General features: G+C 62.2%; 53 protein-coding genes (2 of these 53 cut by a window edge). 26 read left to right on the top strand and 27 right to left on the bottom strand.

Translation table 11 applies throughout. The annotated features are described in order from the left end of the window. Window positions 1-222, bottom strand: the 5' end (the start) of a protein-coding gene (locus ACIQUG_RS23005) for an ABC transporter ATP-binding protein (RefSeq protein ID WP_402324316.1). 855 nt of this gene lie to the left of the window's left edge; 222 of the gene's 1,077 nt are visible here — the first part of the coding sequence; it begins with the start codon at window positions 220-222; the stop codon falls past the left edge of the window. A gap of 585 nt (window positions 223-807) precedes the next feature. Here ACIQUG_RS23005 and ACIQUG_RS23000 point away from each other — a divergent pair. Continuing rightward, complete coding sequence (locus tag ACIQUG_RS23000) at window positions 808-1,818, top strand: GntR family transcriptional regulator (RefSeq protein WP_402324314.1); 1,011 nt, start codon at window positions 808-810, stop codon at window positions 1,816-1,818. A gap of 176 nt (window positions 1,819-1,994) precedes the next feature. Here the strand turns inward: ACIQUG_RS23000 and ACIQUG_RS22995 are convergent, their stop codons facing one another. The 5 genes from ACIQUG_RS22995 to ACIQUG_RS22975 all read right to left on the bottom strand — a co-directional run bounded on the left by ACIQUG_RS22995 (window position 1,995) and on the right by ACIQUG_RS22975 (window position 6,368). Beyond that, a complete protein-coding gene (locus ACIQUG_RS22995) occupies window positions 1,995-2,975 on the bottom strand; it encodes a biotin-dependent carboxyltransferase family protein (protein WP_402324313.1) in 981 nt (326 codons plus the stop codon). Then, on the bottom strand, window positions 2,965-3,840 hold the full coding sequence (locus tag ACIQUG_RS22990) for an allophanate hydrolase subunit 1 (RefSeq protein WP_402324312.1): 876 nt from the start codon (window positions 3,838-3,840) through the stop codon (window positions 2,965-2,967). The genes ACIQUG_RS22995 and ACIQUG_RS22990 overlap by 11 nt, the downstream gene beginning before the upstream one ends. Then, window positions 3,840-5,225: an acetyl-CoA carboxylase biotin carboxylase subunit gene (locus tag ACIQUG_RS22985; RefSeq protein ID WP_402324311.1), complete on the bottom strand. Its 1,386-nt coding sequence runs from the start codon at window positions 5,223-5,225 to the stop codon at window positions 3,840-3,842. The genes ACIQUG_RS22990 and ACIQUG_RS22985 overlap by 1 nt, the downstream gene beginning before the upstream one ends. Further along, on the bottom strand, window positions 5,222-5,464 hold the full coding sequence (locus tag ACIQUG_RS22980) for an acetyl-CoA carboxylase (protein ID WP_043621692.1): 243 nt from the start codon (window positions 5,462-5,464) through the stop codon (window positions 5,222-5,224). Before ACIQUG_RS22980 ends, ACIQUG_RS22985 begins: the two co-directional genes overlap by 4 nt. Window positions 5,465-5,591: 127 nt before the next feature. Next, window positions 5,592-6,368, bottom strand: a complete 777-nt coding sequence (locus ACIQUG_RS22975) for a 5-oxoprolinase subunit PxpA (RefSeq protein ID WP_192449039.1) — start codon at window positions 6,366-6,368, stop codon at window positions 5,592-5,594. A 271-nt stretch (window positions 6,369-6,639) separates the two neighbouring features. Here ACIQUG_RS22975 and ACIQUG_RS22970 point away from each other — a divergent pair, with 271 nt between their 5' ends. After that, window positions 6,640-7,566, top strand: coding sequence for a LysR family transcriptional regulator (locus ACIQUG_RS22970; RefSeq protein ID WP_043621689.1), 927 nt, complete (start codon window positions 6,640-6,642; stop codon window positions 7,564-7,566). A 141-nt stretch (window positions 7,567-7,707) separates the two neighbouring features. Here ACIQUG_RS22970 and ACIQUG_RS22965 read toward each other — a convergent pair whose 3' ends face one another. From ACIQUG_RS22965 to ACIQUG_RS22910, 12 genes are all read right to left on the bottom strand, one after another. Then, window positions 7,708-9,102, bottom strand: coding sequence for a sulfite oxidase (locus ACIQUG_RS22965; protein WP_402324310.1), 1,395 nt, complete (start codon window positions 9,100-9,102; stop codon window positions 7,708-7,710). A 51-nt stretch (window positions 9,103-9,153) separates the two neighbouring features. After that, window positions 9,154-9,441: a hypothetical protein gene (locus tag ACIQUG_RS22960; RefSeq protein ID WP_402324308.1), complete on the bottom strand. Its 288-nt coding sequence runs from the start codon at window positions 9,439-9,441 to the stop codon at window positions 9,154-9,156. A gap of 333 nt (window positions 9,442-9,774) precedes the next feature. Further along, on the bottom strand, window positions 9,775-10,707 hold the full coding sequence (locus ACIQUG_RS22955; RefSeq protein ID WP_402324307.1) for an XdhC family protein: 933 nt from the start codon (window positions 10,705-10,707) through the stop codon (window positions 9,775-9,777). A gap of 1 nt (window position 10,708) precedes the next feature. Next, window positions 10,709-11,290, bottom strand: a complete 582-nt coding sequence (locus tag ACIQUG_RS22950; RefSeq protein WP_402324306.1) for a UbiX family flavin prenyltransferase — start codon at window positions 11,288-11,290, stop codon at window positions 10,709-10,711. A gap of 4 nt (window positions 11,291-11,294) precedes the next feature. Continuing rightward, window positions 11,295-12,668, bottom strand: a complete 1,374-nt coding sequence (locus ACIQUG_RS22945) for a UbiD family decarboxylase (RefSeq protein ID WP_402324304.1) — start codon at window positions 12,666-12,668, stop codon at window positions 11,295-11,297. 59 nt (window positions 12,669-12,727) lie between these two features. Then, window positions 12,728-13,672, bottom strand: a complete 945-nt coding sequence (locus ACIQUG_RS22940) for an amidohydrolase family protein (RefSeq protein WP_402324302.1) — start codon at window positions 13,670-13,672, stop codon at window positions 12,728-12,730. A gap of 18 nt (window positions 13,673-13,690) precedes the next feature. Beyond that, window positions 13,691-14,614: an amidohydrolase family protein gene (locus ACIQUG_RS22935; RefSeq protein WP_402324301.1), complete on the bottom strand. Its 924-nt coding sequence runs from the start codon at window positions 14,612-14,614 to the stop codon at window positions 13,691-13,693. A gap of 399 nt (window positions 14,615-15,013) precedes the next feature. After that, a complete protein-coding gene (locus tag ACIQUG_RS22930) occupies window positions 15,014-16,141 on the bottom strand; it encodes a CobW family GTP-binding protein (RefSeq protein WP_402324642.1) in 1,128 nt (375 codons plus the stop codon). A 2-nt stretch (window positions 16,142-16,143) separates the two neighbouring features. Next, complete coding sequence (locus tag ACIQUG_RS22925) at window positions 16,144-18,450, bottom strand: xanthine dehydrogenase family protein molybdopterin-binding subunit (protein WP_402324300.1); 2,307 nt, start codon at window positions 18,448-18,450, stop codon at window positions 16,144-16,146. After that, window positions 18,447-18,929 carry a (2Fe-2S)-binding protein gene (locus ACIQUG_RS22920; protein WP_402324298.1) on the bottom strand — a complete coding sequence of 161 codons (483 nt, stop codon included), beginning with the start codon at window positions 18,927-18,929 and terminating at the stop codon, window positions 18,447-18,449. The genes ACIQUG_RS22925 and ACIQUG_RS22920 overlap by 4 nt, the downstream gene beginning before the upstream one ends. Next, a complete protein-coding gene (locus tag ACIQUG_RS22915; RefSeq protein ID WP_402324296.1) occupies window positions 18,926-19,789 on the bottom strand; it encodes an FAD binding domain-containing protein in 864 nt (287 codons plus the stop codon). Before ACIQUG_RS22915 ends, ACIQUG_RS22920 begins: the two co-directional genes overlap by 4 nt. A 65-nt stretch (window positions 19,790-19,854) precedes the next feature. Next, window positions 19,855-21,246: a nucleobase:cation symporter-2 family protein gene (locus ACIQUG_RS22910; protein WP_205239879.1), complete on the bottom strand. Its 1,392-nt coding sequence runs from the start codon at window positions 21,244-21,246 to the stop codon at window positions 19,855-19,857. A 164-nt stretch (window positions 21,247-21,410) separates the two neighbouring features. Here ACIQUG_RS22910 and ACIQUG_RS22905 point away from each other — a divergent pair, with 164 nt between their 5' ends. From ACIQUG_RS22905 to ACIQUG_RS22865, 9 genes are all read left to right on the top strand, one after another. Further along, entirely contained in the window at window positions 21,411-22,307 is an 897-nt protein-coding gene (locus ACIQUG_RS22905; protein WP_192449027.1) for a LysR substrate-binding domain-containing protein, read from the top strand. Window positions 22,308-22,498: 191 nt separating this feature from the next. Further along, window positions 22,499-23,287, top strand: coding sequence for an aldolase (locus ACIQUG_RS22900; protein ID WP_402324294.1), 789 nt, complete (start codon window positions 22,499-22,501; stop codon window positions 23,285-23,287). Between the two features lie 222 nt (window positions 23,288-23,509). After that, window positions 23,510-24,805, top strand: a complete 1,296-nt coding sequence (locus tag ACIQUG_RS22895) for an amidohydrolase family protein (protein WP_402324293.1) — start codon at window positions 23,510-23,512, stop codon at window positions 24,803-24,805. Between the two features lie 54 nt (window positions 24,806-24,859). Then, window positions 24,860-25,849: a BMP family protein gene (locus ACIQUG_RS22890; RefSeq protein ID WP_402324292.1), complete on the top strand. Its 990-nt coding sequence runs from the start codon at window positions 24,860-24,862 to the stop codon at window positions 25,847-25,849. 70 nt (window positions 25,850-25,919) lie between these two features. Beyond that, entirely contained in the window at window positions 25,920-27,014 is a 1,095-nt protein-coding gene (locus ACIQUG_RS22885) for an ABC transporter permease (protein WP_402324291.1), read from the top strand. Window positions 27,015-27,093: 79 nt separating this feature from the next. After that, complete coding sequence (locus ACIQUG_RS22880; protein WP_402324290.1) at window positions 27,094-28,026, top strand: ABC transporter permease; 933 nt, start codon at window positions 27,094-27,096, stop codon at window positions 28,024-28,026. A gap of 5 nt (window positions 28,027-28,031) precedes the next feature. After that, a complete protein-coding gene (locus tag ACIQUG_RS22875; protein ID WP_402324289.1) occupies window positions 28,032-29,564 on the top strand; it encodes an ABC transporter ATP-binding protein in 1,533 nt (510 codons plus the stop codon). A 57-nt stretch (window positions 29,565-29,621) separates the two neighbouring features. Continuing rightward, the gene (locus tag ACIQUG_RS22870; RefSeq protein ID WP_402324288.1) at window positions 29,622-30,518 is read left to right on the top strand and encodes a LysR family transcriptional regulator; all 897 of its coding nucleotides are present in this window, start codon (window positions 29,622-29,624) and stop codon (window positions 30,516-30,518) included. Window positions 30,519-30,857: 339 nt separating this feature from the next. Then, window positions 30,858-32,102 (top strand): DUF2325 domain-containing protein, encoded by a 1,245-nt coding sequence (locus tag ACIQUG_RS22865; protein ID WP_402324287.1) that lies wholly within the window; start codon window positions 30,858-30,860, stop codon window positions 32,100-32,102. Window positions 32,103-32,144: 42 nt separating this feature from the next. On the opposite strand, the gene ACIQUG_RS22860 is transcribed toward ACIQUG_RS22865, so the two are convergent. Genes ACIQUG_RS22860 through ACIQUG_RS22850 form a run of 3 tightly spaced genes read right to left on the bottom strand, consistent with a single transcriptional unit; the run spans window position 32,145 to window position 35,613 of the window. Next, window positions 32,145-32,852 carry a TSUP family transporter gene (locus ACIQUG_RS22860; protein WP_402324286.1) on the bottom strand — a complete coding sequence of 236 codons (708 nt, stop codon included), beginning with the start codon at window positions 32,850-32,852 and terminating at the stop codon, window positions 32,145-32,147. Next, window positions 32,849-34,207: an amidohydrolase family protein gene (locus ACIQUG_RS22855; protein ID WP_402324641.1), complete on the bottom strand. Its 1,359-nt coding sequence runs from the start codon at window positions 34,205-34,207 to the stop codon at window positions 32,849-32,851. Before ACIQUG_RS22855 ends, ACIQUG_RS22860 begins: the two co-directional genes overlap by 4 nt. Window positions 34,208-34,245: 38 nt before the next feature. After that, on the bottom strand, window positions 34,246-35,613 hold the full coding sequence (locus ACIQUG_RS22850; RefSeq protein WP_402324285.1) for a uracil-xanthine permease family protein: 1,368 nt from the start codon (window positions 35,611-35,613) through the stop codon (window positions 34,246-34,248). Window positions 35,614-35,735: 122 nt separating this feature from the next. Here ACIQUG_RS22850 and ACIQUG_RS22845 point away from each other — a divergent pair, with 122 nt between their 5' ends. From ACIQUG_RS22845 to ACIQUG_RS22800, 10 genes are all read left to right on the top strand, one after another. Next, a complete protein-coding gene (locus ACIQUG_RS22845; RefSeq protein ID WP_402324284.1) occupies window positions 35,736-36,761 on the top strand; it encodes a substrate-binding domain-containing protein in 1,026 nt (341 codons plus the stop codon). Between the two features lie 310 nt (window positions 36,762-37,071). Continuing rightward, a complete protein-coding gene (locus tag ACIQUG_RS22840) occupies window positions 37,072-37,818 on the top strand; it encodes a GntR family transcriptional regulator (RefSeq protein WP_402324282.1) in 747 nt (248 codons plus the stop codon). 69 nt (window positions 37,819-37,887) lie between these two features. Further along, complete coding sequence (locus ACIQUG_RS22835; RefSeq protein ID WP_402324280.1) at window positions 37,888-38,574, top strand: N-acetylmannosamine-6-phosphate 2-epimerase; 687 nt, start codon at window positions 37,888-37,890, stop codon at window positions 38,572-38,574. Between the two features lie 2 nt (window positions 38,575-38,576). After that, a complete protein-coding gene (locus ACIQUG_RS22830; protein ID WP_402324279.1) occupies window positions 38,577-39,449 on the top strand; it encodes an ROK family protein in 873 nt (290 codons plus the stop codon). Further along, window positions 39,446-40,780: an extracellular solute-binding protein gene (locus tag ACIQUG_RS22825; RefSeq protein ID WP_402324278.1), complete on the top strand. Its 1,335-nt coding sequence runs from the start codon at window positions 39,446-39,448 to the stop codon at window positions 40,778-40,780. The genes ACIQUG_RS22830 and ACIQUG_RS22825 overlap by 4 nt, the downstream gene beginning before the upstream one ends. 180 nt (window positions 40,781-40,960) lie before the next feature. Continuing rightward, window positions 40,961-41,848, top strand: a complete 888-nt coding sequence (locus tag ACIQUG_RS22820) for a carbohydrate ABC transporter permease (RefSeq protein ID WP_402324277.1) — start codon at window positions 40,961-40,963, stop codon at window positions 41,846-41,848. Continuing rightward, window positions 41,845-42,666 carry a carbohydrate ABC transporter permease gene (locus ACIQUG_RS22815; RefSeq protein WP_402324276.1) on the top strand — a complete coding sequence of 274 codons (822 nt, stop codon included), beginning with the start codon at window positions 41,845-41,847 and terminating at the stop codon, window positions 42,664-42,666. Before ACIQUG_RS22820 ends, ACIQUG_RS22815 begins: the two co-directional genes overlap by 4 nt. A gap of 17 nt (window positions 42,667-42,683) precedes the next feature. Continuing rightward, on the top strand, window positions 42,684-43,751 hold the full coding sequence (locus ACIQUG_RS22810; protein WP_402324275.1) for an ABC transporter ATP-binding protein: 1,068 nt from the start codon (window positions 42,684-42,686) through the stop codon (window positions 43,749-43,751). Between the two features lie 206 nt (window positions 43,752-43,957). After that, window positions 43,958-45,205 (top strand): low temperature requirement protein A, encoded by a 1,248-nt coding sequence (locus ACIQUG_RS22805; protein WP_402324274.1) that lies wholly within the window; start codon window positions 43,958-43,960, stop codon window positions 45,203-45,205. A 156-nt stretch (window positions 45,206-45,361) separates the two neighbouring features. Beyond that, window positions 45,362-46,282: a LysR family transcriptional regulator gene (locus tag ACIQUG_RS22800; protein WP_205239864.1), complete on the top strand. Its 921-nt coding sequence runs from the start codon at window positions 45,362-45,364 to the stop codon at window positions 46,280-46,282. A 30-nt stretch (window positions 46,283-46,312) separates the two neighbouring features. Here the strand turns inward: ACIQUG_RS22800 and ACIQUG_RS22795 are convergent, their stop codons facing one another. The 5 genes from ACIQUG_RS22795 to ACIQUG_RS22775 all read right to left on the bottom strand — a co-directional run bounded on the left by ACIQUG_RS22795 (window position 46,313) and on the right by ACIQUG_RS22775 (window position 50,954). Next, a complete protein-coding gene (locus tag ACIQUG_RS22795) occupies window positions 46,313-47,557 on the bottom strand; it encodes a Zn-dependent hydrolase (RefSeq protein WP_402324272.1) in 1,245 nt (414 codons plus the stop codon). 35 nt (window positions 47,558-47,592) lie between these two features. Next, the gene (locus ACIQUG_RS22790; RefSeq protein WP_402324271.1) at window positions 47,593-48,873 is read right to left on the bottom strand and encodes a TRAP transporter large permease; all 1,281 of its coding nucleotides are present in this window, start codon (window positions 48,871-48,873) and stop codon (window positions 47,593-47,595) included. After that, window positions 48,870-49,346 (bottom strand): TRAP transporter small permease, encoded by a 477-nt coding sequence (locus tag ACIQUG_RS22785; protein WP_402324269.1) that lies wholly within the window; start codon window positions 49,344-49,346, stop codon window positions 48,870-48,872. Before ACIQUG_RS22785 ends, ACIQUG_RS22790 begins: the two co-directional genes overlap by 4 nt. Before the next feature lie 80 nt (window positions 49,347-49,426). After that, a complete protein-coding gene (locus ACIQUG_RS22780; RefSeq protein ID WP_192449008.1) occupies window positions 49,427-50,425 on the bottom strand; it encodes a DctP family TRAP transporter solute-binding subunit in 999 nt (332 codons plus the stop codon). A 136-nt stretch (window positions 50,426-50,561) separates the two neighbouring features. Then, a complete protein-coding gene (locus ACIQUG_RS22775) occupies window positions 50,562-50,954 on the bottom strand; it encodes a RidA family protein (protein WP_402324267.1) in 393 nt (130 codons plus the stop codon). A gap of 446 nt (window positions 50,955-51,400) precedes the next feature. Between ACIQUG_RS22775 and ACIQUG_RS22770 the strand changes: the two genes are divergently transcribed. After that, window positions 51,401-52,366, top strand: a complete 966-nt coding sequence (locus tag ACIQUG_RS22770) for a magnesium and cobalt transport protein CorA (RefSeq protein ID WP_402324266.1) — start codon at window positions 51,401-51,403, stop codon at window positions 52,364-52,366. Here the strand turns inward: ACIQUG_RS22770 and ACIQUG_RS22765 are convergent. Continuing rightward, the gene (locus tag ACIQUG_RS22765; RefSeq protein ID WP_402324640.1) at window positions 52,344-53,747 is read right to left on the bottom strand and encodes an NAD(P)/FAD-dependent oxidoreductase; all 1,404 of its coding nucleotides are present in this window, start codon (window positions 53,745-53,747) and stop codon (window positions 52,344-52,346) included. The genes ACIQUG_RS22770 and ACIQUG_RS22765 overlap by 23 nt on opposite strands. On the opposite strand from ACIQUG_RS22765, the gene ACIQUG_RS22760 reads away from it, so the two are divergent. The 4 genes in view from ACIQUG_RS22760 to ACIQUG_RS22745 are tightly spaced (at most 3 nt apart) and all read left to right on the top strand, a layout consistent with a single transcriptional unit that may run on beyond the window. Further along, window positions 53,747-54,517, top strand: a complete 771-nt coding sequence (locus ACIQUG_RS22760) for a sigma-70 family RNA polymerase sigma factor (RefSeq protein WP_402324265.1) — start codon at window positions 53,747-53,749, stop codon at window positions 54,515-54,517. The genes ACIQUG_RS22765 and ACIQUG_RS22760 overlap by 1 nt on opposite strands. Further along, window positions 54,514-55,167 (top strand): ChrR family anti-sigma-E factor, encoded by a 654-nt coding sequence (locus ACIQUG_RS22755; protein ID WP_402324263.1) that lies wholly within the window; start codon window positions 54,514-54,516, stop codon window positions 55,165-55,167. Before ACIQUG_RS22760 ends, ACIQUG_RS22755 begins: the two co-directional genes overlap by 4 nt. A 3-nt stretch (window positions 55,168-55,170) precedes the next feature. Further along, the gene (locus ACIQUG_RS22750; RefSeq protein ID WP_402324261.1) at window positions 55,171-55,986 is read left to right on the top strand and encodes a DUF1295 domain-containing protein; all 816 of its coding nucleotides are present in this window, start codon (window positions 55,171-55,173) and stop codon (window positions 55,984-55,986) included. Beyond that, a protein-coding gene (locus ACIQUG_RS22745) for an SAM-dependent methyltransferase (protein ID WP_402324260.1) crosses the window boundary here: on the top strand, window positions 55,983-56,957 show its 5' portion. The gene runs 57 nt beyond the window's last position; 975 of the gene's 1,032 nt are visible here — the first part of the coding sequence; the start codon lies at window positions 55,983-55,985; its stop codon lies beyond the right edge, outside the window. The genes ACIQUG_RS22750 and ACIQUG_RS22745 overlap by 4 nt, the downstream gene beginning before the upstream one ends.

Raw genomic sequence — 56,957 nt, 5'->3', positions numbered from 1 at the left:
ATGCGGCGCCACGGTGTCGATGCGCTTGCCGTCGAACAGGATGCTACCGCCGTCCGGATCCTCAAAGCCTGCGATGACGCGCAGCAAGGTGGTCTTGCCGGAGCCGCTTGGGCCGAGAAGCGAGATATAGGCGTCGCCCGGCAGCGCGAGATCGATACCATCGAGCGCACGCATCTCGCCAAAAGCCTTGGTGACGTTTTTGAGCTGTAGGACTGTCGACATCGTTTTCCTGCCCGTTATCGCCGACCGGCCATCAGCCAATGCTTCGCCCTCGCCGGCGCCGATCAGGCATCCGAACGCACATGCGATAGCGATCACGCATGGTTCACATGCGCGGCTGAAATCACGGTCCTCTACGATTTAAAAAGTAAGTTCCACCTGCGCGCTTCTTCTGAGCGCTTGCATGTCACGAACCATGACATGAATGATTTTTGTATGCAATAGACTTTTATTCGGTTTTGTCAGATGCAGATTAACGGCAGTCCCGCACTTCAATCCGAGGAAGTGACGCTTCCCTCCGGCCGCAAGACAGTGCGCCTCAAATCATACAGAAACACTATGCAATTGCGGGATCCGCCGGGCGCAACCGCGACGGATCATCAATTTGACTGGCGACCCCTGTCGGCTTCGCAGAGTCCAGTCTCCCACAGATCCGAAACGCCTTCCCATGACAACGCAATGGACAAACGCGCAGAAAAAATGCACATGGGTATTCAATATGCATTTATTTTGCGCTGTCACGATTACCGGCAAGTGGCGTAAAGAAAGGAGACGACTTTGCCAGCCAAACGGAAGATGCCAGACCGCATGAACGAGCCACGCCTCGGCCAAAATCCGCAGCGCCGATACGAAATTGCCGAGGATGTGCTGCGAACGAACATTGCCGAAGGCACGCTGCCGCCCGGCCTCGTGCTGCTCGAAGGACCGATCGCCGACATCCTGCAAATCTCGCGCGCACCGGTGCAGCGTGCTCTCCTGCAGCTCGAAAGCGACGGGCTTGTGCACCGCTTCAAAGGGCGCGGCTATCTGGTCGGTCCACCCGGCCGGGCAATCGAACCGAACCGCACCGACATCAAGACGCTCGGCCTCATCGTTCCCCAACACGCCGACGAGGCCCTGCAAAGCCGCTCGTCCTGGGAGCGCATCTACGATGAGATCGAGAACGACGTGGCCGGCTGCGTGATCTTCGGCCAGTACCGCATCATCGAAAACGAACTCGCCAACCATTTCAACGTCAGCCGCACGGTTGTGCGCGACGTGCTGACCCGCCTGCGCGAGCGTGGGCTCGTGCGCAAGAACCAGAGTTCGCACTGGATCGCCGGGCCGTTGACGGCCCAGACGGTGAAGGATCACTTCATGCTGCGCCGGCTGCTGGAGCCGCAGGCACTGGCGCTTGGCGCGGCGTATGTCGACCGCGACCGGCTGACAGCCCTTTTCAACCGGCTGGTCGCGTTCGGCGAGACGCAGGACGGGGACGGCTGGCTGGGCCTTGAAGACATTCTCGTGGAGTTTACCGAAGCCTGCGTGCTTGCGATGCCGAACGAGCGCCTGCGCGAGTTGATCCGCAACAACCTCCTGCCGGTGACCGCCACCGAAAGACTGCTTCGGCAGTTGGGGCTGCCGGGCGATCCGACCGTCATTGCCGAACTGAAGCTCATTGTCGAGCTGATGACGCGCGGCGCCTATGCGGCGGCAGCGTCCATGCTTGAAAGCCATATCGACGCGTCGCTGAACCGGACGATCGCACAGATGAAGATCGTCGCAATCATTCCCGGCCCCAGCTTTACCGCGGCCTATCTGACCCGGGTCGTCGAATAGAGGGGGTAATGGTCCGAGCCGGGCGTTTCGGACTGATCCGGACGACGACGATCGCAAAATCAGGTCCGCCCTCCTCATCATTCGCCCTCCCGTCGCCAAGCGCCTAGTCGCCGGCTGCAATCGAACTGTTCATGTTGAGGGCCAACGGCCGCTCACGCGGCCGGCGGCCGATAGTGTCACGCCTTTCCGGCGATCGCCGCCCGCAGGGCTTCGAGCCGCCTGCCCTCTTCGGCGCGAGCCGCCAACGCTTCCTCCATCGTCACCTCGACGAAACGGGTGGGCGTATGCGGCTGCAACTGACCGATGAGGTCCATGTCCGCCGAGATCACAGTCCCGACCATGAAGTAGCCGCCACCCGATACGGCGTCGCGATGCAGGATGATCGGCTCCGTTCCGCCCGGCACCTGGATCGAGCCGTAGGGATAGCAACTGTCGACGATGTTCGAAGGATCGGAACCGGCGCCGAATGGCTGGTCGCGATCGACGAAGCTGAGCTTGCGGCCGCCGCGGAAGCGGTAGCCCATTCGGTCGGCTTCCGGCGCCACCTTCCACTCGTCGGCAAAGAAGCTCTGCTTTGCCTCGTCCGTCAGGCGGTCCCAGTAGAGCCCGGGCAGCACCCGTAGTGCGGCAGGTGCCGCAGGTCTGCGGCGCAGGCTTTCGTCAACCGTCAGGCCTTCACGGCCGGCGCCCGTTTGCCCAACCGGCAGCACGTCACCGGCTGCAAGCGCGCGTCCCTTGTACCCACCAAGCGCGCCGATCGGATAGGTCGAGCGACTGCCGAGCGCCTCCGGCACGTCGATGCCGCCGGAGACGGCGATATAGATGCGCGCGCCGGATTTCAGGAAGTCGAAGCTCAGGGTTTGGCCGCCCCTCACCCGAAAGGCCGTCCAGCCCGGCTGCAGCACGTCGTCGACCTTGACCGGCATGTCGGCGCCGGTGACGGCAACGAGCGCATCTTCGGTGAATTCGAGTTTGGGCCCGAGGAAGACCGCCTCAAGCCCGGCAGCGCCTTCATCGTTGCCGACAAGCAGGTTGGCGGCACGCATCGCGTAGCGATCCATTGCGCCACCGAGCGGAATACCGAGATGGAAGTAGCCGGAACGGCCTAGGTCCTGGATGGTGGTCGCCAGACCATGATGCAGCACGTTAATGGCCATTGAGCACACCCTCCAGCTTGGTGTTGTATCCGGCGATATCCTTCTGGAACTCGCGCAGATCGAAGCTGACGTCGCAGATCGGTGGCGCGAAGCGCCCTTTGTCGACATCCTCTACCGCCTGGTCATAGGCGTCGCGATCGATCGGCTTGAACTTCACAATGTCACCGGGGCGGAAGAACACCATGAAATCGCGGAGATAACTGGTCGTCTGCGTCGGGTCGAAGATCGGCATCGGCGTGATGCCGAACATCTGGTAGCCGCCAGCGCCCCGCACCGAATAGATGCAGCCGAAACAACCGCCATGGCCAACCGTCAGCTTCGGCGTATCGGTCCGCGGCCTGAGATACTTCGGCACCTCGATCTGCCGTTGCCGCTCGACCATCTGGTACATGAAGGGCAGGCCTGCAACGAAACCGACCATCGAGACGAACCAGGGCGAGCCTGAGTGGGCGGCTACGAAGTCGGTCACCGCGTCGTATCCGTTGATACGCGCCGCATAGTCGAGGTCGGTACCGCCGGGGTCCTGGTGCCGTTCACGGAAGCGCATCAGCGTTTCGTGCGTCCAGGGGTCGTTGTAAAAGACCGGGATCTCGACGATACGCGTGCGGATGACCGGCTCAGCCCGCTCCGCCGCCCCTTCGATGGCGCGGACTTCCTTCAGGACGTCATCCGGCTTGATGACGTCAGGATCGAACTTGATCTGGAAGGAAGCGTTCGCCGGGCAGATTTCGGTGACGCCGCGGATGCGGCTCTCCCGCACGCCCTTCGCCATGGATAGGCTCTTGAAGAAGGCTTCGAGGGACATCTCGTCGCTGCATTCGACGAACAGATGCTCGTCGCCTCCAAACGTATAACGTGTCGGCATCACGCGACCTCCGCGGTGCGGCCGCCCGAAGCGGCGAATTCGGTTTCCAGCCAAGTTTCGAGAAAGCGGGTGTGGAACGCGCCGGCCGCGACTTGCGCGTCAGCGGCCAGCGCCTGATGCAGGGCGATCGTCGTCGGCACGCCCTCGATCTTCAAATCGGCAAGCGCGCGCGAGAGTCTGGCGAGACACGCTGCCCTGTCCTCGCCCCAGACGATCAGCTTGCCAAGCAAGGAGTCGTAGAAAGGCGGTATCGTGTAGCCCTCGTAGAGCATCGTGTCGAAACGAACACCCTCGCCTTCCGGAACACGCAAACGGGAAATCTTGCCGGGCGCCGGCATGAAGCCGCGTGCCGGGTCCTCGGCATTGATCCGGCACTCGATCGCGTGGCCGCGCACGGCGATGTCCGATTGACGTACGGAGAGCGACGCACCGCCGGCGACACGGAACATCTCCTGCACGAGGTCGATGCCCGTGATCATCTCGGTAACCGGATGCTCGACCTGAATGCGGGTGTTGACCTCGATAAAATAGAAATCCCGGGTTTCATCGTCATAGAGGTATTCGACGGTGCCGGCGCCGCGATAGCCGACGGCCCGGGCGAGCGCGACCGCGCTGTCGCAGAGCTTCTGTCGTACATCTGCAGGCAGGAGGAACGAAGGCGCCTCTTCCCAGACCTTCTGACGGCGGCGCTGCAGCGAGCACTCCCGCTCGAAGCAATGCACGAAGTTCTCGCCGTCACCGAGGATCTGCACCTCGACGTGACGCGCGCGGGTGATGACTTTTTCGAGGTAGAGGCCGCCGTCGCCGAAGGAGGCGAGCGCCTCGGCCGACGCCTGGGGGAACTGCTTGTCGAGTTCCGCCGGATCGTTGACGATGCGGATGCCGCGCCCGCCGCCGCCGGCCGCCGCCTTGATCATGACCGGGAAGCCGGTCTCAGCCGTTACCGCATGCGCCTCTTCCACGCTCGAAATCCGGCCGTTGCTGCCGGGTACCGTCGGCACACCTGCCTTCTCGGCGACGGCACGGGCCTGCACCTTGTCGCCGAGCAACCGGATGGCGTCACCGGAAGGGCCGATGAAGATCATGCCGGCTGCAACCACCGCATCGGCGAAATCGCCGTTTTCCGACAGGAAACCGTAGCCCGGATGCACGGCATCGACCCCGGCACGCTTGGCCGCAGCGATCACGGCGGCAATGTCGAGATAGGATTTCTTCGGCGCCGGCGGGCCGATTTCGACGGCTTCATCCGCGAGCTTCACGGCCAGCATATCCGCATCCGCGGCGCTGTAGACCTGAACCGTGCGAATGCCGAGCGCCTTTGCCGCCCGGATAATGCGCACGGCGATCTCGCCGCGATTGGCAATCAGGACAGAGCGGATGGTCATTGCTCCACCTCGGCGATCACCTGGCCGGCCATCACGGGCTCTTCATTGTCGACGAGGAACCGGATGCTTCCGCCGGTGACGCCCGCCTGGATCTCCTGGAAGGTCTTCATCACTTCGATCAGACCGATCGCCTCATTGGAGGCAACCGCATCGCCGTCCGATTTAAACGGTGGCACATCCGGAGCAGACGACCGATAGAAGGTTCCTGGAAGGGGCGATCGGATTTCGTGCTTGCTCATGGTTGCCTCCGCTTGTCATTTGTTGCCTGGATCACGATGCAACCGGTCGGAGCGACCAAAGCCATAAACGTGATCGGTTCTCATTGGTTGGGGCAGAATGCGGGCGGCGTGCCGCCCACACCTTTCCTCACCCCACTTTAAGCTGTGAAACAGGAGCGATGCGGATACCCTCCGCCGCAAGCGCTTCCCGCATGCGGCGCACGATATCGAGTGCGCCGAGCGTATCGGAATGGAAACAGATGGATTCGAACGCGATCTCGATGTCGCTGCCGGTCACGGTGCGCACGCGCCCTTCCTTGCAGGCGCGCACCACCTTGCGCGCGATCGCGGCCGGGTCGGGACGCCCGGCATCGCGGGTAAAGACGATCGAGCCACTGTCGTCGTAGTCGCGATCGGCATAGAACTCGCGAATGACCGGCTGCCCGACTTCGCGTGCGGCGATGTCCGTCTCCGAACCGGCCATGCAGAAGACGAAGGCGGTCGGTGCCACCGTGCGCATATATTGCAGGAAGATCTGGGAGAGTTCGCGGTTGACCGCCATCTCCATGTAAAGCGCGCCGTGCGGCTTCACATGCTGCAGGCTGGTGCCGTGCCGTCTTGCAAATTCGCGGATGGCGCCCACCTGGTAGACGATATCGTTGACCAGTTCGCGTGCGGTGCCGGCGATCTTGCGGCGACCGAAGCCCTGCAAGTCACGGTAACCCGGGTGCGCCCCAATGCCGACGCCATGCTCGGCGGCAAGCCGCACGGTCTCGTCCATCAGATTGGGATCCCCGGCGTGGAAGCCCGCGGCAATGTTGGCGGAGCTGATCAGCGCCATGAGCGTCGCATCGTCCGTGTCGCCTATGTGCCAGCGACCGAAGGCTTCTCCCATGTCACAGTTGATGTCGACGACGTCGAGCAAGACCATTCCCTTCGATCAGGGCCGCCTCGAAAGCCGGCCAAACCTTCAATAGGGAAACGCTATGAGCATTTATTGCATTTGAAAAATTCTATTTTCATATGCCCCATATCTGCTTTTCAGAATTCGCAGTTGCAAGATCGCCTATGAGAAAATACCGTTAATACGGCCATTTACGCGGATCTGCACGAAACGCGGTCAAGTATCTGCACAAGGAGCGAGCAGGCTTTCTGATTTTCCAGCCTGCGCTATCGAAAAATCAGAAGAGAAGTCGATGTCGATCAGCCTTCGCCAGCTTCGCTATTTCGTCGCCACCGCCGAACTCGGGCAGATCTCGCAGGCTGCCGTCGATCTCTCCATTTCGCAGTCGGCGATTACCACCGCGATCAAGGAGTTGGAGCGCATCGTGGGCGCCAGCCTCTTCCTGCGCACGCCGAGCGGCATGGATCTGACCATGGCAGGCCGTCAGTTTCTCTCGCATGCCTACGAGATCTTGAAGAAGGTCGATGAGGCAACGCATCTCAACGTGGTGAGCAGTTCGGTGGAGGGTACGCTGGCTATAGCCGCCACCTATACGGTGATCGGCTACTTCCTGCCGCAACATATAGAGCGGCTTCGGCGGCTATTCCCGAAGCTCGAGGTCCAGTTGTACGAACTCAATCGTGAGTCGATCGAGGAGGGGTTGCTGACGAACCGCTACGATATGGCCGTCCTGCTCACCTCCAATATCCTCAATCCCGCGCTTCAAACCGAAAAACTCATGAGTTCGACGCGGCGCCTCTGGGTTCCCGCCCAGCATCCGCTGCTTGCGCGCGACAATGTCGGCTTTCGCGAGATCGCGCAGGAACCCTATATCATGCTGACGGTCGACGAGGCCGCTCATACCTCGCTCAAATACTGGAGCGCATCGACCTATCAACCGCGCGTCATCCTTCGGACCTCGTCGGTCGAGGCGGTTCGGTCTCTGGTAGCCAACAGCCAGGGCGTGGCGATCCTCTCCGACATGGTTCACCGTCCCTGGTCACTGGAAGGGCGCCGTATCGAAACGATCGACGTGCGCGACGCAGTTCCGGCGATGGATGTCGGGCTTGCCTGGCGCCGAGGCGCGGAGTTCACGCCGGCCATGACGGCGCTTCGTTCCTATTTCCAGCAGAGCTTTCATCTGCCGGGCGTTCGGTCCAGTTCGTTCGGAGCGGAGTGACCCGTACTGTCCTGTGCCGATCCGGGGAGCCCAGGCTGGGGCTGCACATCGCCTGCGTCGCCAGCAGCAATCGACATTCAGTCCATTTTCGACTAAAAGTTGCATTCTCTCGTATTTTTCGATTGCGGACAAACCCGTTCCTCAGAGCACCCGCGCTGCGACGGAGTGGATCGAGTTATTGCCGTAGCCGAGACGGTTCCACTCGGCGCGCTCGGGTTGCGTGCGGCCTGTCATGTCGGTGGCGCGTGCGCGCACGGTGAGTGGACCGATCTCCTCAAGTCGAGTGATCAACTCCCACCATTGCCAGGCAGAGTGTCGTCGTTCGCCAACGAGCCGCGCCTCGCGCCACGGGCCGCCGTTTAGGCTGACATCGACCCTGGAAATGGCCCCAGTGCCCGACCACGCGACCCCACGGATCGCGGTGTCGCCGCGCGAAAGGCTCTCCCCCTCTCCAGGCGACGATATCAACGCTCGCACGTTCATCAGTTTCACCTGCGCGCGTTCATCGTGCCCATTTCGCGTCCACTCGTACCAGTACTTCTCCGCCTGGTAGTACGCATCGCAGGCTTGGTCGGTAACGCTAATCTCGGTCAGCCACTTGACGGACGCCACCGCATACCAGCCGGGCACAATCAGCCGCAACGGATAGCCATGAAGCGGCGACAGCGGTTCGCCGTTCATGTCATAGGCAAGAATCGCATCCGTTTCCCGAACCTGCTCCAGGCTGAGGCCGCGTTCAAAACGGACGGGCGCATCATGCCCGTCAACGACCCCGCTGTCGGCGCCGCGAAAGGTGAGCTCGCTCGCGCCGGCTCGCAATCCCGCTCGCTCAAGCACGTCCATCAGACGAACACCGGTCCACTCGGCGGTGCTGACGGCGCCTAGCCCCCAGGCTTCGCCGGGCACGACCGGATCGAAGAGGCTGCGGCCGTTGCCAGCGCATTCAAGCGTCACCACCCGGGTTTCGGCATGAAGATTGTGAAGCTCCCTCATGCTCAGTGCCAACGGCCTTTCGACCAGTCCGCCGATCGAAAGCCGGTAGGTGTCACCGCCAAGGGCCGGAATGTCGAAATGATTGCGCAGGTAGAACCGACCGTTTGGCATCACGGCACCGCCTGCAAGGTCCGGCACCGAGGTCTCGCCATTCAACGGATTGACGCTGTGGATGAGAAGACCGGCTTCGGCTGCATCCTGGCAGGCGTCTGCGAGATCAAGTGTATCTGCCGAGACATCCACTGGATGTTCCGCGCATCCACCGCTCGACACCATCGCGGCGAACGTTACCGCTGGCATCACATCGACATCCCCGGCTTCACGGAGGGGTACCAAGAAAGCCTGAAGGATCGCTTCATCCGCTGCCTCGGCAATGAGCACCAGCAAATGTGAGCCCTGCGCGACCGCTTCCCCCTTGATCAACACACCGTGGCGAGCAGCGTTTGGCCGGCTCAAATGGTTCAGGAGCGTCGCGCCTTTGACCGCATCACGCGCCAGGAAGGCTTCGTGCGAGCGGTGATGATGCACAATGAACAACGGCAAGGGGACCTCCATATTCGAGCGGCAGCGAACCGTCAGCTCGGTCTCATACGATCAGCGGTGGTCTTCAGGCCATTTCAGCACCCGCATGATCAAATAGAACCGCGCGGCCTTGCGACCAGAATTACAGCCCGGATTTTTTTGTGCTGCGTGTTTTTGATCACGGCCGGCCTCTCGCTTGAAACGGCCGACCTCTGGATGCTTTCGGCCGATCTGCTCTTCGACATCGAAGGTGACGGCGAAAAAAGCCGTTGGCGGCAAAGTGAGGGCGGGAAAGCAGTTCTGACGCCAGATGACCGTCGATGGTGCTGCGCCCGAGCCGAGCGGCACCATCGACGCCATTGCATTCGTCTCGAGCGCGTGGGTGGAGTGTTCGTCTGCCCCGCCCAGATGGACATAGCGGCGGAGAACGCGGCTAAGCCGTTCCCGCCGATGTATCATGCGGTTTCATTGGCACAAGGCGTGGAGAAGCATTGCCTCGGCGTGCGTTTGAAACATGACGAAAGCGCGGACGTATGTTTTCTGGCCTCGCTTCCAAAACCATCAAGCCAGTCGTGTCCAATACCGCTCATCAAGGGCTCCGGGCGCCAATGCAAGCAATCGGCGTGGCAACAGGCACCGTAGGCGATAGACGCTGGATTGAGCGCCTTTATCGTCGGATTGCGAGAGCTACATTCAATCGAGCCGGAGGCGCGCATGTGCGATATCGGCCACGACCGATACTGCGAGTGAACGTGCATCCCTTGCCTTGTCGAAAAGGCCGATCGGCGCCTTGATGCGATAAAGCAGACGCTCGTCTCCCCCGCCATCACGCAGCAGCTGGCAGCGTTTCGCATGGGTCCGGCGGCTGCCAAGGGCGCCGATGTAGAACGCATGCGACGCCAGCGCTGCGTTGAGCAGCGGCAACTCGCGATCCACGTCGTGGAAAAGCAGCGCGACAGCGGTATCGGCGTCGAGTTCGTCTGGCGACGGTATCTGGCCGCGCCCGAGCGTGACTGTCTCGTAACCGGCCGCAACTGCAATGCGCGCCACCGTGTCGATCTCCAGCGGCGTGCCGGCGATCACGACCCGCGGCCTTGGTCGGTAGGCGCGCACAAAGCAATCGCCATACCAACCGCTTGCCTCCTCACCGCGCTGCAATGAAAGTGTGCGCCTGCCAGGGTGATAGCGCAGTCCCACCGGCGAGCGACGTTGAAGCGCGGATAGCGCCTGGCTCAAGACGGCTGCGTCCTCCAATACATGGATCGCAAGCGTAATGCCGCCGCCACAGGGCAGGACAATATCGAAAAACGGGGACCCCTCGCCAAGTCGAAGAAGACGATCCATGCCCTTGTTCAGGGCAGACATTGCGTCTGCGGCGACGGCCGCTTCGGTGCAACCGCCGGAGACGAAACCGCAATAGAGACCATCGCCGCGCACGACCATTTGCGCGCCAAGGGCGCGCGCCGCACCGCCACGAATGTCGACGAGCGTGATGAGGGCCGTCGGCTGGCCCTCTTCGAGCGATCGAGCAGCAAAGGACAATATCTCGATCGCATCGTCGGACAGGAAGGCCGCGCGCGGTTCTGGCGCAAGCGTTTCCGGATCGGCGGCTATGTGGATCGTCATCTCACTCCACTCCCTGCGTTCCCCGCCAGCGGCGCACGATACCCGGGTCGAGATCAAAGAGATCAAGCACGCGGCCGACGGTGTGGTCGACCATGTCTTCGATGCTCTGGGGTTTCGCATAAAAGGCCGGGACAGGCGGATAGATGATGCCGCCCATTTCGGTCACCTGCGCCATGTTGCGGATATGGCCGAGATGAAGCGGCGTCTCTCTGAGCATCAGGACGAGGCGACGGCGTTCCTTCAGCACCACGTCGGCCGCGCGGGAAATGAGGTTGTCCGTCGTGCCCGTGGCGATCTCGGCCAGCGTCTTGACCGAACAGGGGGCGACGATCATGCCGAGCGTCTTGTAGGAGCCGGAGGAACAGACGGCGCCGATATCCTTGTTGGAATGGGTGGTCGTCGCCAGCGCTTCGAGGTCCTGCCTGGAAAACGTCGCTTCGGCCGCAAGCGTGATGCAGGCGGCACGCGACATGATCAGATGGGTCTCGATCTCGAGATCGCGCAAAAGTTCGAGGATGCGCTTGCCGTAGACCACGCCCGACGCGCCCGAAATGCCGACGATCATGCGTCTTGGATGCGTCATCGCCCTATCCCGCGCTTTTGAGGAGTGCCGCAGCGCGTGCGCATGCCTCGTCGCTGATACGGGCGCGCACGCCATGGAAATTCGGGCCGCGCGTCGCGTCGAGCCCCATGCGCGAGGTCGTGCCGATGCCGCTGGCGGACGGATCGAGCGCATTGCCCGGCAGGCCCTCGATGATGACGACATCCTTGTGCGGCTGGAAATGGGTGGCGAGCGCCCAGAGCACCTCGCTGTCGCGGGTAATATCGACATCCGCGTCCACCACGACCACGGTCTTCAGGTACTGGTCCCAGCCGAGAAGACCGAGCATGACCTGCCGCGCCTCTCCCTCACGCGTCTGGTTCATGGCGATGTAGGCGTGAAAATGCGTGCCTGACGAGGGGTAGTGCACGGCTGTGATCGAGGGAAAGCGCGCCTTCAGTTTCTCCACCACCTCCGCTTCGCGCGGCACACGGCCGAGGTTCAAATGTTCGGCCGAATTGCCGCCCGCCACGCTGACGAGAATGGCGTCGCGCCGCCGCATCACGGTTTCGACGGTGAAGAGGTTGTTGGTCGAGCGATCGGAGGAGTAGCCGGTAAACTCGCCGAAGGGCCCTTCCTCCACATGCGCCTCGGGATCCAGCACACCTTCGAGCACGATCTCGGCATGGGCGGGAACGCGAATTCCGTATTTCGGGGTGCGCACGACCTGAAGCGGTTCACCCATCAGCCCGCCGGCGACATCGCGCTCGTCTTCGCCGAAGGCGAGCCGAGCAGAGGCTGCGATCATGAACAGCGGATGGCCGCCGATGACCATCGCGACCGGCATCGGCCGGCCCTTCTCCTTCGCCATGTTCATCAGCCGCCAGAGATGGCCGCGCGAATGCAGCGAGGTCGCAAGCGAATTCTTCGAATGGATCATCGCACGGTGGTAGCTGAGATTGCCGGCACCGGTTTCCGGATGCTCGCCGATGATGATGCCGCTGGTGATGTATTTCGCCCGGTCCGTGTCGAAGTGCTTGAGCATCGGCAGCGCGTCGAGATCGACGGCATCGCCCGAGACGACCTCCTGCGTTATCGGGCCTTCTTTCAGGACCTCCGGCGTGAACGGCCGGTTGGCGCGCCCCTGGTAGGCCTCGTGCAACCTGTCGGCGGTCGAACCGAGAAGACGGGCGATACGGTCGCGAGACGCAAAGATGTTGCAAAGCACTTCGCTACCGATGCCGGCAACGTTCTTCAGATGCAGCATCGGGTGCCGGCCCCGCTCGGCCAAGTTCCAGATCAGCGCCGTTGCATCCTGATCGTCCGACACCGGCTGGTCGATGGTGATGACATCTTCAGGGTGCTCCGCGCTGTAGTCGGCGAGGAAGCTGCGGACATCTTGCTTGTGGTACTGGGTCATATCTTAGCCTCGGCGCGACGGGAGGGTGACGGCGCCCGGTTGGGCGCCGTTTTCTTCGATCAGGCAAATTCCCTGTGCTTGCCCGTGGCCCGGTCGACACCGGCGTAGCTATCCTTCAGACGCGCCTGAGCGTCCCTCAGGTCACGCGGCGGCGGCGACGGATCGATGCCGACGAGCTTGGCGATGTTGTTGCCGAGATAGCCTTCCAGATCGTCCTCGGAGAGGTTGATGCCGTGCGGCGGATCCTTGCAGAGCACTTCGAGCTCGCGCAGCCACATGCCCGGATCGTTCGGCGGGCTGTCCGTGCCGAAGACGATCTTGTTCTTCGGCAACTGCTGGGCGAACTCCACGATACGCGACTGGAAGCACCAGCCGGACTCGCAGTAGACGTTCGGGGTGTCCATCGCCATCCAGAAGGACTCGAACGAGTAGTTGCCGCCGGTCTGGATGCCGAAGTGACCGATGATGAAGTTGACCATCGGGAACTCGCGGATGATCGGGTAGAACATCGTCGGGATGGTGTACGGGCCGTCGCCGGTATGGATGAGCACCACGACGCCGAGTTCGGCGCATTTCTTCATCGCCGGACGCAGCCAGTCGAGCGCGCGGTCGGGCCGGTAGCCGTGCATGTTCGCGTGCAGCTTCAGCATCTTGAAGCCGTATTCCTTGACGTGGAATTCGAGCTCCGCCGCGCCGTTTTCAGGTCCCCAGCGCGGGTTGTAGTTGAAGTTGCCGATAAAGCGGTCCGGGTATTTCTGGCAAAGCTCGGCGCAATAGGCCATGTAGTCGCGAATGCCGTCGCGACCCTTGCGGTTGCCGTCGCGGTATCCGGTGTTGCCCGGCGGCGGCTGGATGAAGCCCATGTCGATCCGGCGCGGTTTGCCGTTGATCATGTAGGGACCGTCCATCAGCTTGAGCATGCGCTCGCCGGTGAAGGGCTCGCCCGTGTGACGCCACGCCTCGTCGACGAGGTTGGTCGGGTGAAGATGGGTATCGATGATCATTGTTCACTCCGTTCAAGTTTACGCGGCAAGGGCGACGCCGTGCTGGCGCAGATACGCCTCGGCTTCCTCGACGGTGGCCGGGGGCTTGGTTGTCTCAAGGCCAATCATGCGGGCGACGTTGTTGCCGAGGTAATCTTCGAGCGTATCCTCATCGAGGTTCAGGCCCTGCGGCGGCTCGTGGCAGAGGACTTCCAGGAGGTTGATCCACATGCCCGGCTCGTTCGGCGGCGTGTCGGAGCCGAAGAGGATCTTGTGCTTGGGCAGCACCTTGGCGAATTCGACGATGCGCGACTGCAGGCACCAGCCGGATTCCACGTAGACACTCGGCGTGTCGAGCGCCATCTGCATAGGCTCGAACACATAGACGCCGCCGGTCTGAACGCCGAAATGCGCCAGGATGAAGTTGACCTCCGGGAACTCGCGGATGATCGGGTAGAACTCCGTCGGGATCGAGTACGGACCGTCGCCGGTATGCACCTTCACCATCAGGCCGAGATCCGCGCACTTCTTCAGTGCCGGTCGCAGCCAGTCGAGCGCGCGGTCCGGGCGGTAGGCGTGCATGTTCGCCTGCAGCTGCACCATCTTGAAATCGAACTCCTTGGCATAGCGTTCGATTTCTTCGGCGCCATTCTGGGTGCCGTAGCGCGGGTTGTAGACGAAGCAGCCGAGGAACCGGTCGGGATGCTCGGTCACCATCTTTTCCGTGTAGGCCATGTACTGGCGGATGGCGGCCTTGCCTTCGAGATCCATCACTTCATGCGTGTAGATCGTGTTGCCTTGCGGCGGCTGGATGAAGGCCTTGTCGATCCGGCGCGGCTTGCCGTTCACATAGTATGGGCCATCCATCATCTTCAGCAGCTTGTCGCCGGTGAACGGCGGTCCGTCGTGTCGCCAAGCCAGGTCCACCAGGTCGGTGGGATAGCAGCTCAGGTCAATAATCATAGGTTTCTCCTGTCGTAGAGGGTCCGGTCGATGCGGGGCCGCGCGATGAACGCCATGCCGGCCGAAGCCGGTCGTGGATCCGCGATCTCAGGAAATGCCGAAGACGGAGAAAACGGGCCGGCGCGTAAGCTCCCAGGGCGGGGCAACCGGGCGTTCCTTTTGTAATCAGCATCGACATCGCAGCCTCATCTTCCAACAGACGGTGAGCAATTGTCGGTGCTTCTACTCGCCTTCAAGGGAACCACTTCGCGCGATTTCTGTCAACACGAAAATATATCTAAGTTATTGTTTTTAAATATATTTTTTAAGAAAACAGCAGCAACCGCCCGCGCTGGAGGAGCGCGGGCGGCTCAGACAGAAATGCTTACGCAAGCGCCGTCCGGCGTTGGAGACTCGCTGCTAAGGCACCAGGCATGCACGCAAGTTTCTGTCGATACTTTCGCGGTCGAGATTGCGGCCGATGAACACGAACTTCGACTTCCGCTTGTCTTCGCCCCAGGCATGGTCCGGACGGAAATCGACGAGCTTGTGCACGGCCTGAAGCACGAAGAAGCGGTCGTCGCCGGCAACGGAAACGATGCCCTTCGTGCGAAAAATGTCGCCCCCGTGCGCACCGAGATAGTCCTTCAGGAAGCCCGCGAGCCTCTCGCCGTCGAAGGCTTCGGGATAGACGAACGAGTGCGACTTCACCGTCGCATCGTGCTGGTGCGGCCGAAGGGCGGGCGCGGGCGCACGTCCATGGTCATGATGGTGGTGGTGCCCATGGTCGTGATGGGCATGGTCGCAACATGGCTCCTTGCAATCATGGTGATGATGATCGGCGTCGTGATCGTCATCCATGTCGATGTCGAGGATTTCCGCCCGCTCCCTCACATAGGACGGACGGAAGCCTTTGACCCCGAGGATGTTGGAAAGGTCCACCTTGCCGTAGCTGGAGCGGAGGATGGGAGCTGTCTGGTTGAGCCTGCGCAACGAGCTTTCCAGCGAGCCGAGCGCTTCCTCCTCTGCAAGGTCGATCTTGTTGACGAGGATGCGGTCGGCAGCGACGATCTGGTTGACCGCCTGGTTGTCGCTGCCGTCGAGCACCGGATCATAGAGGTGCTGGTCGATATGCATCGCGTCCACCAGCGTCACGACCGCATCGAGTTCCACTTCGTCGGCGACACTGCGGTCGACGAAGAAGGCGGTGGCGACCGGCGTCGGGTCGGCTAGCCCCGAGGTCTCGACGATGATGTGGTCGAACTTGTCCTTGTGGCTCAGGAGTTTCTTCATCACGTCGATCAGATCGTTGCGCACGTCGACGAAGCAGCAAATGCAGCCGTTCTGCATCTGGAAGATTTCTTCGTCCGAGGCGAGCACCAGGTCGCTGTCGACGTCCACCTCGCCGTATTCGTTCTCGATCACCGCGATGCGGTGACCGTGACGCTCGGTGAGAATGTAGTTGAGCAGCGTCGTCTTTCCGGATCCAAGAAACCCGGTGAGGATCGTGATCGGGAGTTTCTGCTGGCTCGCAGGCTCGATATGCATGTTCATGCGCCCTTCTCCCTCAAGGCTTTCAGGATGTCTTCCGGCGTGATCGGATAGTGGTGGAACCGGACGCCGATGGCGTCGTGGATGGCGTTGGCGATGGAGGGGCCGATGGCGATGATCGGATCTTCGCCCACACCCTTGGCGCCCCAGGGCCCACCCGGGTCGGGTGCTGCCTCAAGGATGATCGTCTCTATGTCGGGCATGTCCATCGAGAGCGGCATCTTGTAGTCGACGAGGCCCGCATTGAGCGAACGCCCGGTCTTCTTGTCGATGACGTAGTCTTCGGTCAGCGTGTGGCCGATGCCCTGCTGGATGCCGCCCTCGATCTGGCCCTGCGCCGCGATCGGATGGATGACGCGACCGACGTCGTGCACCGGCACGACGCGCTTGACCTCGACGATGCCCGTTTCGGTGTCGACGTCCACCTCGGTGAAATGCGCGGCGAAGGAGTAGGATTTCGTCGGCTCATAGGTGCCGTTGGCGACGATGTTGGCGGCAGGGATGCCGCGCGAGGGCCCCATGGCCTCCGACACCGTCATAGAGCGATCGGGCTCGGCAATGAGGAAGACGCTGCCTTCGGAGAGGTCGATCTCTTCCGGTGAGACCTGCAGTTTCATCGCCGCCCTGGCGAGCACGTCGGCGCGGACCTTGCCGGCTGCCATTTTGGCGGCCGTGCCGACCAGATAGGTCGTGTGGCTGGCGAAGGCGCCGATGTCCCATGGCACGACGTCCGTATCGCCATGGATGACGCCGACATCCTCGAAGCGCACGCCGAGCTCTTCGGCAACGATCTGCGCCAGCGCCGTATGTGCTCCGGTGCCAAGGCCGGCAGCACCGGTCAACAGCGTCACCGTGCCGTCCTCGTTCACCTTTACCGTGGCATTCCCCTGCTCCTTGATGCCGGGATAGGCAGACGAGCCGTGCATCTCGCAGCCGATGCCCCACCCCTTGCGGATATGCGGACGCTTCGGATCCTGCGTCCGGTCGCGGTTCCGAAGCGCCTTCCAGTCGAGCACGTCGATGCCGTGCTGAAGGCAAATCTCAAGCCCGTGACCGATGATCGGGTGGCCTGACGGCGCGATGTCGCCGGCCCGCACCACGTTCTTCAGCTTCAGCTCGGCCGGGTCCATGCCGAGCCGTTCGGCGGCTTCGTCCATCTGGATGTCAAGCGCGTAGTAGCTTTGCACAACCCCGTAGCCGCGGAAGGCGCCGTTAATCGGGGTGTTGGTGTAGACGCAGCGACCCTCCAGCCGCACGTTCTCACAGCGATAGAGCGAGGTGGCGGCGGTCGTGCCGACGATGGTCACGCCCGGGCCATGGGAACCGTAGGCGCCTGAATCATAGACCAGCTTCATGTCGCGGGCGACGAGCGTGCCGTCGTTCTTGAAGCCCTGCTTCAGCCAGATCTTGCAGGGGTGACGCGAACGACCGGCGACGAAGGTCTCATGGCGGGTGAATTCCATCTTCACCGGCCGGCGGGTTTCTTTCGCCAGCAGCGCGCAGAGAAACTCGTGCTGGAAAAGGTCCTGCTTGGCGCCGAAGCCGCCGCCCATATGATCGACGAGCACGCGCACCTTGGTGAGTGGCAGGCCGAGCACTTCGGCAAGGATGCCGCGCACCATGAAGGAGGTCTGGGTCGAGGTCCAGAAGGTTAGCTTGTTGGAGCCGTCCCAGTCGGCGACGCAGACGTTCGGCTCCATATAGGCCGGATGCGGCCGCCCGCCTGCGAAAGTGCCCTCGAGCACGAAGTCCGCCTCGGCAAAGCCCTTGTCGACGTCGCCGCGATTGACGCGAACCGGGTCGAGCACCAGATTGCCGCCCGGCCCGACCTCATGGATCAGCGGCGCGCCGGGCTGGGCGGCGTCCTCCGGTTCAAAGACGGCCGGCAAAGGTTCGTATTCCACCTCGATCAGGTCGAGCGCCTCGTCGGCGATCTCCTCGCTGATCGCGGCGACGGCGGCGACGCCCTCGCCCCAGAACCGCACCTTGTCGTCGAGAATGTACTGGTCCTTGGTGCAGGAGGCCGAACGGGGATGCGGCGAGCCATAGTGCAGCACGCGCGGCACGGTCTCGTGTGTCAGCACCGCCTTGACGCCGGGGTAGGCGAGCGCCTTGCTGACGTCGATCGACTTGATGCGCGCATGGGCGATCGCCGCACGCTTGATCTTGCCGTGCAGCATGCCGGGGAGCTTGATGTCGCCGGTATACTGCGCCTCGCCCGTCACCTTCTCAAGCACGTCGTCGCGCCTGACGCTCTTGCCGACGATCTTGAACTCGCGCTGCTCGATGGGAGTGGTCATGTTCATGATCTTGCTGCCTCCATCTCGCGCGCGGCGGATCTGATCGCATCGAATATCTTGGTGTAGCCGGTGCAGCGGCAGATGTTGCCCGAGAGCCCGAAGCGGATGTCCTCGTCGGTTGGGCGCGGATTGTCGTCGAGCAGCTTCTTGGCCATCATCAGGATGCCAGGCGTGCAGAAGCCGCACTGCGAGGCGCCGTGCCGCATGAAGGCGTCCTGCAGCGGATGGAGCGTATCGACGCTCGGCTGCAAGCCCTCGACTGTCTCGACCAAGCGGCCTTCGACCTCCACGGCCAGCACCAGGCAGGCATTGACGGGCTCGCCGTCGATCAGCACGGTGCAGGCGCCGCAGTCGCCAACGTCGCAGCCCTTCTTGGTACCGGTGAGACCGACATCGTCGCGTAGCGCATCGAGCAGGGAGCGACAGGTATCGACCGCCATTTCTCGCGCTTCGCCATTCACGGTGAATTCGACCATGCGTTTCATGCGAAGCTCTCCAATGCCTGTTTGATGGCGCGGCCGGTCAGCACACCGACCATGTCGCGGCGGTAATCGGCGCTGGCGCGCACGTTGCTGATCGGCGTGCACTCCTCCATCGCCTTGCTCGCGGCACTTCTGACCGTCGCTACGTCGAGCGAGGTTCCGCGCAGCATGGCTTCGACCTGCGGCGCGCGCAGCACGGTCGCGCCGACCGCACCGAGTGCGATGCGGATGTCGCTGCAGACGCCCTCTTCCATCAAGAGGCTGACGGCGACGCCGACGGTAGAAAGCTCCATCGCCTTGCGGCGACCGTGCTTGATGTAGGCCTTGCCTGTCGTGTCGCCCGCCGGTGGCACGGTGATACCGGTGACGATCTCCCCCTTGGCAAGGACCGTTCTGCCGGGTCCGGTGAAGAACTCGGCGATCGGCACGACGCGCATGTTGGTGCGGCTGTAGATGTGAACGAAGGCGCCGTCGGCAACCAGCGGCGGAATGGTGTCGGCCGACGGCGAGGCGCGACAGATATTGCCGACCACGGTCGCCCGGTTGCGCACTTGGATGGAACCGAGCGAGGCGAAGGCGGCTCTCAAGTTCGGATAGCGCTGGCAGACCAGCGGCAGACGCTCCAGGCGTCCCACCGTCACCAGTGCCCCGAAGGTGAGCCCGCGCGTCTCGTCATAGGTGATGTCGGAAAGGCCGGGGATCTGTTTGATGTCGACGACGTTGCGCACACGGCGCAGCCGCTCGCGGATCTCGACCAGAAGATCGGTGCCACCGTTGAACAGAAACGTATCATCACCGAGTTCGGTGAGAAGACGGGAGGCATGCTCCAGCGTTTCCGCCCGATGATAATCGAAGCGTCTCATGGTTTCCTCATGGGGTTTGGGGCTCCGGCGGCTCAGACGCGCCGCCGGACTAATGATGTGAGCCTTCAGGCCGGGTCGGCGGCAGGCGCACCTTCGGCGAGTTCCGCCTCCACCGGCTCCCGGGCGGGGACACCGTTGAAGAGGATGTTGAGAAGTGCCGCCGCGAAGGTGCCGACGAGCACGCCGCTATGCAGGAACTTCTCGAGCGCTGCCGGCAGCTGGTCGAAGATGTTCTCTGCGACGACCGGCACCATGGCGAGGCCGACACTGACGGCGACGATGTAGAGGTTGCGCCTGTTCGCCACAAAATCGACCTTCGACAGGATCTTCACGCCCGTCGCCGACACCATGCCGAACATGACGATGGCGGCACCGCCGACGACATAGCTCGGGATCGATGCGCTGACGAAGGCAACCTTCGGCAGCGAGCCGAGCAGGACCAGGATGGCGCCGCCCGCTGCCACCACGAAGCGGCTGAGCACGCCGGTGATCTGCAGCAGCCCGACGTTCTGCGCGTAGGTCGTGTAGGTGAAGGTGTTGAGCAGGCCGCCGATGATGTTGCCGACGCCGTCGGTTCTTAAACCCCGGGTGAGTTCGGCCTCGGTGATCTTGCGTCCGGCCATGTCGCCGACAGCCAGGAACTGGCCGGTCGATTCGATCATCATGACCGTCATGACCGCACAGAGCGACAGGATCGACCAGAACTCGAAGATCGGCCAGCCGAAGGCGAGCGGGTGAATGATGCGCACCCAATCGGCCTCGGCAACACCGTGGAAATCCACTTTGCCGGCGGTGATCGCAACCAGAAAGCCGATCCCGATCCCGATCAGGACCGCAAGATTGGCCATGAAGCCCTTGAGAACGCGGGTGAGAAGCAGGATCGACATGAGCACGATCGCGGCCACGGCGAGCGCGAAGGGTGCGCCGTAGGCAGGGTTCGGGATCATGCCGTCTGGCCCCTTGATCATCGGCTGGCCACCCGCCGCCCAGTTTACCCCAACGCGCATCAGCGAGAGGCCGATGACCAGCATCACCGTGCCGGTGACAACAGGCGGAAAGAACCGCACCCAGCGGCCGAAGAACGGGGCGACCAGGATGGTGAACACCCCGGAGCCGATGACAGCGCCGATAACGCCCGGCATGCCGAGATCGGGATTGGTACCCGTGGCGATGATCGAGGGTACGGCGGTGAACGAAATCCCCATCATGATCGGCAGGCGAATGCCGATGTTCCAGATGCCGAGCGCCTGGATGAGGGTGACGATGCCACAACAGAAGAGATCCGCGCTGACGAGCATAGCGATCTGTTCCTTGGGTAGTTGAAGTGCGCTGCCGACGATCAGCGGCACGGCGACCGCTCCGGCATACATGACGAGAACATGCTGCAGGCCAAGGGCCATTAAACTCGGGATTGGGTAGGTTTTTTCGACAGGATCAGTCGTATCGGGGTTATGCATTCGCTTTCCTCCCAGCGAACAGCTTCCGGCGCGGTGGGAGGGCAACTTCGGCCTCATGATCTTGTCACCGCACGCCGTACAACACGGATCATGCGGCTGGCCAAATCAGCAAACAACCGGCATAATCATATTTATTCATATAGTAATTGAATGAATGGATCGGCATGGACATTACGCTGAAGCAGCTTCGCGCCTTCGTCACCGTCGCCAATTTGGGGCAGTTCACCTTGGCCGCCGACAGGCTCGGCTCCTCGCAGTCGGCGGTGAGCACACTGGTGCGTCAGCTGGAACAGAATCTGAAGCTGCGCCTGTTCGACAGGCATACGCGCCTTCTGCGCCTCACGCAGGCGGGCATGGACATCCTGCCGGTTGCCGCGCGTGCGGTCGCCGACATCGACGGCATGGTTGAAAGCTCGCGCGAATTGAACGCACTGAGGCGCGGCAAGGTTTCGATCGCGGCCGGCACCGTGCAGGCGGCATTGATGCTGCCGCAACTCGTCAACGCCTTTACAAGGCTCTATCCCGACATCGCAGTCGCCCTCCACGATGTCGCGGAGATCGCCGTGCTGGAACAGGTGACCAACAGTTCGGTTGACCTTGGCATCGGAACCGTGCCGGAGGACGATACCGAATTGATGGGCACCCGGCTGACGACCGACGAATTCCTCATCGTTCTTCACCCGGAGGACCCTTTGGTCAGACTGCGTGAAATTCGTTGGACCGATCTCGTCGACCGCAAACTGATCGGACCGCACCGCGGCAACCCGATCAGGGACCGGCTCGAAAGCGAACTGGCGCGCAACGGTATCGTGCTGCCGTTTGACAAGGCGATGCAGGAAGTGGCCTTGCCGCTGACGATTATCGGCATGGTTGAGGGCGGGCTCGGCGTCGCGATCATGACGTCCGCGGTCACACGGCTCGCAACGTCCATGGGCCTCGTGGTGCGCACGCCGACCGAACCGCATATCAAGCGTGAGGTCAGCCTGATCCAGAAGCGGACACGCTCGCTGTCTCCCGCTGCCCGACGGTTTCGTGACTTCCTGCTGAAATCAGTACACTAGTCATCTGCGAAGAAACCGGGCGCCTTGCCCGCAGGCGCGACGCCACGCTGTTTGACCACGCGCATTTTCCGGCGTTATCTGGGCGCGCTGCTGGACCGCGAAACCGCGGGCAGGCAGGGCGCAGCATTCGCTGCGCGCGGCAGGCTTTCCGCCGGCCGCCGCTCCCAGCTCAAGCCAAACCAGGAGCACTTATGGCCCATTCCCTGAAGAGCAGTAGCGAAACGGCACGGTCCAACCGGCCCGATCTTTCCACCGACGCGATCCGCAGCACCAAGGAAGACCTGGCTGCCTGCTTCCGCATGGCGGCGCGCAACGGTTTCGAGGAGGGCATCTGCAACCATTTTTCCGCTGTCGTGCCGGGCCATGACGACCTCTTCATCGTCAACCCCTACGGCTATGCCTTTCGCGAGCTGACGGCATCAAGACTGCTGGTGTGCGATTTCAACGGCACCGTCATCGACGGTGAAGGTGAGCCGGAGGCGACGGCTTTTTACATCCATGCCGAAATCCACCGGCGGCTCCCGCGCGCCAAGGTCGCCTTCCACACGCACATGCCCTATGCGACCGCATTGTCCATGACCGAGGGCGCGCCCTTGATCTGGGCCGGCCAGACGGCGCTGAAATTCTACGGTCGCACCGCGGTCGATGAAAACTACAACGGCCTTGCCCTCGATCATCGCGAAGGCGCCCGCATTGCGGCCGCAGCAGGCGACGCCGATATCGTCTTCCTGAAACACCACGGCGTGCTGGTCCTGGCGCCGAACATCGCCGAAGCCTGGGACGATCTCTACTATCTGGAGCGCGCCGCCGAAGTGCAGGTGCTTGCAATGTCTACCGGCCGCGACGTCCTGCCGGTCGCCCCTGAGATCGCCGAGGCCGCGTATCGGCAGATGCGCGAAGGCGACCCCGAGTCTGCACGGGCCCATCTTGCCGCCATTCGCCGGCAACTCGATGCCGAGGAACCGCAATACAGGCACTGACTGCGAACCGGGCCGATGCCAAAGCCGATCGCATCGGCCCGTGCCAGATCGTCGGTCAACCAGTTGATCAGGCGCCTCTTTCCGTGAGGCTGGCCATGCTCGAGCGTTGCCTTGCCGCCGGCAATTATTACGATACATTTATCAAACAATTGAAATAATGAATTTGTTTGAATTAAAAGCGCGTGCTTAGTTTTCCGCCATAACAACAAGGTGGGGGACGACATGGCACGAGAAAATCCAGCTGCGTTGCTCGCAAGACTGATCCCCGGTCAGTCCTTTGCTCTTAAGGGCGGAACCGTCATAAACGATGACGGCACGCAGTCGGCAAGCGACATCATCGTCGGCGCCGACGGGCGCATCACAGTCGTCGAGCCCTTTCTCGACACCGGTTCCTGTGGCGCCTGCATAGACATCTCCGGCATGCTCGTTTCGCCTGGCTTCGTCGACGCGCACCAGCATCTCGACAAGACCGGTGTTCTGCGGTTTACGCCCAATCCCTCCGGCACCCTCCAGGGCGCCCGCGAAGCCTTTGCGAAATACGCCCGCACCGCCGGCCCCGACGACATTCACAAGCGCGCGACGCGCACGATCGGACGATGTCTTTCCCGCGGGACGACCGCGATCCGCAGCCACATCAACGTCGACAAGGATGCCGGTTTCCATGGCATCGAGACGCTGGCCGCCATTCGCGATGCCGAAAAGCACCGAATCACGCTTCAGCTCGTCGCCTTCATGACGCCGCATCCCGGCCAGGACTTCGAATGGCTGGGCAAGAACATCGACGGCGCCGTGGCCCTTGCCGACGCCGTCGGCGGAACGCCCGCCGTTTCCGAGGACCCGCCGCGCTACCTCGACATCCTGTTTTCCGCCGCTGTGAAATCCGGCAAGCCGATCGACCTGCACCTCGACGAACACCTCAATGCCGGCGTGCATCTTCTCGATGCCGCACTCGATCGCGTCGAGCGCTTCGGCATGCAGGGGCGCTGCGTCTTCAGCCACGTCTCGGTGCTGAGCGCCCTGCCGCGCCGCGATTTCCTTCGAATAGCCGAGCGTCTGAAGAAACTGGACGTCGGCGTCGTGACGCTGCCGGCGGCAAACCTCTATCTGCAGGGCCGCGACTACGACGTTCTGCCGCCGCGCGGACTGACGCGTGTCGCCGAACTCTACCGCGCCGGCATCACCATCGCCACAGCGTCGGACAACATCCAGGATCCGTTCGTCCCGACCGGTTCGGGCGACATGCTGGAAATCGCCCGCTGGACACTGCTTGCCGGCCATCTGCGCGGAGACGAGCTCGCCGCAGCGCACAACATGATCACCGCGGCCCCTGCCCGGCTGATGGGGCTTGGCAAGGACTACGGTTTCAGACCCGGCGCGCGCGCCGACTTCGTCATTACTGACTGCATCGATACCGACACGCTGGTCGCCGGCGGGCCGGATCAGGCTTTCGTCTTCTCGAACGGGCGCCTTGTCTCGCACAGCACTACTGAAAATATCCGCCTGAAGGAGAACGCATAAAAGGGAACGGCTGCTCCGGGGGGATTGGGACTTCAATCTAATGGGAGGAATGAAATGATTATTGAGATTTCGCGTCGTTCACTGCTTGCATCCACACTCGGACTGGCCCTTGCCGGAACGCTCTGGCTGGACCACGCACGCGCCGATGACTTCAAGATGGGCCTGCTGGTTCCAGGCAGCGTTTCCGAAGAGGGATGGAACCGGATCGGCTACAACGCGCTCAAGGGCGTGGAAGAACAGCTTGGCGCCAAGATCAGCTATGTCGAACTGCAGCAGAATCCGGCTTCGTTCGAGAAGGCATTTCGCGACTATGCCAGCCAGGGCTACAAGGTCATCCTCGGGCATGGCTTCGAATTCCAGGACGCAGCACGGGACGTCGCTGTCGACTACCCGGACACCTATTTCCTGATCTCGTCGAGTGCGATCCATGAAGGCAACGTCATCGGGCTCAACACCGACACCAGCCAGCCCTTCTACCTGATGGGCGTGATCGCTGCGAAAATGGGCGGCAAGGCAGGACTTGTCGGCGGCATGGAAATCCCGCCGATCCAGCAGGCTTTCGCCGGCTTCAAGAACGGCGCAAAAAGCATCAATCCGAATTTCCCGATCAGCGAAGCCTATATCGGCAACTTCACCGATACGACGGCCGCCAAGGAAGCGGCGCTCAGCATGATTTCGCAAGGTGCTGACTTCGTCGTGCCGAACGCTTCGGGCGCCACCGTCGGCGGCTACCAGGCAATTGCCGAATCCGGCCCGGACGTGCGCTCCTTCTCGATCTTCAGCGACTTTACCGAGGTTGCGCCCAACAACATCCTCGGGCTCTACGTCGCCGACTATGCACAAGGCGTGGTCGAAGTCGTCCGCGCGATCAAGGACGGCAATCCGCCGACGGAGAACGTGGTCTTCGGCCTGAAGGATCCGAAAGTCATCTCGTTCACCTTCCGCGACGACGGCCCCGTCTCCGTGCCGGAGGATATCCGCGCCGAGGTCAAGGCGATCAGCGCCAAGATCGCCTCTGGCGAGATCAACACCGGCGGCCAATAGCTGCCTCCATGCTGCGGCAGGAAATCCGGCCGCAGCCCTTCCCGCGTCACACCAACATCCGGACACACCCATGGCTGAGATAAACCAGGGAGTGCGTGAGACCGTGAATTCTCAAGCAGCCCAAGCTTTCTACAGGATGCTCTCGCAGGCTGCGATCAGCGCCCTGACACCCATCGCGGCGGTTCTGGTTGCGCTCGCCTTCGGCGCGCTCCTCCTCTGGCTGAACGGCTTCAACGGCAGCGACGTCGTCACCGTCATGGTCTTCGGCTCATTCCAGGACATGCGCTCGGTTGGAGAAATTCTCCTGAAGGCCACGCCGCTGATCCTGATCGGCGCGGGGCTCTGCGTCGCGTTCCGCTGTTCGATCTGGAACATCGGCGCCGAAGGCCAGCTCTATGTCGGCGCGATCGCCGCAACACTCGTGGGCACTAGCATCGACGGCCTTTCCGTCTGGGTGCACGCGCCGCTCGTGATGTTGGCGGGGGCATTGGCGGGCGCTGCCTGGGCCGGGATCGCCGGCTATCTGAAGGTGCGCTTTCAGGCGAGCGAGATCGTCACCACGATCATGCTCAACTACATCGCGCTCATCTTGACGAGCTATCTCGTCACCGGTCCGATGCGCGACGCGAGTGCCGCCTATCCGCAATCGGCAAGGCTGGTGCGCGAAGCCTGGACGCCACGCCTGGTGACCGACCTTAGGCTTCACATCGGCATCCTCGTCGCGGTGGTTCTGGCGGTTGCGCTCTACATTTTCCTGCGGAGAAGCAGCCGCGGCTTTGCGCTACGCGTCGTCGGTCTCAACCCGCATGCCGCCCGCTACGCCGGCATGAACGTCGCCCGAAACATAATGATCGCGATGTGCATCAGCGGCGCGATGGCGGGTCTTGCCGGCGCCTTCGAGGTGGCGGGCGTCACACGTCGGCTCTACCAGAACATTTCGCCGGGCTATGGCTTCGAGGGCATCGCTGTGGCGCTCCTGGCGGGCAACAATCCGTTGGCGGCGATCCTATCTGGCGGGCTTTTTGCGACGCTTCGCTCCGGCTCGGAAGTCCTCCAGATCACCTCACAGGTCCCGCAGGTCCTGGTGTTGGTCATCCAAGGCATCGTCATCCTCTCGGTCGTCGCCTTCGCAAAGCTGCGCGACATCCTCAGGACAGTGGCTTGAAAGCATGGAAACTCCCACGTGGCTGTAGACCGCCCGCGGGAAAACAAAACTTTGGCGACATTCCTGGAGGATCGGCCCCATGGACGACATGATTTCTCTCACCTTTCTCGCGACGCTCGTCGGGGCCGCCTGGAGGCTTGCCACACCCCTGATATTCGCCTCGATCGGCGAGGTCTTTTCCGAGCGCGCCGGCGTGCTCAACATCGGTCTTGAAGGCACGATGCTGGTCGGCGCCTTTTCAGGCTTCGCTGCGGCCGCAGCCACCGGCAACATTCCGCTCGGGCTACTGGCCGGCGTTGCCGGCGGCATGCTGTTCGGGCTCGTCTTCGCCTTCTTCACGATCACCATCAAGGCGGACCAGATCGTGGTCGGCGCGGCGCTCAACCTGCTTGGAATGGGCCTGACGGCTTTTCTCTTCCGCACCTATTACGTTTCGACCGGCAAGGGCATCGAGATCGTCCAGCCGGTCCACATTCCCTGGCTGAGCGACCTGCCCTTTCTCGGCGAGGCGTTCTTCCGCCAAAACCTCATCGTCTATTCCACTGTGCTGGTCGCCATCCTCGCCACCCTGGTACTTTACCGCACCTCCTTCGGCCTGACGCTCCGCGCCGTCGGCGAGCACCCGAAGGCCGTCGACGTCGCCGGTCGCAGCGTCGTTGGCTACCGCTATGGCGCCGTCCTCGTCGGCACAGGGCTTGCGGGGCTCGGAGGCGCGTTCCTGACGCTCGGCCATTCCAACCAGTTCGTCGAAGGCATCACCTCCGGCCGCGGCTTCATCGCCCTCGCCGTCGTGGTCTTTGCCCGCTGGTCGCCGATCGGCGCCTTCTTCGTTTCGTTGCTCTTCGGCCTGTTCTACGCGCTGCAGCTCATGCTCCAGGCACAGGCATCCGTCGTCGTGCCCTACCAGGTGCTCCAGGCGCTTCCCTACATCATGACGATCGTCACGCTGGTCGCCTTCCGCGGCAAGGGCGCCGCACCCAGCAAGCTTGGCCAGCCCTACGAGATGAGGTGATCGACATGTCGAAAAAACCGTTCCTGCGCATAGACAATATCCGCAAACGTTTCGGCCCGATCGTCGCCAGCGATGGTGTTTCGCTCGAAATCGAGGAAGGCGAGATCCATTCGCTGCTCGGCGAAAACGGTGCCGGCAAGAGCGTGCTGATGAGCATGATATGCGGCATGGTGCGGCCGGATGAGGGCGAGATCATCTACAAGGGGCAATCGGTGCGGTTCGCAAGCCCGCGCGACGCGATCCGCCAGCGCATCGGCATGGTGCACCAGCACTTCATGCTGGTGCCGAACCTGACGGTCGCGGAAAACTACATCCTCGGCCAGGGTTCAGCGTTCAGCGTCATATCCGATATCGACAAGGTCCACCGAAAGATCCGCGCCCTTTCCGAGCGCTACGCCCTCGACGTACGTCCCGACGCAATCGTCGAAGACCTCTCGGTCGGCGAGCAGCAGCGAGTGGAAATCTTGAAGGTGCTGTTTCACGGTATCGACCTGCTCATCCTTGACGAGCCGACCGCCGTTCTTACGCCGCAGGAGACCGACCGTCTCCTGTCCCTGATGGGCGATCTCGTGAAGGACGGAAAGACCGTCGTCTTCATTTCGCACAAGCTGGACGAGGTGATGCGGGTCAGCAATCGCATCAGCGTCATGCGTGACGGGCGCGTCGTCAACACGGTCAAGGTCGGGGACACGAATGCGCGTGAGCTCGCGCGCATGATGGTCGGCCGTGACGTGCGCATGGAGCTGCCGCGCAGCCCCAAGCCTGCCGGCCGTATCGTGCTTTCAGTGGAAAACCTCACCTGCAGCGCCGAGACCGGCCTTCCGGCCGTGCGCGGTGTGAGCCTCAACGTGCGCGCCGGCGAAATCGTCGGCATTGCCGGGGTATCCGGCAACGGCCAGACGGAACTGTCGCTGGCGCTCGCCGGCCTGCTGCCGGTCGAAACCGGGAGGGTCGTTCTCAACGGAAACGACATAACCGGGCTCGACCCGGCCGACATCAATGCCCGGCGCTTTTCCCACATTCCGGAAGACCGCCACAAACACGGCATCGTGCTGCCGCTGTCGCTGAGCGAAAACACCATTCTCCAACGCTATGACCAAAAGCCGTTCGCGACGGGCGGCATGCTCAACCGCAGGAAAATTGGCGAGCACACCCGCGACCTGATCAAGCGGTTTCGCGTCAAGTGCCGGGACGAGAACCAGCCGATCGCAGCACTGTCAGGTGGGAACCAGCAAAAGCTCGTCGTTGCGCGGGAACTGGCGCGCGACCCGGATTTCATCCTCGTCAACCAGCTTGCCCGCGGCATCGATATCGGCGCGATGGAGTTTGTGATGGAGGAGATGCTGCGCCAGCGCGACAGCGGCCGGGCCATCCTGCTGATCTCCACGGAACTCGAGGAGCTGTTTGCGATCTGCGACCGCATCCTCGTGATGTTCCATGGCGAAATCCTTGGGGAATTGCCGCCGGATCGCACGCGTCTCGACGAACTCGGCCTGCTGATGGCCGGCAACAAGGATCAACCGGCACTAGCGGGGTAGACAAGCCAAGGCCTGGCGGGCTTTTATGGGAATGAGATAACGGGAGGCCGCGCGTACATGAACATTACCCTGCGGCAACTCAGGGCCTTCATCGCCGTGGCAGAACTCGGACAGTTCAACATCGCCGCACGCAACCTTCATCTCACCCAGTCTGCGGTCAGCATCCTCATCAGGGACCTGGAACGGGAGATCGGTGCGCGCCTCTTTGACCGGCACACGCGCATGGTCTCTCTCACCCTGGTCGGCCAGGAATTCCTGCCCCAGGCGCGCAAGATCCTGAAGGATCTCGAGCTTGCCGTTGGCGACGTGCGCGACAATGCTTCGTTGAAGCGCGGCCAGGTGACGATCGCCGCTGCGATTGTGCTTGCCGCAACGGTGGTGCCGCCGATCATCGCCAGATTCCTGAACAAGTACCCGGAAATCTCCGTCAACATTCGCGACATGCCTGAAGAGCAGATAACCCCGGCGCTCAAGCGCCACGAGGTCGATATCGCCGTCGGCACGCTTTCGGAGGAAGACCCGGAAATCGCCGCCACTCCGCTTCTGCGCGACAAACTGATGCTTGTCTGCCGCGAGGATCACCGGTTCGCCAAACGCAAATCCGTGCGCTGGGCCGAACTCAAGGACGAGACGCTTATCACCCTTGCCGCCTCCAACCCGCTGCGCAACATCGTCGAGCACAACCTCATTCGCGTCGTGCCGAACTATCGGCCGAAATACGAGGTCCGCTTTTCGACGACGGCAATCAGCATGATTGCCGCTGGAATGGGCGTTTCGGTGCTGCCGGAGAACTCCGGACAGCTCGCCTCGGCCGTCGGGGTCACCACCGTCGATCTCATCGACCCCGTTGTCATGCGTGACGTCTCTTTGCTTCAACGGCGCCACCACAGCCTTTCGCCCGCCGCCGAGCATCTGAAAGCGGCCTTCATCGCCAGCGTTGCGAAACAGGTCTGAGAGACCTGGAGTAACGGCCGGCCGTTCCAGAGCTGCATGGCGCCTTCCAGGCGCCTTTCTCGTATTCCCAAACAGGTGAACTCACGCCAATTGCTGCCAGAAAACCTTTTGGCAGCGCTCCATTTCAGCCCTACACGTCTGTTCGCGGAACGAAGCAGCGACGAAAACCGGGCGGGAATTCTGAGCTTCCCGTTATGGCGGGCGTTTTCGACCATCGTTATATTTCTTGAAATATAACGATGGGTAGGTTTACCTGTGATGACGAGACCCGTTCGCGGATGTGCGACGCGCGCGACCGCATCTCGAAGTGCCAGCAACTGCCCTAGCTCCGGAACGCCCATGCCCACGTTGCCACGTCTCAAATCCCACGGTGTCCCTCTGCCTGCTGCGGCCTTGTCCTTCGCTGCACGTCCGGATGGTCACACGCCCAGGATCAGTGCCCATCGCTTGCGGACCTGGGACATTGCCTCGACCTTTCATTGCTCGATCATCGGCACCTGCTTGACGTCAGGAGAATTGCGCCAGGTTCTGATCAGAGCCGGCCACGATGATGCGCGCGCCGCGACCGACCATACCTTGCACGGCCGGGGCGTGTGGCTTGCTGGTCAACGGGATCAGGCGGCAAAGTTGCTCAACAAGGCGCTCGACAAACGCCACGAGAGCAGCATCAAGCGCATTCCCCGGCAGGCCGATCAAGACGAACTCCGCAACATCTGGCGCAGTTCCTTCGAGCGCGGCGACATCGCCGGCCCGTACTGGGCGCTGATAAGCCATCCGGGAACATCGCCCGAATTGATGCGCGAGATCTTCGGGGAAGTGCATATGCTGTCGCACTTGGTCGGCAGCGCAAGTCGTCTCGACATCGCACGACTGACCCAGCTGGAAAAGGAACTCGAACAGGAACGCGAAAGAACCGCCCGGCAGGAGACACGTCTGAAGGCGGCCGCCGATGAGCGTATCGCTTTGCAACAGCGCCTGCGGCAATTGGAAGAGAGAGCAATCCACGCCGAAGCAATCGCCGCGGCTGTCGCCCCCTCGGCGCGCATCGCAAGAAGCACGAGGGGTCTGTCTGAAGCCAAGGAAACGGACGACATCCGCAGCGAGGCCTTCGCCCAGCGCCTTGCTGCATCCGAGGAGAAATCCGCTGCTCTGCAGCGGGAACTGGAGCAAATGCAGGACCTGCGTTATGCGGTCCTACGCGAGAACGAAGCCCTTGAGGCGGCAATAACAGCGCAAATCAGAGACGACAGCAACACGCCGCCCGCGCAGCTTACCGGCCCCGTGCTCTATGTCGGCGGCCGCCGCAATCTATTTGATCACCTTCGCGACTACGCAAGAATACGCGGCATCGACCTTCTCCTCCACGACGGAGGCATGGAAGATAGCACGACGCTCCTGCCTGCCCTCGTCGGGCAGGCAGCGACGATCCTCTTTCCGGTCGATCACATCAGTCACGCCGCAGTGGGCCTGGTCAAACGCCTTTGCCGCGAGCAGCAAAAGCAGTACCTGCCGCTTCGCTCCGCCGGGCTTGCCAGCTTCCTCACCGCCATCAGCGGCGCCGGCGGAGCCTATGGACGTCTATAGCTCCGGTGATCTGTCCATGACCTGCGGTCGCGGGGACGTCGTTCACCGGACGATCAGGAACACCCCACTGACGATGGCAAAGCCGAGGACGGCGATGCGCAGGCCGCGGCCGCCGATGCGGCCATGGACGTGTCTTGAAACAGCACTTCCGAGCAGTACCGCCGGCGTCAGATAAAGGGCGACGAGCAGTTGCTCTGACCCAACGCGCCCGGATATGGCCAGCACGGCGAGGGACATGACCTCGCCGACGAAGAAGCAAAGGGCGACCGTTGCCCTTAGGACCGGCGCCTTGGCGTGCTGGTAGAGCAGCGCAAGCGGCGGGCCGCCGATGCCCGTGGCGGTTTCGGTGACGCCGGTGAACAATCCCACCCCGAGTGCGCTCGGCCTGTTCGGCGTGAACGGCGGGGCGACGAGAGCGGCAACGGCTGCAACCACCGTAAACACACCGACGGCAAGATCCAGTTGTTCGATCGAAAGCGCTGCCAGCAGCCACAGGCCACCGAAGGTTCCAGCGAAGCGACCGATCGTGATCCAGGTCGCACCCGACCAGTCGACATGGGCACGCTCTCGCGCCGCCACGTGCAAATTGAGCGGCAGCATCAGCAAAAGCAGGGTCACCGGCAGCAGATCGGGCTTCAGCATCCCGACGATCGGCGCGACGATCAGGGCAAAGCCGATGCCGATCGACCCTTGAATGAAGGCCGAGACGAATGTCACGGCGGCAAGAACGGCAAGAAGACCAAAGCTCATCGGTATTGTCCAAGGCCGCGATGTGCTTCGGAGAGCGGATGAATGCGCTGGATCGGCGCCTGGGCAATGGCGGTTGCCGTCTCGCCGCGCACCTCTTCGAGAAGCGCCCGGGCATCCCAATCGATCGGCCAGCCTTGCCACAGCCGAAGCTGGCCGTTGGTAAACACCGCGTCGATCTGATCGCGATTGCCGTAGCGGACAAGCTCCCAGGTCAGATCGTGTGAGGGCGTGAACTCAGGTCGGTCGAGATCGACGAGCAGGAAATCGGCGGCAAGCCCCTCGGTGATCGATCCGGTCACACCGGAAAGGCCCGCAGCGTCTGCGGCGCCGGACGTTGCCCGATCGAGCCAGAGCCAGCCGCCGCCGCAGGAAGAGTCCCCGGTTGCAAGTCCGAAGCCCGCGCGCTGAAGGCCTTCGGCCGCATCCATCAGACGGAACGCGTCGGCGCGCGTTCCGTCCGTTCCAAGCCCGAACCTAATGCCGAGCGCTGCCATCTGCAGGGCTGGTGCGACGGCATTCCCCTTCCATAAGGTGGCAACGGGATTGTAAGCGACGGCGGTGCCTGTCTCGCGCAAGAGATTGAGTTCATGCGGCGTGACGAGCGTCGAGTGTGCCAGCAGGACCTGAGGCCCAAGAACACCCAGATGCGCCAGGTGCTCGATCGGTCGCCGTCCTCTTGCTGCCAACGAGCGTTCAACGGCAACGAGGTGTTCGTTGACATGGGTCTGGAACACCGCCCCGGACGCGGCTGCCATTTCGGAAACCGCTCTAAGCATTCCGTCCGTGGCGGCCTCCGGGATCGAAATCGCCAGCGAGGGGTGGATCAGAGGGTTTCGTCTGTAGGCGGACACGTGCTCCTCGGCCAGACGCAGGATGGCGGCGGGTTCGGCGATCTCAGCACTGCCGGAAAGATCGTTGCATATAAAGCCGACGACGCTTCGAAGCCCCACCTCCCCTGCAGCCCGCACCAGCGCGCCGACATGGCCCTTTGAGCGGGTACCGGCGTCAACGGCGGTGGTAAATCCGCCGCGCAACGCTTCCCATGCGGCAAGCTTTGCCGAGAGATAGACCATGCGCTCATTGAGGCTGCCTTCCAGCGGCACCCAGACCCGCCGGAAGATTTCCGACGGTTCTCCAAAGACGAGGGCCTTGCCGAGCGACTGGGTCAGGTGCGTATGGGTATCGACGAAGCCGGGCATCAGCAGATGGTCGGGCAGGTCGATCGGGACAATTTCGGGGAAGTCCCGGGCGATTGCTTCCACCGTGTCGATCCGGTGGAAGATACCGTCGCGCACGACAATGGCGTTTCCGCTGCGCGGGCCTTCGGGCAGAAGCACCTGCCCTGGGCGCAGCATGAGGTCGCCGGTTGTCGACAGTTGTTGGCGGATTGCGCTCACTCGCTTGCTCCTTGAGTGGTGGATTGCAGAGGCGCCGTCGCGATCGCGGATCGTCCCGCTTGGCCCCAATGCGAAAAAATGGCGTTGACGACGACGGCGGTGATCGTGCCTGCGGCAAGCCCGTTGCCGAGGATCATCTGCGTCCATTGCGGGAACTGACTGTAGACACCGGGCACAAGGATCGGCAGGAGCCCCATCGACAGGGCAGAAGCAAGCGTGAACATGGAGCCATGCTCACGCAGATCGACGCGACGCAGGAGGTCGATGCCGATGACGCCGATAATCGAAAAGACGATGACGGCCGTGCCGCCGACGACCGCTTCAGGCAAGGCCGTGGCCATCCGGCCGATCGGCGCGAAGAGAGCAATGAGAACGAGGATGGCGCCCGCCATTGCCGTCACATAACGGGACCTGACGCCGGTCGCGCGCACGATCCCGACGTTTTCGCCGCTGGTGATGATCAGCGATGTGCCGAACAGGCCACCGACAAGCGACATCAGTGCATCGCCGCGGATGGTCGAAGGCACGATCGCATGGGCATCTCCCCGGCGGCCGACGATTTCGGCCGTCGCGATCGTCTGACCGGTCGCCTCCGCCATGGAAATGATCGAGAACACGATCAGCGGGATGGCTGCGACGAGGTCGAACTTCGGCATGCCGAAGGGGAATAATTGCGGAACGGCGATGACCGGCCCGGTAAACACGCCGGACAGATCCATGTGGCCGATGACGAGCGCGACGAGCGCACCGCCGACCAACCCGAGCATGACGGCGAGCCGCTGGAGCGTTCCGGAAAAGACCCGCGCGGCAGCGACCGTCAGGATGATCGTGATTAGCGCCAGTCCGACCTCGACGGGTGCGGCGAAACCTTCGCTACCAGGCTTTCCGGTGATGGTCACGCCATAGATGCGCACGAGATTGACCGAGACCAGCAACAGCATCGTTCCAACGACGATCGGCGGAAAATAACGCAGCAACCTGCGGAAAACCGGCAGTGCCAGAAAGTAAAAGAGAGCCGTGACGATGACGGAGCCCACGGCGGTCTGAACATCCGTCTGCTGGGCGATCGCCAGAAAGATCGCAATCGGCGCGCCGCCCGGCACCATCACGAAGGGCAGGCGTGCGCCAAACCCTTTTGGCCCGAAGCTCTGCAGCATCGAGCCGAGGCCACAGACGAAAAACGTGGCGCTGATGAGCGAGACTGTCACCGCGTCCGAAAACCCAAGGGCCTTGCTGACAAGAAAGACGGCGGTGATGGGAGACGCGGCCATCACCAGCACGTGTTGAAGACCGAACAGGAACAGGCTGCGCAGCGGCAGCCCCTCATCGACCGGTTCGACCACTCCATTCAATTCACTCTGCATGTTTTTCCTCCTCCCGGCCTCCTCAAGCCGTTATGCAAATCGTTTTGCATGCGCATCCACTAACACACAATCGCGGCTTTGCAAATCGTTTTGCTTCGGTACGATCGGCGTGATAGGAGAGGTTGATCGGAGGACTGATGGGCAAACCTACTATCGCCGACCTTGCCAAGGTGGCCGGAGTGTCGGTCACAACTGTTTCGCACGCATTCAGCGGCCGGCGTTACGTCGAGCCGGAAACGCGCAAACGCATCGAGACGCTGGCGCAGGAGATGGGCTATCGTCCCAATCACCGTGCGCAGCGTTTGCGCACCGGCAGAGCCGGATCGATTGCGCTGGTTTCATCGATGCCCTTTGCGGTGGCCGCCGGACCGTCGAGGCTGGGTTTCCTCATGGAAATTGCCGCCGCCGCCGCAGTAACGGCTTTTGCCAGGGGCATTTCCCTTTGCCTCGTCCCGCCGCTCGGGCCCCGCGACCGCCTCGACGCGCTTGAGGTGGACGGGGCCATCGTCGTCGAGCCGGAACAGGACGACCCGGTGCTGGATTTCTTCTCCTCCCGCGGGACCGAAGTCGTGTGCATCGGGCGCGCGCCCGGCCGTAGCGATCTTCCGTTCGTGGATTTGCAGAGCACGGCCACGGCGCATCTGCTGCTCGATCACCTCATTGCGGGCGACGGCCAGGTCGGGCTGATAACGGGCCAGCAAAGGCGCAATTCCTACATCGAGATGGAGGCTGCCTATGCGCAGCGCATGGCCGGAAGCGGCTTTGCGCCGCTCGCCATTCGCATCGACGAACAGGGTGGCGAGCAGGCGGCGGCAATCGCGGCTGAAAGCTTGCTGCGCGCCAATCCCTCGATCTCCACCCTTTGCGTGCCGGTCGACGCCTTTGCGACAGGCGTTGTCAACGCGGCCCACGCCACCGGGCGCCAGATCCCACGCGATCTACGGATCGCGACCCGCTACGACGGCATGCGGGCCAAGCTCGCCAACCCTCCACTGACAGCAGTTGATCTGCACCTTGGCGAGGTGGCCCCCGCCGCAGTCGACTTGCTCCTGGCGCGATTGGAGCAGGTGAACATCGAACCAGCGGATCTCCCGCCACCAGGGCTGATCCTGCGCCCCTCTTCGCTGGTTTCGCGTGATACCCTCTGAGCAAGGCTCAAGCCAAGAGCGCTGTGGCCCGACATGCGCGCGGATGCCCGCATACCGCTTTACTCCGCGACGCGACGATTATGAGGTACGGCCACCGGCGCCTCGAACCGATCTTGCCGGGGTCCGCCCGTTACCATCCCCGAGCACAGCGAAAACAACCCGAAGCCTCACTCGTGTCGGACACAGTTCGCCACGACCGATCGTCGGCACCTTTGGTTCCGATATGGGTCATTGAGACCAATCAGAACAATACCAGTTTAAAACCTAGGAAAAATTTTGCATAAGGGGTCATCCGGAAAGGTGATCTCCCATGAACGATCAGACAGCGCTCGCGTTTCTTGCCAAGCAAATGTCAGGCGACAGCAGCGAGCCGCTCTATCGCCGTCTTGAAGAGGCGATCAAGCAGGCCATAAACGCATCGACACTCCGCCGTGGCGCCGTCATCCCCAGCGAGCGGGACTTAAGCGAGGGCCTTTCGATCTCGCGCGTAACGGTGCGCAAGGCGATCGAGGGCCTGGTTGCCGATGGCCTGCTCGACCGCCGTCAAGGCGCAAAGACCGTGGTTTCCTCACGCGTCGAGAAGTCGCTGGCGACGATGACGAGCTTTTCCGAAGACATGCGCTCGCGCGGGCTCGAACCCGGCTGCACCTGGATCTCCCGCGAAATCAGTCGCCCGTCACCGGCCGAAATGATGGCGCTCGGGATTCCGGCGGGCGAAAAAATCGTGCGCCTCCGACGCCTGAGAACCGCCAACGACACCCCGATCGCGATCGAAACGGCATCGCTCCCTGCCCGCTTCGTGCCAGATCCCGGTGCAATCGGCGCATCCCTGTACGAGTACCTCGCCACCCACGGCGCGCTACCCGTCCGGGCACTGCAGCGCATGCAGGCCAAGCCCGCCAGCGAGGAGGAGCGGCGCCTGCTCGAAACGCCCGAAGGTACGAGCCTGCTCGTCATGGAGCGGCGCTGTTTCCTGGCCGACGGGCAGATTGTCGAGTTCACCCAGACCAAGTACCGGGGCGACGTCTACGACTTCGTCATCGAACTGATGAGATAATACCAGTATAATTCCTGTTGCAATCTGGTCTTACACTGCTACCGTTAGGCCTCCATTGGGAGAGCCTGCGTGACCTTCGACATCCATAGCCTCAGGCACGGCCTGATCGTTTCCTGCCAACCGGTGAAGGGCGGCGTCATGGACAATGCCGCCATGGTTGTCGGTTTCGCGTTGGCCGCGCTCGACGGCGGCGCAACCGCCCTTCGCATCGAGTCCGCGGACTATGTTCGCGCCGTGCGGCAGGCGACCGATCGCCCGATTATCGGCCTCGTCAAGCGCGACCTGGACACGTCACCGGTCCGTATCACCCCCTTCATCGAAGACGTCGACGCTCTGGCCGCAGCCGGCGCCGATATCATCGCCTATGATGCCACGTCCCGTGAGCGGCCGGTTGCGACCAAGACGCTCGTCGAGCGCATCCACACCGCCGGCAAGATCGCCATGGCCGATTGCTCGGTCGTTGCCGACGCCGAGCGCGCGCTTGTCGAAGGCGCGCAGATCGTCGGCTCCACACTTGCCGGGTACACGGGACCGGTCGAGCCGACGGAACCGGACTTCGCCCTCATCGCCGCCATGCGCAGGCTGACCCCTCACGTGGTTGCCGAAGGCTGTGTGCGCACGCCCGAACAGGCCGCTCAGGCGCTTCAGGCAGGCGCCTTCACCGTCGTCGTCGGCTCCGCGATCACGCGTCCCGAGCACGTGACGGCGTGGTTCCGGCAGGCGCTCGACGAAACGCTTGTCGGAAGCGAGGCTTGACCATGAGCAAGCCCCGGACCGTTCTTTCGATCGATGTCGGCGGCACGAAGATGCTCGCTGCCCTTGTCCAGGGAACAGAGATCGTCGACACGCACCGGATGCCGACGCCCCGCGAAGGCGACCCGGCGCAATGGCTGACCGCCCTCTTCGGGGCGATCGCGCCCTGGCGCGGTGCCTATGGCTCGGTTGGCGCCGCGGTTAGCGGTATTGTCGATAATGGCCAATGGTCGGCGCTCAACCGCAAGACCCTCGATATCCCCGACGGCTTTGCTCTGACGGAAACGATCGAGCGGCTCGCAGGTGTGCCGGTGCTGGCTGCAAACGACGCCCACGCGGCCGCCTGGGGCGAATACGCCTTCGGCGCAGGCAACCGCGAAGACATGGTTTTCCTGACGATCTCGACCGGCATCGGCGGGGGCGTCGTCCTGAACGGGCGCCTGCTCGAAGGGCTTGCCGGACACTTCGGCCAGTCGCGCAGCGCCGAATGGCCAGATGACGCGCTTGAAGACCACATTTCCGGCCACTGGATCGCCAGGCAGGCAGCCCCCCACCAATCGGGCGCAACCGCACGGGACGTCTTTTCCGCCGCTCGCGACGGACACGACTTCGCGAGGCGCATCATAGCAACATCCGCAGAGCGAACCGCTTTGCTCTGCCGCAACATCCAGCTTTCGCTGGACCCGAGGCGCATCGTCATCGGCGGCAGCATCGGTCTGGCCGAAGGCTATCTCGCCGCCGTCGACCGCGGACTGGAAGCAGTGCCGCCACGCCTTCGACCGTCGCTACACGCCGCCGCCCTTGGGGAGAATGCAGGGGTGATCGGCATCGCTGATCTTGCAGAGCGTCAACAAAACTTGAGGGAGAACCAAAGATGACATTTGCGACCACGAAAAGACATGCACTGCTTGCGGCCGCGGGCATTGCCGGGCTGCTGGCGGCAACGCCAGCCCTAGCGGAAGTGACCGTTCTCGGCTGGCCGGGCGGCCCGGAAGAGACAGCGCTGCGTGCCGCTGCCGATGCATACAACGCCAAGTCCGATGTCGCCGAGAACGACAAGGTCGAACTTCTGTTCTTCAACCGCGACGGCTTCTGGGACAAGCTGCAGGCCGACCTCGCCGCCGGCTCGAAGGCCTTCGATCTCAATCTGCTTGCCACCTATTCGATTGGCCGCTATGCGCCGTTCATGGAGCCGGTCGAGCTCTCGAGCGAAGCCAAGGCGGTCTACGGCGATTCCGTTCTGTCGACCATGCAGTACCAGGGCAAGCAATATGGCGTGCCGACCGATCTCTCGCTCCATTTCATGTATTTCCGCAAGGATCTGATCGAGGCCTTGCTGAAGGATGACGCCGGCAAGGCGAAATATGCCGAGATCTCCGAGAAGTATCTTGGCAAGAAGCTGGAGCCGAAGACCCCGGACGAATGGACCTGGGACGATTACGCCGCCACCGCGCTCTATTTCACCCAGGCCGTCAACCCGGACAGCCCGACCCGCTACGGCACGGTGCTGCAGCTCAAGAACCTGCTGTTCAACATCATGGTCTGGCAGTCGGTACCGCGCGCCTATGGTGCCAACTGGATGGACAACAGCGGCAAGATCACCGTCAACTCGGATGCCTATCGCAAGGGCCTCGAGATCTACAAGCTGCTCTACGACAATGGCGCGACCCCGAAAGACTCGCTGTCCTACGAGTTTGCCGAAGCGAATGCCGCCTTTGCCTCCGGCCAAGTGGCCGCAATGCTGCAATGGAATGCGGCCGCCAGCGACCTGACGAGCAAGGAAAAATCGCCTGCCGTTGCCGACGTGACCGAAACGGTTGCGCCCCCTGCAGGTCCCGAAGGGCGCTTCACCCACATCCACGGCCTCGGTTTCGGCCTCAACAAGAATGCCGAAAACAAGGAGGGGGCGGCCAAGTTCCTGAAGTGGCTGTCTTCCAAGGAAGCCGCACTGACCTACGCCAAGAACAACGGCGCGCCGGCCCTGACACCTGAGGTGGTTGCCGAAGTTGCTGAATCCCGACCTGATCTCGTCAAGCTGGGCGAATTCGCCGGCAAGTACGGTTACGTCATGAACGGCGCTACGTCGGCCAAGGCGCTTTCGGTCTACGAGCTGCAGGCCAAGGAGTTCACCGGCTACTGGTCCGGCCAGCAGTCGATCGACGACGCGCTCGCCAATACCGAAAAGGGCATGGCAGACCTGCTGAAGTAAGTGACAGGCTGCGGTGTCCGACAGGACGCCGCAGCCTTCCACGACAAGCGGGTACTGGGGAAGCTCCCCGGCTCTCAAGGATGTGGGCTGGCAAAAGCTCCCGTAACAGGCGCGAAAAAGAGGACCAAGGAAACACCTTGCGTCCCCTTGCCCGTCCGACAACAGACACAGATCGGTGCCATGACGATAGCCAGACCGCAATCCAATGCCCCTGAGTTCCGGCTACTCGCCACGCCGCTCGTCCTCTTCCTGCTCGTGTTTCTGGGCTTCCCGGCCCTCGTCAATCTGATCTATTCGGTCTCCGAGGTTTCTTTCGAAACGCTGCGTGAGCCGGCATTTACGGGGTTCAAGAATTTCCGCTCGGTCTGGAACGACGCGGCCTTCTGGCAGGCGAGCTGGTTCTCGCTGCGCTTCGGCTTGCTGACGGCCATTCTCGAATGTCTTTTCGGTCTATTTCTGGCGATATTCCTGTCGCCGCTGATCGAAAAACGGAGCTGGCTGATGGCGATCCTGATGCTGCCGCTGATGGTCGCTCCCGCGCTGGTCGGCCTAATGTACCGCCTTGTCCTGCACGAGTTCGTCGGCCCGGTGCCCTACTATCTCTGGACCTATTTCGGCGCCAGCATCTCGTTCCTTGGGCCTGGCTCGGCTTTCTGGACCCTGGTCGTCGTTGAGACGCTGCAGTGGACACCGTTCACGTTGCTGCTTTTCTACATGGCTTATCAGGCAATCCCCTCGGAGATTGCCGAAGCATCCGCCATGGATGGTGCCAGAAGCCTGCAGCGCCTGTGGTTCATCGAACTGCCGATGATGGGACCGACGATCGCGGCCGCCCTGCTTATCCGCTTCATCGACGGCTTCCGGGTCTTCGACAATGTCTATGTGCTGACCGGCAGCGGTCCCGGCGGATCGACGGCATCGCTATCGATCTACATCTACGAGGCCTTCTTCAAGCAGGGCGCCATCGGCAAGGCGGTTGCCGCCTCGGTCGTCCTGTTTATCGCCTCGTTCGCCGTGCTCTACGGCCTCAATGCTCTCGCCAGCCGGCGCAAAGGAGCCAAGCAATGATCACAGCGCTCCGTTGGCTGGTTTTCGCCATTGCCGCCATCGCCTTGAACTTTCCGGTACTGGTGACACTTTCCACCTCGCTCAAAAGCGCGCGCGAGCTTTCCGGCAATCCCGGTCTTTGGGTCCAGGCACCGACATTCGAGAACTACCGCGCCGTCTTTGAGGTCTCCGACCGGCTGAACATCTTCCTCTATTTGTTCAACAGCCTCGCGGTCGCGCTGATGGGCACGGTGCTTGCCGTGGCACTGGCGCTTCCGGCAGCTTACGCGATCGCCCGCGGCAGGATCGGCGAACGCACGCTTCTGCCCTTCATCGTCAATCTGCGCGCCGTACCGCTGATCATCTTCGCGATCCCGCTCTACATGATGTTCCAGTGGCTGGCGCTGCTCGATACGCGCCTGGGGCTCGGGCTGATCCTGACGATCGTCAATCTGCCGCTCGCACTCGTCATTCTCGTCAATGCCATCCGGGACCTGCCTTCAGAACTCGACGAGGCTGCCCTCATGGACGGTGCGAACCGCACGCAGATCCTCATCAAGGTCGTGACGCCGCTCTGCCGGCCGGCGATCGTCACCAGCCTGATCTTCGGCTTCATCACCGCCTGGAACGAGTTCCTCTTCGGCCTGATGCTGACGACCTCCAAGGCTGTTCCGGTCACGGTCGGCGCATCCTTCTTTTTCGCCGCAAGCGGCGGTGGCGTGCAATGGGGTGTCGCCTCGGCGGTAATGATCGTCGGCGCTCTTCCACCAATGCTGCTCGGCCTTGTCATGTACCGCCAGATCAGCGGATCGATGACCGCCGGCGCGGTCAAGGGTTGATAGTCCAGGAGACACGCATGGGTACGATTTCGCTCAAGAAAGCCGGCAAGCGCTACGGCGCGGTGGAGATCATCCGGGAGCTCGACCTCGAGATCGCCGACGGGGAATTCGTCGTCATCGTCGGGCCCTCCGGCTGCGGTAAGTCCACGCTGCTGCGCATGATCGCAGGCCTCGAGGCGACGACCGCTGGGCAAATCCTCATCGATGGACGGGATGTGACGTCGGCTTCACCGGTCGATCGACAGCTCGCCATGGTTTTCCAGTCCTACGCGCTCTATCCGCACATGACGGTGCGGCAGAACATGGGCTTCGGACTGCGGCTTGCCAAGGTGCCGGCGGCAACCGCCAAGGCCAAGATCGAGGCCGCGGCAGAAACGCTCAAGCTTACGCCGCTGCTCGACCGCTACCCCAGAGAGCTCTCCGGTGGCCAGCGCCAACGCGTCGCCATCGGCCGGGCGATCGTGCGTGAGCCGGTCGGCTTCCTCTTCGACGAACCGCTGTCGAACCTCGATGCGGCGCTGCGGGTCGATATGCGGCTTGAGATCGCCAAGCTGCATCGCACCCTCGGCGCCACCATGATCTATGTGACCCACGACCAGGTGGAGGCGATGACGCTCGCCGACAGGATCGTGGTGATGAAGGACGGGCGGATCATGCAGCAGGGTCGTCCGAGAGACCTCTACGAAAAACCGGCGAACCTTTTCGTGGCACAGTTCATCGGCAGCCCGAAGATGAACCTCCTGCCCTGCCGGCGCGACCGGGGCGACCGCCTCGACCTGAGCGGCGAAGGCAATCTGACGCTTCCCATCTCGGGGATGTCTGAACCCGAGCAATTGGGCGCGCGACCCGAGCACCTGGCGCTGGTTGCACCGGAGAGCGGTCACTGCCGCGGCGTCATCGAGGCGAGCGAATATCTCGGCGGCAATATGAGCGTCTTCGTTCGCGCCGGCCGGCTCGGCCTGATCAACGTCAGTGCACCGGCCGACACGCCTTTCCAGGTCGGCGAAGCCGTCGGGATCCGGATCGATGAGCACCGGTCGTCGCTGTTCGATAGCGCAGGCGCGGCGATTGGTGCCTGGCGCTAGAGCGTCCGCCTCTGGTCTGTGAGCAGAGGAAGTCCGCAAGCCGTCTTGTCCTGCCCTTGGCCGCTGTCGCTGCACCCCCAGGCGATTAAGGTTCATCAAGCAGTCCCCCTCCTCGGATAAAGGAGGGGCCATCCTTCATCGTTGGGGACATTGCTGGAACTCCAGCGCGCGCTACTTCTTCTCCATCTCTTGGCGGAGGAACAAAGATGTCTGTAACGGCGCGACCTCGAGCGGCATCCGCTCCGGCCGGGAAAACAGAGCCGGCAGCGGCCAAGCGGGCGGGATCAGGGCATCACTGGATCAGGAAGGCCGACGCCGACCAGACGAGAGCAAGCTTTCCCGAACTCTTCTTCGATCTCGTTTTTGTCTTCGCCCTTGTCCAGCTCGCAAAGACACTCGCCACTGATTTCGGCCCCACGGCCCTTGCCGAGGCTGCACTTCTCATCCTGGCGATCTGGTGGATCTGGATCCACACGACGTGGGTCACAAATCTGCTCGACACCGAGCAGGATCCGGTGCGGCTGATGCTCTTTCTCTTGATGTTCGGCGGCATTCTTCTGGCAATCGCCTTGCCGGGCGCGTTTGCAGACCATGGCTTTGCCTTTGCAATGATCTACTGCAGCATGCAGATAGGGCGGTCCGTGTTCATGCTCTTCGCCTATCATCGCGTCGACGCCGCATCTTTCCGGACCTTCCTGCGCATTACCTTGTGGCTGGTCCTTGCGAGCCTGTTCTGGCTGGTGGGCTCGCAAATGGAGACGACGGCGCGAATTGCGTTGTGGAGTGTCGCGCTCCTCATCGAATACCTGGCTCCGGCCCTAAGATACTATCTTCCAGGTCTTGGGAGATCGGCACCCGAGACGCTGGACGTTTCCGGCAAGCACATGGCTGAACGCTGCGCCTTGTTTGTGATTATTTGCCTGGGCGAAACGATCCTGACGACCGGGCGCAACGCCGCAGAGCACATGACGGACGACATGACCTTTGCCGTCTTCTGCAGCGCGTTCCTAAGCACCGGCTTCATGTGGTGGATCTACTTCCACCACGGGCAGGAGAAAGCCGCCGACAAGGCGGAAGCGACGTCGAAACCGGAAGCACTGTCCCTCAATCTGTTTACGTATGGCCACTTGCCAATCGTCTCCGGCGTCATTCTGACGGCGGTCGGCGAGGACTTCAGCCTGTCTCACGCCGAAGAAGAAAGCACGATGAAAACCGCCTTGGCGGTGCTCGGCGGTCCGGCGCTGTTTTTGGCCGGCAACATCTGGATAAAGTTGGCCGCGGCGCGCCAGTTCCCGATTTCACACGTTGTCGGGCTCGCCGGCCTGGCCGCCGCGGGCATGTTTTTTGCGGTTGCCGCCAACTATCACCTGCAGTTTCTGGCGACGACCATCCTCTTTGTCGTTGCCATCTGGGAGTATCTGGCATTGCGCGGTGCCTCAGCTTCAACGGCATAACCGAGACGACAAACCGACGGGGCAACCTCCGAGACATGCGCGCCGTTTCTTAATGCTGAACGCGCCGGCCGATCGACACGACATAAGGCCGCGTTTCCACCACGCTCCCGAGTGCGTGAATTGCAGTTTCCTGTTGGGGTGACTAAACATCGTGGAATGTTGGCTGATCTCAATCTCAATCTCCTGCGCTCGTTCTTCCTGATTGCAAAGGAGCGCAGCCTGACACGGGCCGCGGCGCGGCTGAACATGAGCCAGCCGTCGGTCAGCCAGGCACTCCAAAGGCTGGAAGAGCAACTGGGGTGCCAGTTGGTGCTTCGAGGCAGCCGCAAGTTTGAACTGACAGCGCCCGGGCAGAAGGTCTTCGAAGAGTGCAGCGAAATCTTCGAGGCCGTCGAGCGTATCGCCCAGCGAACGCAGGAACGGGCAGTCGAGGAATTCGGCGAGGTCCGGATCCAGATCATCTCAAACCTTGAATCGCCGCTCGTCAACGAAGCCCTCAGGCTCTACCACCAGCGCTATCCCTCGGTCACCTGGACGGTCGAGGTCCAGAACAGCCAGGATACCATCAAACGCATCCAGACGGAGAAGTGTGGCATCGGGTTCTGTCTGCTTTCCCGTCCCGTCTTCAGCCTCAGTTGCCAGCTTCTCTTCCGGGAGGAATTCAGCGTCTATTGCGGCGCGGAGCACCCCTTCTTCGGGCGCAAGGAGGTGGAGAAGCGTGAACTGCGGCAGGAGTCCTTCGTGTCGTTTACCTGCGCGACCGAAGGCATGGGTCTCGAGCCTATGGCGGTGTTGAGCCAAAGTCTTGGCCTTGGCGAACGCATCAGCGGCCAGAGTCCAAACCTGGAGGAAGTCCGGCGGATGATCGTGGCTGGCCTCGGGATCGGCATCCTGCCATTGACGGCGGTTCACGACGAAGTCGCCAAGGGCCTTCTCTGGCCGCTCGAGATCAAGGGATTTCCGCTTGGCGCGGATGTCTTCCTCGTGACACATCCCGAATGCGACTATTCCCGCGCGGAGCGACACTTCCTCGACCTCATCAAGGAACTGCGCATTCTTTACCCCGACATGCACTAGGGGCGCCCAGGGCGCCCCCAAGCTCAAGGGTCAGCGGTCGGCCCGTGCAACAACCGAATGGAGAAGGACGTTGAGGCCCGGCGCCAGATCGTCACGGTCGCAGTCTTCCTCGTTGTTGTGCGTGATGCCTCCCTTGCAGGGCGTGAAGATCATCGCGGTCGGGCAGTGGCGCGCGAGGAAATAGGCATCGTGCCCGGCCTGAGACTGGATATCGCGCCAATTATAGTCCATGCGGACGGCTTGAGACCGGATGCCGTCAACCATGGACCGGTCGAAAATGTCGCCGCCCCAAAACCACTCATCCTCGATCACCGCCTCGCAACCCGCGCGAGCAGCGCTTTCGAAGACTGCACGGCGCATCTTTTCGCCCATCACGCGTGCTGTCGCTGGCTCGGGATGTCGCACGTCGCAGATGGCTTGCGCGGTGTCGGAGAGGATGCCCGGCTTGTTCGGCCAGGCGGCAAGCCTTGCGCCCGTCGCCTTACCGTCGCCGACGGCAAAGTCCCACCCGATATCGTCCACCGCCGTCAGCCAACGGGCCCCGGCGATCAGCGCGTTGCGCCGCAGATCCATTGGCGTCGGCCCCGTATGCGCGGTTTTGCCTTCGAAGCGCACCCGCATGCCGTAGCTCGGGTAGCCGCCGGTGACCACGCCGACGTCGCGCCCCTCAAGATCAAGGATGGGGCCCTGTTCGATGTGCAGCTCGTAGTAGGCGTCGATCTCACCGCCACGACACGGCCGGTTGCCATTGTAGCCGATGCGCTCCAGTTCATCGCCGAAGCGCGCACCGTCATCGGCGATCAGATTGCGTACCCAGTCAGCCTCATAGGCGCCGACGAAGCAGCCGGACGCCACCATGGGCGGCGAGAACCGCGCACCCTCCTCGTTCGTCCAATCGACGACAACGATCGGACGGCGCGTGACGTGGCCGGCATCGTTCAGCGTGCGGATGACCTCAAGCCCAGCAAGGACGCCCGCGATGCCATCGAAGCGACCACCGTTGATCTGGGTGTCGAGATGGCTGCCGATCAGGACGGGCGGCAAGGAAGGATCAAGTCCTTCCCGGCGGCCGAAGATGTTTCCAAGTTCGTCGATCTCGACACTCAGTCCCGCGTCCCGGCACCAGGTAACGAAGAGGTCGCGCATCTGGCGGTCGGCATCCGTCAATGTCAGACGGGCAAGGCCCCCCGGCCTGCCCTGACCGATCTCGGCGGAGCTTTCGATGGTCGACCAGAAGCGATCGATATCGACACGGGTATTGGGTGCGAACGACATGGTTCACCTTTCAGATGCGATTGCGGAGGGTCTCATCACATGCCGAACGACATCAGCGTCATAAGGCCCGGGAACAGGACAAGCAGGAACATGATGAGCGTCATGACGCCGATGAACGGCAGGAGGTAGCGGAAGGAGGCGGACATCGGTATGCCCCCGGTGCGGCAGGCGGCCATGAGGTCGATCCCGAGCGGCGGCGTGTTCGCGCCGATCGCCAGGTTAATCGTGAGCAGCACGCCGAAATAGACCGGATCGATCTCGAATGCCCTGAGCACCGGAAGGAAGACTGGCGCCAGGATGAGGATGATCGCGATCGATTCCATAAACGTTCCGAGCACCAGAACCGCGAGCATCATCAGCATCAAAGCGATGGTGGCGCTTTCGGTCGCGCCGGTAATGGCGTTGACCACGAGTTGCGGCACCTGCTCGACCGTAAGGATCCAGCCGAAGACCGAAGCCGCGGCTATGACGATGAGGATCGAACCCGTCATCTCCGTCGTGTCGCGCAGAAGCGTGAAGACCTTTTCGAGCGAAAGTCGGCGGTAGACCAATGTACCCACAAGAAGCGCATAGGCGACGCCGATGCCTGCAGCTTCCGTCGGCGTGAAGATACCGAAGCGGATGCCACCGACGATGATCACGGGTGCAAGCAGCGCCAAAACGGATTCACGCAGCGCCTCCGACAGCCGGCCCCAGCTAAAGGGCTCGCCGCCCTTCCAGCCGTTCTTGCGCGAGATCCACCAGGCAACAACCATCAAACCGAGTCCGAGCAAGATGCCAGGGCCGATGGAGTGGATGAACAACTGGCCGATGGACGTGCCGGTTGCCGTGCCGTAGACGATGAGCACGATCGACGGCGGAATGACCGTGCCGAGCGATCCGGCGCAGCCGAGGCCCGCAGCGGAAAAGCCCGGATCGTATCCGCGTTCCTTCATCGCCGGCAGCAGCATCGAACCGATCGCGACCACATCGGCGACGCCCGAACCGGAGAGAGATCCGAACATCATGCAGGCAGCGATCATCACGATCGCAAGACCGCCGGTGCGCTGGCCGACGACAGCCGCACAGAGATTGACGATCCGCGGTGCAAGGCCCCCATGCACCATCAGCAGGCCGGCGAGCAGGAACAAGGGAATGGCAAGCAGCGTAAAGCTGTCGATACCGGCAACCATGCGCTGCGCGACCACCATCACCGGAAGTGCGTCGCCCACCAAGAGATAGGCGACCGAAGACAGGGCAAGCGCGATCACAATCGGCGCGTCGATGAGCAAAAGCAGGACGAAGACGAGAAAGAGAACGATAAGCGCCAGGCTCATTTGCGCAGCTCCATGGCGAGAAGGGCGACGAAGGCGAGAGCGGCGGTGACCGGAAGGGAGAGATAGACGAGGCCGGCAGGCCAGCTCAGCACCGTCGTTTCGTGCGACCAGGTGAGTCCCGTGATCTTCCATCCGGACCAGAAAACGACCGCCAGGAACAGGAAGGCGGAAACGCGCGCAAGCAGCGCAAGAATGGCGCGCAGCCGGCCCGGCGCGACGATGAGATCCGTAAGGCCCGCGCACAGATGTGTGTTGCGCACGAACGCCGAGATCGCTCCGATGAATGTTACCCAGACGAGCAGCAGGCGTGGAATTTCTTCCGACCAGCGCGGGGTAAAGGAGAATGCATATCGGCAGATGACGACATAGACGATGAGGGCGGTGAAGGTGGCGATTGCCAGGCCACCAATGGTGCCTGCTGCCCTGTCGATGGCAGTGGCAATGCGCGATTGCGGCATCGGTTGACTTTGCATGGAAGATCTCGCTGGTGTCAGAAGGACGGGCCGGTGAAACGCGTCGTCCTGCCCGCTGGTAGCGGGCAGGACGGAATGCGTCACTTGCGGTAGCTGTCCATGATGGCGAGCAACTCAGGACCGAAAACGTCCTTTTCGTTCTCCCAGATCGGCTTCAGCGCCTCGACGAAGGCGGCCTTGTCGACTTCGTTGAATTCCATGCCCTTCGACTTGAGCTTCTCGATCAACGCGACCTCGTTGTCGGCAACCATCTGGCGCTGGGCGTTGCCCCACTTGACGGCCGCATCCTTGACGATCGCCTGATCCTCAGGTGAAATCTGGGCCCAGGTCATGCTCGATACCGTGAGGCAGGCCGCACCCCAGATATGGCCGGTCATCGAAACGTACTTCTGTACTTCGAAGAAGGAGGAAGCGTCGATGATCGACAGCGGGTTCTCCTGGGCATCGAAAACGCCCTGCTGCAGGGCCGAATAGAGTTCACCGAACGCAAGCGGTGCCGGCTGCGCGCCGAGCAGTTCGAATGTGGCGAGCCGCACCTTGTCCGGAGTCACGCGGATCTTGATGCCAGCGAGGTCAGCAGGCTTGGTGATCGGATGCTTGCTGTTGGTGATATTGCGGAAGCCGTTTTCCCACCAGGCAAGCACCTCGATGCCCTTGGGGCGAAGCAGATCGGCAAGCGTCGTACCCAGCTTGCCATCGAGCGCTGCAAACGCCTGCTCGCGGCTGGTCCAGGCGTAAGGCATCTCAATGATGCCGAACTTCGGCTCGACGAACTGGAAGGAGCCACTGCCGATCAGACCGGCCTGGACCGTGCCGATCTGCATGCCCTCGATGACTTCCTTCTCGGTGCCAATCTGGCCCGAGGGGAAGATTTCGATCTTCACGCGGCCCTCGGTCTTTTCGGCCACTTCCTTGGCGAAGTCAGTGGAAGCCTTATGCCAGCTGTGCGTATCGGCAAGCACGTGTCCAAGACGGATCGTGGTTTCGGCCATCGCGGCGGAGTGAGTGGAAAGACCGATGATGCCTGCCATCATCGTCGCGGCCAGGCCGCGCGAAATCTTCGAAATGCCCAGTTTCATTGCACCCTCTTTTTGTTGCATTTGTTCTGGGCACATTAGGCAGACAGGACCGACCATAGACAAATAGCCAGTCCCAATGGAAAGCATTGCGTCTGCCTATGCGACGCAACGCAATTTTCTGTGGCAATCGCTCGCCTCACCCGATCGTTGCAATGCACTCGATCTCGATGTCGAACAGCGCCCAGGGCTTGATCGCGACGCAGCTTCGAGCTGGAAATCGGTCGGGGAAGTACTCTCGATACACCGCGTTCATTTCAACGGCCAAAGCATTGTCTGTGATAAAAACAAGTGATTTGAAGACGTTATCAAGCGACGACCCGGCGTGCTGGAGCGTAAAGGACAGTGCCTCCAGGCAGGCGCGCGTCTGGGTCGCGATATCACCTCTGACGATTTCCCCCGTCTTGAGATCGATTGGCGGCATTCCGCAGGTGTAGAGAAGTCCATCGACGCGAGAGAGAGCAGACGTGGGCGCACCGAGTTTTCGGATCGCTTCCGAAATCACAGGAATTTCAATAAGTTCATGCTTCATGCTTCGTCGTTCTCCTTGCCTGGCTGCAGATAGCGTTCGTGTCTTATTGCATAGCCTCGAGGCGATGGGGACCACATGGGCAGAGCGCCAAACGCGACCAAGCGGCGCTCGGCATCCATAAGTCACGTCCACGGCCATGGCCGACTTCGGCCGCGATCGCCGGTTCCGCTCGCCCCATAAGTGGGAACAAATGAAGAGGCGGCTTGCCCGACCGACCGTCCTCCCCGATGACGCCGCCGCTGGCCGTCAGGCGCTGATCCCGTCGTCGCGTATGGTCAGACACCGAGCGGTCGAGCGGCAGGAGGGCTTAAATCTGGAATCATCCCGTCTATGCCCCTTGCGCAAACCATGACCGGGCTGGATACAGATAGCCCCTCACCGATCTCGCCGCGCTCAGATCACGACAGATCCGCCGCACAGGCCCAAAGCAACTCCGGAACACTGACATGCCAGTCGTCGCCTCCTACATGTATCGTTCGGGCAAGCGCGCCGAAGAAATCCCGCTTGCCGCCAAGCCATTCGAAGCATCAGGTGGCGACTTCGCCTGGATCGGGTTGACTGAGCCGACAAAGGAGGAAATGGCCGATCTTCAGACCATGTTCGCTCTTCATCCGCTCGCGGTCGAAGACGCCCTCAGCGGCAATCAGGTGCCGAAGGTGGACATCTACGGCGATCAGTTGTTCGTCATCGTCAAAACCGCCCACCTTGAGGGTGACAAGATCACCTACGGCGAAACCTGCATTTTCGTGGGGAGACACCACCTGATTTCTGTTCGCCATGGGTCTGCCCGCTCCCATAAGGAGTTGCGCCAACAGCTGGAACAGTCACCGAAGTTCCTTGAGCACGGCCCGGACTACGTCCTGCACGGCATTATCGACTTTGTCGTTGACGGCTATTTGCCGGTCGTCGAGACGCTCGAGGACAAGGTTCTGGAGCTCGAGAAACACGTCCTTGTGTCCTTCCTGCAGCCCGAGCAAATCAGGCGCATCTTCCGCATGCGCCGCCACGTCATCCGCTTTCAGCGGGTGCTCGGGCCGATGGGAGAGGTGGCGGGGAAGCTCACCCATTTCGAGCTGCCCTGCATCGACGACAATGCCAAGCCCTTCTTCAAAGATGTTCTTGACCATGTGAGACGTGTGGAAGGCCTGGTCGGCGGCCTTCGCGAGATCATGACATCCGTGTTCGAAGCTTCCAATCTCCTGGAGCAGCAGCGCCAAGGCACCATCACACGTCAGCTTGCAGCCTGGGCGGCAATCCTTGCCGTGCCGACCGCCATTGCCGGCATCTATGGCATGAACTTCGAGCACATGCCGGAGCTTGCGACCCGCTACGGCTACTTTGCCGTCCTCGGTGTCATTGCGACGCTCTGCTCAATCCTCTACTGGCGGTTCAAGAGGTCGGGCTGGCTGTAAGAGCCGCGCCGCCTTGGAACTCCGCCGCATGCCCCGCCAACGTCACGTCGAAGGCAGGTTGCGCGCTCCGGAAAATTCGGTCGGAAAGTCCGGACGCCGTCCAAGGTCGTTGGACGCCGCCGAGGGCTTCGCCCACAGCGAGCCCTGCCTGGATGGCATCCTCGTGGAAACCTGAACCGAAATACGAGCCGCAAAACCAGGTATTGGACTGCCCTTGCAGTGACCAAAGCTGCTTCTGTGCCGCAAGGGTGGCCGCGTTAAAGAGCGGATGCTGATAGAAGCCGCGCCAAAACACCTTGTGCTCTTCCGGCGGATGCAGCGGGCTGAGCGTCACGAAGAGCGGGCGCCGGCTCTCAATGCCTTGAAGCCTGTTCATCCAGTAGGTCACGCAGGGCTTGCGCCGCTCGCCGCCCTCGCGACCCGAGCGCGCCAGGTAGTTCCAGCTCGCCCAGACGCGATTTCGCTGCGGCATCAGGCTCTCGTCGCTATGAAGAATTGTTTCGTTCACCCCATAGGAAAAGGCGCCTAAGGTCTCGGCCTCTCGTTTCGAACGGTCGACCAGAAGCCCGAGCGCGTGGTCGGCATGGGCGCCGATCACGACGTGGTCGTACCATTCCGGTTCCGCGCCTGGCACCGTTATCTCTACCGCGCCGTTCAGCCGTCGGATCTCCGTCACGGGCGCTTTCAAACGGATGCGATCGGAAAAGGAAGCGGTAAGCCGTTCGACATAGGCACGGCTGCCACCATCAACGGTCCGCCAGACAGGGCGGCGAAAGAACTTCAGGAGACCGTGGTTTTCACAAAACCGGACGAAGGAAACCGCGGGATAGTTGCCGATCTCGAGCGCTGGCGTCGACCAGATCGCGGCTGCCATCGGATAGAGATGATCCTCGCGGAAGGCTGTTCCAAACCCCGCCCCATTGAGATAGTCGTCGAGGCTCGCCGAGGGATCGAGGTCCCGCACGCCCTCCGGCGCCTCCCTGTAGAAACGCACCAGATCGCGCAGCATCGACCAGAAGCGCGGACTTGCAAGATTGCTGCGCTGCGCGAAAAGACCGGCGAGGCTGGTTCCCGAGTATTCGAGAAGGCCGTCATCCATAGAGACGGCAAAGGACATGTCCGAGGCCTTCGTCGGCACTTCAAGGTGGCGAAACAGTGCCGTCAGGTTCGGATAGGTCAGTTCGTTATAGACGATAAAGCCGGTATCGACCGCTGCGCCATCCGCGTCCACCGTGTGGCAGTGTCCGCCGATGCGGTCGTCTGCCTCAAACACCGTCACTTCATGACGCTCAGACAGCAGCCAAGCAGCGGAAAGACCAGCGATACCCGTGCCCACCACGGCGACTTTGAGGGGCCGGTCGGACCGCGAAATATGGCGCATTGGGAACCTTCCTGCCGCTGTCGATTTGTGTCGTAGTTTCTGTAATTCTACGAGTGCGGAGCCCGTCCGGATCACCGTCGTTCAATAATTCCGAGCCGGTGATCCGCAGAAGCAACCGCCGCGTAAAAAGGCGCATGTATGGTAGCTCGACCGACATCGACGAAAAGGCTGGAAATGGCACGCCGCCAAAGCGGTATGCCATCGTGAGCCTCATTGAAAACCGGCAAGCGCCGACCCCCGAAGAGCTGATCGACCTTATCAAGGCCGTCTCGCGCGACCGGGACCGCCAGGCCTTTGCGCTGGTCTTTCAGCACTTTGGACCGCGATTGAAGACATACTTCCTAAGGCTAACCGTTTCATCGGGTCTGGCAGAGGATCTCGTGCAGGAGACGATGCTGAACGTCTGGCGCAAGTCCTCCTACTTCGACCCCGCGCGCGCCGGCGTTGCGACATGGATCTTTACGATCGCCCGCAACATTCGCATCGATCATCTGCGCCGCCAGCGCGATCCATCAAAGCTGCCACCCGATCCGGAGGAGATGCCTGCTTCCGTCGAAGAACACGTCCTTGGCGCCGAGCGCGATGAGCGGGTCCGTCGCGCGCTCGCAGAACTCTCGGCCGATCAGCAGACGATAATCCGCCTTTCCTATTTCAGCGAGAAATCACAGAGCGACATAGCCGCAGAACTGGGCATTCCGCTCGGCACCGTGAAATCGCGAACTCGCCTGGCGATCAACCGCCTCCGCACGCTTTTGGAAGACCAGACATGACCGCCAATCACCACGCAACGGACGAGACCCTGATGCGCTTTGCAGCCGGCACACTCGCTGCGGGACCGGCAATCGTTGTTGAAGCCCATCTGGCGCAATGCACCGCCTGTCGTGCGCGCGTCGGTGAATATCAGGCATTGGGTGGCGCACTCCTCGAAGATGCGTCTCCGACCTCTCTTTCGGCGACCGCACTGAGCGACGTCCTTGCGCTCATCGAAGCGGAGGAAGCGGTCGACGCGCCCGCAACGCGTCCCCTCGCCCCGCTTGAGATCGACGGCGTTCTGCTTCCGGAGGCACTGCGCGGTTGCGATATCGGACGCTGGCGCTGGATCGGCCCGGGCATGAAGATGAGCCGGGTCGAAGTGCCGCACGATCCCGACGCCAATCTCATTCTCCTGAAGGTTGGGCCCGGCCGGGCCCTGCCCGATCACGGGCATGTCGGTACCGAGTTCACCTTCATCGTCTCGGGCTCCTACACAGACCGGTTCGGAACCTTTCGACCCGGCGATCTTGCCGAAATGGACGAGGACGTGGAGCACCAACCGATCGTCGACCAAGACGATGAATGCGTTTGTCTTGCCGCCATGGAAGGAAAGATGCGCTTCAAGGGGATGATCGGACGGATGCTGCAGCCAATCTTCGGGATCTGAGCCATGGTACCGGCAGCCTTCTTCGTCCTGCTCGCTGCCGCCCTTTCCCTTGCGATGATGCTTGCATGGCTGTCCGTGCTGGCTGGCTCCAAATCCGGCTGGGTCGATGCGACCTGGTCCTTTCTCCTCGGAGCGGCCGGACTTGTCGCGGCATTGACGCCGCTTTCCGGCTGGGAGGGTGAGTTTGCAAGGCGGCTTGCCGTTGCGGTTGCCGCCGGCGTCTCGGCGTCAAGGCTTGGATTGCACATCGCCCACCGCACGCTTGGCGGTGGTGAGGACCCGCGATACGCGAAGCTGCGGGAGGAATGGGGCGCACGCTGGCGCTTTCGCCTGCTCGTCTTCCTTGAGATCCAGGCGGGCGCCGCCTTGCTGCTCGCCGGCACGATTTTTCTCGCGGCCCGCAACCCGGCCCCAGGTCTGCAGTGGACCGACGTCGGCGGCTTCCTCATCCTATTGGTCGCGATCGTTGGCGAGGGGATTGCAGACGCGCAACTGGCGCGGTTCCGCAGCGATCCCGCACACAAGGATCAGGTTTGCGATGTCGGCTTGTGGGGCTTCTCGCGCCATCCGAACTATTTCTTCCAGTGGCTTGGCTGGACCGGTTACGCGGTGATCGCCATCGGCCCCGTGGGTGGGTGGCCCTTGGGCTGGGCGGCGGTTGCCGGGCCTGTCTTCATGTACTGGCTGCTTGTCCACGTTTCCGGCATTCCGCCGCTGGAAGCGCACATGTGGCGCACACGCGGCCCGGCCTTTGCCGCCTATGTAGAGCGCGTCAACGCGTTTTGGCCGGGGCCGCAAACCAAGGAGGTATCGCGTTGAAACTTGCCGTCGCCGCCATTGCCGCCGCCGAACGACTGCCGCTCCCCGACAGCGCCCTTCGCTTCGGCATCGAACGCCTTGTCAGTCGAACCCGTCGCCGATTGCAAGATGGGTTTTCGACCGACCCGGATTTCGCAGCGGCCATGGCGGGATGGCCGATCGCCGTCCATACGGGGACAGCCAATGCGCAGCACTACGAACTGCCGCCCGAATTCTTCGCGCTTACCCTCGGAGCCCGCAAGAAATACTCCTGCTGCCTCTACGACACGCCAAACAGCAAGCTTGCCGACGCCGAGATAGCGGCACTGGAGCAGACGTGCCTCCATGCCGAACTCGCCGACGGGCAGGACGTGCTGGAGCTTGGATGCGGTTGGGGCTCTCTGTCTCTCTTCATGGCCGAGCGCTATCCGTCGTCGCGCATCCTCTCAGTGTCGAACTCCGTGTCGCAACGCCTTCACATCGAGGCGGAAATCCGGCGCCGCGGGCTTGAAAACCTCGCGGTCGTCACCGCCGATGTGGGTACCCTTGCGTCGGCCCAGCATTTCGACCGGATCGTCTCGGTCGAAATGTTCGAGCACATGTCGAACTGGAAAGACCTTTTGGAACGGGCACGCGCCTGGATGAAGCCGGATGGGAAGCTGTTTGTGCATGTTTTCTCCCATCGGAATTGCGCCTACCGCTTTGACCATACCGACCAGGAGGACTGGATCGCCCAGCATTTCTTCACCGGCGGCGTCATGCCGAGCCATGGCCTGATGCGGGAATTCGGCGAGAGTTTCACCGTCGAAAGGGAATGGCGGTGGAACGGCAAGCACTATGCCCGCACCGCGCTCGATTGGCTGCGCAACATGGATAGCAAGCGCGAAGAGGTCCGGGCGATCTTTGAGAGAACCTACGGTCGCGACGCATCGCTTTGGCTGCGGCGCTGGCGCTTGTTCTTCCTGGCTACGGCGGGGCTGTTCGGCCATGCA

Source organism: Ensifer sp. NPDC090286, assembly GCF_044769565.1.
Taxonomy (GTDB): domain Bacteria; phylum Pseudomonadota; class Alphaproteobacteria; order Rhizobiales; family Rhizobiaceae; genus Ensifer.
Note: the sequence above shows the minus strand (reverse complement) of the source record. Positions and strands in the feature narration are given on the sequence as shown.

Bases quoted from the DNA above. Each gene is read 5' to 3' on its own strand.
- ACIQUG_RS23000 (WP_402324314.1), top strand. From the start codon at position 808: ATGAACGAGCCACGCCTCGGCCAAAATCCGCAGCGCCGATACGAAATT.
- ACIQUG_RS22995 (WP_402324313.1), bottom strand. From the start codon at position 2,975: ATGGCCATTAACGTGCTGCATCATGGTCTGGCGACCACCATCCAGGAC.
- ACIQUG_RS22990 (WP_402324312.1), bottom strand. From the start codon at position 3,840: ATGCCGACACGTTATACGTTTGGAGGCGACGAGCATCTGTTCGTCGAA.
- ACIQUG_RS22985 (WP_402324311.1), bottom strand. From the start codon at position 5,225: ATGACCATCCGCTCTGTCCTGATTGCCAATCGCGGCGAGATCGCCGTG.
- ACIQUG_RS22980 (WP_043621692.1), bottom strand. From the start codon at position 5,464: ATGAGCAAGCACGAAATCCGATCGCCCCTTCCAGGAACCTTCTATCGG.
- ACIQUG_RS22970 (WP_043621689.1), top strand. From the start codon at position 6,640: ATGTCGATCAGCCTTCGCCAGCTTCGCTATTTCGTCGCCACCGCCGAA.
- ACIQUG_RS22960 (WP_402324308.1), bottom strand. From the start codon at position 9,441: ATGGCGTCGATGGTGCCGCTCGGCTCGGGCGCAGCACCATCGACGGTC.
- ACIQUG_RS22955 (WP_402324307.1), bottom strand. From the start codon at position 10,707: ATGACGATCCACATAGCCGCCGATCCGGAAACGCTTGCGCCAGAACCG.
- ACIQUG_RS22950 (WP_402324306.1), bottom strand. From the start codon at position 11,290: ATGACGCATCCAAGACGCATGATCGTCGGCATTTCGGGCGCGTCGGGC.
- ACIQUG_RS22945 (WP_402324304.1), bottom strand. From the start codon at position 12,668: ATGACCCAGTACCACAAGCAAGATGTCCGCAGCTTCCTCGCCGACTAC.
- ACIQUG_RS22940 (WP_402324302.1), bottom strand. From the start codon at position 13,672: ATGATCATCGATACCCATCTTCACCCGACCAACCTCGTCGACGAGGCG.
- ACIQUG_RS22935 (WP_402324301.1), bottom strand. From the start codon at position 14,614: ATGATTATTGACCTGAGCTGCTATCCCACCGACCTGGTGGACCTGGCT.
- ACIQUG_RS22930 (WP_402324642.1), bottom strand. From the start codon at position 16,141: ATGCATATCGAGCCTGCGAGCCAGCAGAAACTCCCGATCACGATCCTC.
- ACIQUG_RS22925 (WP_402324300.1), bottom strand. From the start codon at position 18,450: ATGAACATGACCACTCCCATCGAGCAGCGCGAGTTCAAGATCGTCGGC.
- ACIQUG_RS22920 (WP_402324298.1), bottom strand. From the start codon at position 18,929: ATGAAACGCATGGTCGAATTCACCGTGAATGGCGAAGCGCGAGAAATG.
- ACIQUG_RS22915 (WP_402324296.1), bottom strand. From the start codon at position 19,789: ATGAGACGCTTCGATTATCATCGGGCGGAAACGCTGGAGCATGCCTCC.
- ACIQUG_RS22910 (WP_205239879.1), bottom strand. From the start codon at position 21,246: ATGCATAACCCCGATACGACTGATCCTGTCGAAAAAACCTACCCAATC.
- ACIQUG_RS22905 (WP_192449027.1), top strand. From the start codon at position 21,411: ATGGACATTACGCTGAAGCAGCTTCGCGCCTTCGTCACCGTCGCCAAT.
- ACIQUG_RS22900 (WP_402324294.1), top strand. From the start codon at position 22,499: ATGGCCCATTCCCTGAAGAGCAGTAGCGAAACGGCACGGTCCAACCGG.
- ACIQUG_RS22895 (WP_402324293.1), top strand. From the start codon at position 23,510: ATGGCACGAGAAAATCCAGCTGCGTTGCTCGCAAGACTGATCCCCGGT.
- ACIQUG_RS22890 (WP_402324292.1), top strand. From the start codon at position 24,860: ATGATTATTGAGATTTCGCGTCGTTCACTGCTTGCATCCACACTCGGA.
- ACIQUG_RS22885 (WP_402324291.1), top strand. From the start codon at position 25,920: ATGGCTGAGATAAACCAGGGAGTGCGTGAGACCGTGAATTCTCAAGCA.
- ACIQUG_RS22880 (WP_402324290.1), top strand. From the start codon at position 27,094: ATGGACGACATGATTTCTCTCACCTTTCTCGCGACGCTCGTCGGGGCC.
- ACIQUG_RS22875 (WP_402324289.1), top strand. From the start codon at position 28,032: ATGTCGAAAAAACCGTTCCTGCGCATAGACAATATCCGCAAACGTTTC.
- ACIQUG_RS22870 (WP_402324288.1), top strand. From the start codon at position 29,622: ATGAACATTACCCTGCGGCAACTCAGGGCCTTCATCGCCGTGGCAGAA.
- ACIQUG_RS22865 (WP_402324287.1), top strand. From the start codon at position 30,858: ATGCCCACGTTGCCACGTCTCAAATCCCACGGTGTCCCTCTGCCTGCT.
- ACIQUG_RS22860 (WP_402324286.1), bottom strand. From the start codon at position 32,852: ATGAGCTTTGGTCTTCTTGCCGTTCTTGCCGCCGTGACATTCGTCTCG.
- ACIQUG_RS22855 (WP_402324641.1), bottom strand. From the start codon at position 34,207: ATGCTGCGCCCAGGGCAGGTGCTTCTGCCCGAAGGCCCGCGCAGCGGA.
- ACIQUG_RS22850 (WP_402324285.1), bottom strand. From the start codon at position 35,613: ATGCAGAGTGAATTGAATGGAGTGGTCGAACCGGTCGATGAGGGGCTG.
- ACIQUG_RS22840 (WP_402324282.1), top strand. From the start codon at position 37,072: ATGAACGATCAGACAGCGCTCGCGTTTCTTGCCAAGCAAATGTCAGGC.
- ACIQUG_RS22830 (WP_402324279.1), top strand. From the start codon at position 38,577: ATGAGCAAGCCCCGGACCGTTCTTTCGATCGATGTCGGCGGCACGAAG.
- ACIQUG_RS22825 (WP_402324278.1), top strand. From the start codon at position 39,446: ATGACATTTGCGACCACGAAAAGACATGCACTGCTTGCGGCCGCGGGC.
- ACIQUG_RS22820 (WP_402324277.1), top strand. From the start codon at position 40,961: ATGACGATAGCCAGACCGCAATCCAATGCCCCTGAGTTCCGGCTACTC.
- ACIQUG_RS22815 (WP_402324276.1), top strand. From the start codon at position 41,845: ATGATCACAGCGCTCCGTTGGCTGGTTTTCGCCATTGCCGCCATCGCC.
- ACIQUG_RS22810 (WP_402324275.1), top strand. From the start codon at position 42,684: ATGGGTACGATTTCGCTCAAGAAAGCCGGCAAGCGCTACGGCGCGGTG.
- ACIQUG_RS22805 (WP_402324274.1), top strand. From the start codon at position 43,958: ATGTCTGTAACGGCGCGACCTCGAGCGGCATCCGCTCCGGCCGGGAAA.
- ACIQUG_RS22800 (WP_205239864.1), top strand. From the start codon at position 45,362: ATGTTGGCTGATCTCAATCTCAATCTCCTGCGCTCGTTCTTCCTGATT.
- ACIQUG_RS22795 (WP_402324272.1), bottom strand. From the start codon at position 47,557: ATGTCGTTCGCACCCAATACCCGTGTCGATATCGATCGCTTCTGGTCG.
- ACIQUG_RS22790 (WP_402324271.1), bottom strand. From the start codon at position 48,873: ATGAGCCTGGCGCTTATCGTTCTCTTTCTCGTCTTCGTCCTGCTTTTG.
- ACIQUG_RS22785 (WP_402324269.1), bottom strand. From the start codon at position 49,346: ATGCAAAGTCAACCGATGCCGCAATCGCGCATTGCCACTGCCATCGAC.
- ACIQUG_RS22780 (WP_192449008.1), bottom strand. From the start codon at position 50,425: ATGAAACTGGGCATTTCGAAGATTTCGCGCGGCCTGGCCGCGACGATG.
- ACIQUG_RS22775 (WP_402324267.1), bottom strand. From the start codon at position 50,954: ATGAAGCATGAACTTATTGAAATTCCTGTGATTTCGGAAGCGATCCGA.
- ACIQUG_RS22770 (WP_402324266.1), top strand. From the start codon at position 51,401: ATGCCAGTCGTCGCCTCCTACATGTATCGTTCGGGCAAGCGCGCCGAA.
- ACIQUG_RS22765 (WP_402324640.1), bottom strand. From the start codon at position 53,747: ATGCGCCATATTTCGCGGTCCGACCGGCCCCTCAAAGTCGCCGTGGTG.
- ACIQUG_RS22755 (WP_402324263.1), top strand. From the start codon at position 54,514: ATGACCGCCAATCACCACGCAACGGACGAGACCCTGATGCGCTTTGCA.
- ACIQUG_RS22750 (WP_402324261.1), top strand. From the start codon at position 55,171: ATGGTACCGGCAGCCTTCTTCGTCCTGCTCGCTGCCGCCCTTTCCCTT.